The organism is Burkholderia sp. HI2714 (assembly GCF_002223085.1).
GTDB classification, from domain to species: Bacteria; Pseudomonadota; Gammaproteobacteria; order Burkholderiales; family Burkholderiaceae; genus Burkholderia; species Burkholderia lata_D.
Window position 1 is genome coordinate 1 of sequence record NZ_NKFM01000017.1, and the last position, 57,671, is coordinate 57,671.

Annotated in this window: 48 protein-coding genes and 1 pseudogene (1 of these 49 running past the window's edge); 26 read left to right on the plus strand and 23 right to left on the minus strand. The window is 66.0% G+C overall.

The annotated features are described in order from the left end of the window. The 12 genes from CFB82_RS07180 to CFB82_RS42000 all read right to left on the minus strand — a co-directional run. Positions 1-234: hypothetical protein (locus tag CFB82_RS07180; RefSeq protein ID WP_218829056.1), on the minus strand; the 234-nt coding region annotated here is incomplete at its 3' end. Then, positions 231-467 carry a hypothetical protein gene (locus CFB82_RS41990; protein WP_143750881.1) on the minus strand — a complete coding sequence of 79 codons (237 nt, stop codon included), beginning with the start codon at positions 465-467 and terminating at the stop codon, positions 231-233. The genes CFB82_RS41990 and CFB82_RS07180, both read right to left, overlap by 4 nt. A gap of 681 nt (positions 468-1,148) precedes the next feature. Next, a complete protein-coding gene (locus CFB82_RS07185) occupies positions 1,149-1,850 on the minus strand; it encodes a hypothetical protein (protein WP_089483738.1) in 702 nt (233 codons plus the stop codon). A gap of 22 nt (positions 1,851-1,872) precedes the next feature. Then, on the minus strand, positions 1,873-2,058 hold the full coding sequence (locus CFB82_RS41995) for a hypothetical protein (RefSeq protein WP_143750882.1): 186 nt from the start codon (positions 2,056-2,058) through the stop codon (positions 1,873-1,875). A 57-nt stretch (positions 2,059-2,115) separates the two neighbouring features. Then, entirely contained in the window at positions 2,116-2,547 is a 432-nt protein-coding gene (locus tag CFB82_RS07190; RefSeq protein WP_089483739.1) for a single-stranded DNA-binding protein, read from the minus strand. A 142-nt stretch (positions 2,548-2,689) separates the two neighbouring features. Beyond that, complete coding sequence (locus CFB82_RS07195; RefSeq protein ID WP_256990285.1) at positions 2,690-3,805, minus strand: helicase RepA family protein; 1,116 nt, start codon at positions 3,803-3,805, stop codon at positions 2,690-2,692. Beyond that, a complete protein-coding gene (locus CFB82_RS07200; RefSeq protein ID WP_089483741.1) occupies positions 3,792-4,604 on the minus strand; it encodes a DUF7146 domain-containing protein in 813 nt (270 codons plus the stop codon). The genes CFB82_RS07195 and CFB82_RS07200 overlap by 14 nt, the downstream gene beginning before the upstream one ends. After that, on the minus strand, positions 4,601-4,924 hold the full coding sequence (locus tag CFB82_RS07205) for a hypothetical protein (protein WP_089483742.1): 324 nt from the start codon (positions 4,922-4,924) through the stop codon (positions 4,601-4,603). Before CFB82_RS07205 ends, CFB82_RS07200 begins: the two co-directional genes overlap by 4 nt. Then, positions 4,921-5,130 carry a DNA-binding protein gene (locus CFB82_RS07210; protein WP_089483743.1) on the minus strand — a complete coding sequence of 70 codons (210 nt, stop codon included), beginning with the start codon at positions 5,128-5,130 and terminating at the stop codon, positions 4,921-4,923. Before CFB82_RS07210 ends, CFB82_RS07205 begins: the two co-directional genes overlap by 4 nt. 206 nt (positions 5,131-5,336) lie before the next feature. Further along, complete coding sequence (locus CFB82_RS07215) at positions 5,337-6,218, minus strand: hypothetical protein (protein WP_089483744.1); 882 nt, start codon at positions 6,216-6,218, stop codon at positions 5,337-5,339. 123 nt (positions 6,219-6,341) lie between these two features. Next, positions 6,342-7,730, minus strand: a complete 1,389-nt coding sequence (locus CFB82_RS07220; RefSeq protein ID WP_089483745.1) for a tyrosine-type recombinase/integrase — start codon at positions 7,728-7,730, stop codon at positions 6,342-6,344. Positions 7,731-8,319: 589 nt separating this feature from the next. Then, positions 8,320-8,502, minus strand: coding sequence for a hypothetical protein (locus CFB82_RS42000; RefSeq protein ID WP_143750883.1), 183 nt, complete (start codon positions 8,500-8,502; stop codon positions 8,320-8,322). A gap of 321 nt (positions 8,503-8,823) precedes the next feature. On the opposite strand from CFB82_RS42000, the gene CFB82_RS07225 reads away from it, so the two are divergent. After that, on the plus strand, positions 8,824-9,246 hold the full coding sequence (locus CFB82_RS07225) for a hypothetical protein (protein ID WP_089483746.1): 423 nt from the start codon (positions 8,824-8,826) through the stop codon (positions 9,244-9,246). Between the two features lie 602 nt (positions 9,247-9,848). Here the strand turns inward: CFB82_RS07225 and glmS are convergent. Both glmS and CFB82_RS07240 read right to left on the minus strand, forming a co-directional pair. Further along, entirely contained in the window at positions 9,849-11,666 is a 1,818-nt protein-coding gene (gene glmS / locus CFB82_RS07235; protein ID WP_089483747.1) for a glutamine--fructose-6-phosphate transaminase (isomerizing), read from the minus strand. Positions 11,667-11,714: 48 nt separating this feature from the next. Continuing rightward, on the minus strand, positions 11,715-12,803 hold the full coding sequence (locus CFB82_RS07240) for a hypothetical protein (protein ID WP_089483748.1): 1,089 nt from the start codon (positions 12,801-12,803) through the stop codon (positions 11,715-11,717). 1,330 nt (positions 12,804-14,133) lie between these two features. Here CFB82_RS07240 and wecB point away from each other — a divergent pair. The 6 genes from wecB (at position 14,134) to CFB82_RS07275 (ending at position 22,761) form a co-directional block, all read left to right on the plus strand. Then, positions 14,134-15,351 (plus strand): non-hydrolyzing UDP-N-acetylglucosamine 2-epimerase, encoded by a 1,218-nt coding sequence (wecB, locus tag CFB82_RS07250; protein WP_089483750.1) that lies wholly within the window; start codon positions 14,134-14,136, stop codon positions 15,349-15,351. Positions 15,352-16,076: 725 nt separating this feature from the next. Continuing rightward, on the plus strand, positions 16,077-16,538 hold the full coding sequence (locus CFB82_RS07255; protein WP_089483751.1) for a (2Fe-2S)-binding protein: 462 nt from the start codon (positions 16,077-16,079) through the stop codon (positions 16,536-16,538). Continuing rightward, positions 16,535-18,859: a xanthine dehydrogenase family protein molybdopterin-binding subunit gene (locus tag CFB82_RS07260; RefSeq protein WP_089483752.1), complete on the plus strand. Its 2,325-nt coding sequence runs from the start codon at positions 16,535-16,537 to the stop codon at positions 18,857-18,859. Before CFB82_RS07255 ends, CFB82_RS07260 begins: the two co-directional genes overlap by 4 nt. A 68-nt stretch (positions 18,860-18,927) precedes the next feature. Beyond that, complete coding sequence (locus CFB82_RS07265; RefSeq protein ID WP_089483753.1) at positions 18,928-19,695, plus strand: class II aldolase/adducin family protein; 768 nt, start codon at positions 18,928-18,930, stop codon at positions 19,693-19,695. A gap of 107 nt (positions 19,696-19,802) precedes the next feature. Then, positions 19,803-21,632, plus strand: coding sequence for an acyl-CoA dehydrogenase (locus tag CFB82_RS07270; RefSeq protein ID WP_089483754.1), 1,830 nt, complete (start codon positions 19,803-19,805; stop codon positions 21,630-21,632). Positions 21,633-21,780: 148 nt separating this feature from the next. Then, complete coding sequence (locus CFB82_RS07275) at positions 21,781-22,761, plus strand: NADPH:quinone oxidoreductase family protein (RefSeq protein WP_089483755.1); 981 nt, start codon at positions 21,781-21,783, stop codon at positions 22,759-22,761. A gap of 70 nt (positions 22,762-22,831) precedes the next feature. Here CFB82_RS07275 and CFB82_RS07280 read toward each other — a convergent pair whose 3' ends face one another. Further along, on the minus strand, positions 22,832-23,476 hold the full coding sequence (locus CFB82_RS07280) for an SGNH/GDSL hydrolase family protein (RefSeq protein ID WP_089483786.1): 645 nt from the start codon (positions 23,474-23,476) through the stop codon (positions 22,832-22,834). A gap of 22 nt (positions 23,477-23,498) precedes the next feature. Continuing rightward, positions 23,499-24,035, minus strand: a complete 537-nt coding sequence (locus tag CFB82_RS07285; RefSeq protein ID WP_179254155.1) for a PadR family transcriptional regulator — start codon at positions 24,033-24,035, stop codon at positions 23,499-23,501. Positions 24,036-24,185: 150 nt separating this feature from the next. Here CFB82_RS07285 and CFB82_RS07290 point away from each other — a divergent pair, with 150 nt between their 5' ends. Together CFB82_RS07290 and CFB82_RS07295 are read left to right on the plus strand one after the other, a co-directional pair. Continuing rightward, positions 24,186-26,210, plus strand: a complete 2,025-nt coding sequence (locus tag CFB82_RS07290) for an oxidoreductase (protein WP_089483757.1) — start codon at positions 24,186-24,188, stop codon at positions 26,208-26,210. A gap of 43 nt (positions 26,211-26,253) precedes the next feature. Next, positions 26,254-26,694, plus strand: a complete 441-nt coding sequence (locus tag CFB82_RS07295) for a nuclear transport factor 2 family protein (RefSeq protein ID WP_089445373.1) — start codon at positions 26,254-26,256, stop codon at positions 26,692-26,694. Between the two features lie 322 nt (positions 26,695-27,016). Here CFB82_RS07295 and CFB82_RS07305 read toward each other — a convergent pair whose 3' ends face one another. The 3 genes from CFB82_RS07305 to CFB82_RS07315 are packed head-to-tail and all read right to left on the minus strand — an operon-like array spanning position 27,017 to position 29,272. Next, entirely contained in the window at positions 27,017-28,084 is a 1,068-nt protein-coding gene (locus CFB82_RS07305; protein ID WP_089483758.1) for a maleylacetate reductase, read from the minus strand. Between the two features lie 7 nt (positions 28,085-28,091). Continuing rightward, positions 28,092-28,394 (minus strand): Dabb family protein, encoded by a 303-nt coding sequence (locus tag CFB82_RS07310; RefSeq protein ID WP_089483759.1) that lies wholly within the window; start codon positions 28,392-28,394, stop codon positions 28,092-28,094. Then, the gene (locus tag CFB82_RS07315) at positions 28,391-29,272 is read right to left on the minus strand and encodes an intradiol ring-cleavage dioxygenase (RefSeq protein WP_089483760.1); all 882 of its coding nucleotides are present in this window, start codon (positions 29,270-29,272) and stop codon (positions 28,391-28,393) included. The genes CFB82_RS07310 and CFB82_RS07315 overlap by 4 nt, the downstream gene beginning before the upstream one ends. A gap of 118 nt (positions 29,273-29,390) precedes the next feature. On the opposite strand from CFB82_RS07315, the gene CFB82_RS07320 reads away from it, so the two are divergent. From CFB82_RS07320 to CFB82_RS07340, 5 genes are all read left to right on the plus strand, one after another. Further along, a complete protein-coding gene (locus CFB82_RS07320) occupies positions 29,391-30,314 on the plus strand; it encodes a LysR family transcriptional regulator (RefSeq protein WP_089483761.1) in 924 nt (307 codons plus the stop codon). 348 nt (positions 30,315-30,662) lie between these two features. Next, the gene (locus CFB82_RS07325) at positions 30,663-32,753 is read left to right on the plus strand and encodes a TonB-dependent receptor (protein WP_089483762.1); all 2,091 of its coding nucleotides are present in this window, start codon (positions 30,663-30,665) and stop codon (positions 32,751-32,753) included. Then, entirely contained in the window at positions 32,753-33,550 is a 798-nt protein-coding gene (locus tag CFB82_RS07330; RefSeq protein WP_089483763.1) for an ABC transporter ATP-binding protein, read from the plus strand. The genes CFB82_RS07325 and CFB82_RS07330 overlap by 1 nt, the downstream gene beginning before the upstream one ends. Before the next feature lie 5 nt (positions 33,551-33,555). Then, positions 33,556-34,551 carry an ABC transporter substrate-binding protein gene (locus CFB82_RS07335; RefSeq protein ID WP_373558758.1) on the plus strand — a complete coding sequence of 332 codons (996 nt, stop codon included), beginning with the start codon at positions 33,556-33,558 and terminating at the stop codon, positions 34,549-34,551. Then, on the plus strand, positions 34,548-35,588 hold the full coding sequence (locus CFB82_RS07340; protein WP_179255381.1) for a FecCD family ABC transporter permease: 1,041 nt from the start codon (positions 34,548-34,550) through the stop codon (positions 35,586-35,588). Before CFB82_RS07335 ends, CFB82_RS07340 begins: the two co-directional genes overlap by 4 nt. Before the next feature lie 50 nt (positions 35,589-35,638). Here the strand turns inward: CFB82_RS07340 and CFB82_RS07345 are convergent, their stop codons facing one another. Together CFB82_RS07345 and CFB82_RS07350 are read right to left on the minus strand one after the other, a co-directional pair. Continuing rightward, complete coding sequence (locus tag CFB82_RS07345) at positions 35,639-37,015, minus strand: ATP-binding protein (RefSeq protein ID WP_089483766.1); 1,377 nt, start codon at positions 37,013-37,015, stop codon at positions 35,639-35,641. Further along, positions 37,016-37,741: a response regulator gene (locus tag CFB82_RS07350; protein ID WP_046545396.1), complete on the minus strand. Its 726-nt coding sequence runs from the start codon at positions 37,739-37,741 to the stop codon at positions 37,016-37,018. 246 nt (positions 37,742-37,987) lie between these two features. Here CFB82_RS07350 and CFB82_RS07355 point away from each other — a divergent pair, with 246 nt between their 5' ends. The 3 genes from CFB82_RS07355 to tssF all read left to right on the plus strand — a co-directional run bounded on the left by CFB82_RS07355 (position 37,988) and on the right by tssF (position 41,523). Next, complete coding sequence (locus CFB82_RS07355) at positions 37,988-38,734, plus strand: MipA/OmpV family protein (RefSeq protein WP_069247699.1); 747 nt, start codon at positions 37,988-37,990, stop codon at positions 38,732-38,734. Positions 38,735-39,061: 327 nt separating this feature from the next. After that, the gene (locus tag CFB82_RS07365; protein ID WP_089483768.1) at positions 39,062-39,391 is read left to right on the plus strand and encodes a hypothetical protein; all 330 of its coding nucleotides are present in this window, start codon (positions 39,062-39,064) and stop codon (positions 39,389-39,391) included. A 278-nt stretch (positions 39,392-39,669) separates the two neighbouring features. Continuing rightward, positions 39,670-41,523, plus strand: a complete 1,854-nt coding sequence (gene tssF, locus CFB82_RS07370) for a type VI secretion system baseplate subunit TssF (protein WP_089483769.1) — start codon at positions 39,670-39,672, stop codon at positions 41,521-41,523. Positions 41,524-41,557: 34 nt separating this feature from the next. On the opposite strand, the pseudogene CFB82_RS07375 reads toward tssF, so the two are convergent. Both CFB82_RS07375 and CFB82_RS07380 read right to left on the minus strand, forming a co-directional pair. Next, positions 41,558-42,954 (minus strand): annotated as a pseudogene (locus tag CFB82_RS07375) (hypothetical protein). 41 nt (positions 42,955-42,995) lie between these two features. Then, positions 42,996-43,259: a PAAR domain-containing protein gene (locus CFB82_RS07380; RefSeq protein ID WP_089483770.1), complete on the minus strand. Its 264-nt coding sequence runs from the start codon at positions 43,257-43,259 to the stop codon at positions 42,996-42,998. 496 nt (positions 43,260-43,755) lie between these two features. Between CFB82_RS07380 and CFB82_RS07385 the strand changes: the two genes are divergently transcribed. The 9 genes from CFB82_RS07385 to CFB82_RS07425 all read left to right on the plus strand — a co-directional run. Beyond that, positions 43,756-46,551: a type VI secretion system Vgr family protein gene (locus CFB82_RS07385; RefSeq protein ID WP_089483771.1), complete on the plus strand. Its 2,796-nt coding sequence runs from the start codon at positions 43,756-43,758 to the stop codon at positions 46,549-46,551. Positions 46,552-46,553: 2 nt separating this feature from the next. Continuing rightward, a complete protein-coding gene (locus tag CFB82_RS07390) occupies positions 46,554-47,414 on the plus strand; it encodes a DUF4123 domain-containing protein (protein WP_089483772.1) in 861 nt (286 codons plus the stop codon). 121 nt (positions 47,415-47,535) lie between these two features. Continuing rightward, positions 47,536-48,129: a DUF3304 domain-containing protein gene (locus CFB82_RS07395; RefSeq protein WP_089483773.1), complete on the plus strand. Its 594-nt coding sequence runs from the start codon at positions 47,536-47,538 to the stop codon at positions 48,127-48,129. Further along, positions 48,126-50,528, plus strand: coding sequence for a phospholipase effector Tle1 domain-containing protein (locus tag CFB82_RS07400; protein WP_089483774.1), 2,403 nt, complete (start codon positions 48,126-48,128; stop codon positions 50,526-50,528). The genes CFB82_RS07395 and CFB82_RS07400 overlap by 4 nt, the downstream gene beginning before the upstream one ends. 112 nt (positions 50,529-50,640) lie before the next feature. Then, positions 50,641-54,414 carry a type VI secretion system Vgr family protein gene (locus CFB82_RS07405; RefSeq protein ID WP_089483775.1) on the plus strand — a complete coding sequence of 1,258 codons (3,774 nt, stop codon included), beginning with the start codon at positions 50,641-50,643 and terminating at the stop codon, positions 54,412-54,414. After that, positions 54,411-55,337, plus strand: coding sequence for a hypothetical protein (locus CFB82_RS07410; RefSeq protein ID WP_089483776.1), 927 nt, complete (start codon positions 54,411-54,413; stop codon positions 55,335-55,337). The genes CFB82_RS07405 and CFB82_RS07410 overlap by 4 nt, the downstream gene beginning before the upstream one ends. Before the next feature lie 65 nt (positions 55,338-55,402). Further along, a complete protein-coding gene (locus tag CFB82_RS43910; protein WP_256990289.1) occupies positions 55,403-55,528 on the plus strand; it encodes a hypothetical protein in 126 nt (41 codons plus the stop codon). Between the two features lies 1 nt (position 55,529). Continuing rightward, on the plus strand, positions 55,530-56,546 hold the full coding sequence (locus tag CFB82_RS42005; RefSeq protein WP_143750884.1) for a hypothetical protein: 1,017 nt from the start codon (positions 55,530-55,532) through the stop codon (positions 56,544-56,546). Between the two features lie 69 nt (positions 56,547-56,615). Beyond that, a protein-coding gene (locus CFB82_RS07425; RefSeq protein WP_089483779.1) for a type VI secretion system Vgr family protein crosses the window boundary here: on the plus strand, positions 56,616-57,671 show its 5' end (the start). 1,758 nt of this gene lie beyond the right edge of the window; 1,056 of the gene's 2,814 nt are visible here — the first part of the coding sequence; its start codon is at positions 56,616-56,618; its stop codon lies off the right edge, out of view.

Here is a 57,671-nt window from a genome sequence, read left to right on the forward strand (position 1 = left end):
CTCATACACCGCCTCCAACGTCAGTTCCTGTCGTCTGGCGATCTCTTTCGCTCGCACGCCGTCGCTGAACATCAGAATCGTCCGCGACCGGTCTCGTATTCGCCAATCACGACGGCTTCTCGCCATCGCTTCAAGCTTTGTACGTTCTTCCTGCGTCAGTTCCAGCGCTTTCAATGCCATCAGCTTCGTTGCTCGTCCCGTCCAGTTCGAACCATGATTGTAGAGACATTTCATGTCGAAGGCTTAGGACGTGTCGTCTGAGGGTGAGCCGGTACGACATTTACGGAGAACTGCGCGGGACTTAGTATCGAGGTGGTTTCGAAAAAACCAAACAGAGGCGGTAAGACGCTCGCATCACCAAACACAGCGATGCGTCCGTGAAAACCATTCTCGAATTCGTCGACATCCACCGTCAGCTTGCCTGCGAGATTCGAACCTTGGAAGTCACCAATCCATTGCCCTTTCATGTGTCCCCCGCGTAATTGATCGCCTTGTTAAAGGAATGCCTTATCCAATAGGCGCTTCCTATGGACGGTTGAGATTGTAAGCGGAAGCTGGTCGCTATGGCCCCCTCTAATTTTGCGGCGGTAAAAATTGCGGTATGCCGACGATCACCGGCAAATAGGGACTAGAGAAGTGGTTCCCCCTAGGGGTGTCAGAGTGCGCCGCGAATGGCCCACGCCGGGCCGCTGCGCCGCTCGCGCGCTCGCGCCTGCAATTGCTGGGCGCGCGCTCGCCGACCGTCCAGAATGCCCCCAAACGGCCCGCTTCGGAGCGCGCTCAATCGCCGCACGCGTATCGCGAATCCGAAGGGCCGACGCTATCGCCGCCACCTGATTATTGGCTTGTCGCAGTGCCTGCGGCGAGCGTATCGAGCGTTCGCGGGTAAGTGTGCCGTCCCTGCGCGGCCGGGGAGCGATACGGTCTAGTTCCTGTTCGGTATTAGCCGTCGGCCCGCGTAATGCATGAGGTACGAGCCGGTTCCATGTTTGGCACGCCCGGCGGTCGCGTACGAACGCCCCAACCCGTTGAGGTTGCGACAATGCGACATACCGGCGGCGGGCGCGTTATGTGCGGACGCCCGCCTCGAAGCGGGAAGCGGTATACAGCAACGGCAAACGCCGCCGATGCACGCCGCCAGCCCGCCGCTAGTTCCCGTAGCCCGCGACTTCGGCCAACAGGTCGCCGTGCGGCCGCGAACGGCGAGTTTCCCACTTCTGACGCGGCACGAATTCGAACATCGGCTGAAGTGCCTCTTCCACGCACGCGCGCGCACGCGATACCAGTTCGTCGCTTGGAATTGACCCGTCATGAACGAGCGCGCGAACGCTACGTTGTGCCTCAGCGATTTTCGCGCGAGCGGCCTTGATTTCGGGCATGTTCGTCGTGACGTTGCCGACGCGAGCGCCGAGCCAGTTCTTCTCCGTGAATACGTCGGTCCGAACTGCGGCGCGCAGAAGGTCATCCGCGTCCGACAAATCGTCCAACGCCTCGCCGACTTCGGGCGGCGCGGTGCGTTCGAGTTCGGTCAGGATGCGTTCGCGCGCGCCGCTATCGGCCATCGTCCAAACTGCGAGACGACCGCGCGCTTCGAGCATCGACTTTTCAGCTTCGTAGCGTGCAGCGTTCGCCGCAGCGAAGGCAACAGCCGTGCGTTCGGCCTCAACGGTCAACGCGGACCGTTCGCGTTTCCGGTCGGGCAACGACTTGAGTTCGTGCGCCAGTTCGGCTCGGCGCGCGTCAGCCTTGGCGCGCTGTTTCGCCTCAAGTTCGCCGGTGAGGCCGGCATCGTTAGCGAGCGCTTCAAGGGCTTCGAGGCGTTCGGGCAAGGGGCGCTTCAACGGATTCATAGCGATTCTCCAAAAAGGCGCGTTAGCGCGAGATCAACACGATGTAACCTTCGGGACGAATTCCGACGCGGTATTTCACAGGGCCGGGCTTTGCGACTTGGAACGGTGTCCGGCCCTCCGGACCGGGCCAAATGAAAATGCTGTATTCGCCGCGTGTCTCGTCAAAATTCAACCGTTCCAAAAGAAGTTTCGGTACAGAAATTTTCATGATTTCGTACTCCTATTTGATTGGGTAAAATACCTTTTCCATGCGGATTGACAGCGCCTACAAATCGTCCTGCATGTCCGACGTGTCGCCGCCGTAGAGCGCCGCCGCCTGTCGGGTACCGTCCATAGCCGGGCGTCCGTTACCGCGTTCGTCGCCGTCGTTCGCACCTTGCACGGCCGCACGCTTACGCTTGACGTGGTACGCCGTCAGCACCGCATGCGCGACCATGTCGAGCGCCGGTTTAGCGTCGCCGTTTCGGTCGGTCCACACCTTCGGCGTCAGCGTACCGGCCAGCGCGACGGAATCGCCGTCATCGAGCGCCAACAGCGCGACCTTCACGTCGTCCGAGAATGCAATCACGTTCACGAACAGCGCTTCGCCGTCGCTAACGGCGGCGCGAACCTTCGCGGTCACGAACGAACGACCACTTGCACCCACGCGTTCGGCCGGCTGGCCGTATAGCTTTCCGCTAACCAAACCATCAATCATTTTGCGCCTCCTATTTTTCCAACCGCGCTCGGTACAGCTAGGTACGCGTGGTACACCCCTAAAGGGTGGTGTACCTAAACGTACCTATTCGGCTAGGTACTCGATAGGTACGTGTACCTAAACGTACCTTCGCGTACCTTCTTCATTTTGCGGCGTCCGCGATGCAAACCATGCCGGCGGCTTCGTGGATGGCAGCGGCGGTGACCAACGCCTTCATGGCGCGATAGACAGGCCCCTTCTCATACCTTCCCGAGAAATGCGCAACAACGACGCCTTTCTTGACGCCGACCTTCTGGGACGCCAGATATTCGATGACCGCCCCCTCAACCTCGCCGACACGCTTCGCACGAACCTTTTCGGGCGGCGGCGCATCGGTCGGTACGACGACGCAACTCGTCGCGAGCTTGCCCCATTTCGTCGTGCCGAGTCCTACAACGTCGAGTCGAAAGCCGATGCGCTCACCCTTGGTCGGCAAGTCGCGCTGTTTTGTAATTTCGGCACAACGGCCGCCTGCACCGTCCGTTACCTCAATTTCGGTATCAACGGCCGCGCGCACGCCGGACCATCCGCGCGCACCGGCGGCGGCGTTCTTGCCGCTGTGGTGAATCAGCATGAAGTGGGCTCCGCACTCCGTGCGGATGCGGTCGAAGCGCTTGATGACGAGACCCATATCTTGCCCTGCATTCTCGTTCGCACCGGCACTCAGGCGAGCGAGGGTGTCGCCCACAATCAGGCGAACCTTCATTCCGCGTTCAACCTCCAAGCGTTTCACGGTCGCGATGATTGCCGATGCATCGAAGTCGCTTTCGAACAGGTTCACCGGGCTTTGGACGATGGCGAGGTTAGGGACGCGCAGGCCGTAATATTTTTGGTACGCCTGAATCCGGGCGCGAACCGATGCGGGAGATTCGGTCGCCAGGTACACGACGAGGCCCTGTTCCGTTTGGCGTCCCATCCACGGCACGCCGCGCGCAACGGCCGCAGCCACGTCGATGCCAAAGAACGTCTTGCCGCAGTTGGTATCGCCGTACAACACACTCCCGCCGTCTGCCGTGAGCACACCTTCGATCAATTCGTCGGGCGGTTCGTAATCGACCGGCAATTCATCCGCAAAGGCAACGTTGAGGGGCAATTCATCGCCCACCGAAATCGCCTCACGCTCGGATTGTTTCGGGACGTGCCTGCCGTTTGCAACAGCAACGCGTACAGCATCCGCGCCGCCTTCGGCCGCCGCATCATTCAAATCACGCCCCGTCATGACCGACCTCCACGAGCGTAACCTCTCGATCAGCGAGCGCCCACCGCTCCGCGCACGCATGCCCGGCCGTTACTCCGGCCGGGTCATTGTCCGCGCCGATAACGAGGCTTTCGACGCCGAACAGGTGCGGGAACGCTGCGAGATTACCGGCGTCGATGAGCGCCCAAACCGGCGCATAGCCCCATGCGAGCGAAAGTGCCGTTTCGACGCCTTCCGCGACGCCGAGTCCAGTCGACACTGCGTCATCGGGCCACAAGCGAATCACGCCGCCTTGTTTGCGATGTCCGGTCAGAAGCAAGCGCGGCGGATCAACGTCGGCCTTGCGACCATCAGCGCGAATCCATGTCCGATGCAGGCTCAACGGCTCGCCCGTCACGGCGTCAGTGATGCACGCGACCAATGCCGGGCCAACGTACCCGGTCGGATGCTTCAGCGAGGGATGCCAGCGCAAATCGCCATCGGCCGGCGGGATGCGGCAGTGCCGAGCGTCGAGATAGGCCAACGCTTCGCCGGAAACGGCGCGACATGCGTTCCAAAGGTCGTGCCCATAGTCGGACAGCCTGTCATGTTTCTCGGACGGCACAGCGGCCTTGATACGCGGCTTGCTCGGCATCGTGAGATGCGCGCCACGGGCAGCACGGTAGCTTTCAGTGAAGGCGCACCGGAAGCAATGCGCGACGCCTGCGCCGCTTTCATCGACGGTCAACCCGAGCGTTTTATCCCGCTCGCCGCGCCCGCAAACGGGGCAGCAAATGCGGTAATTCCCGGTTCCGTAATGGCTCCACGCAATGGCGGTCATACGGCCTCCCGCGATTTCAGCCAGCGTGCGACCTTCCGGCGGTCGGTAGTCGTGAGGTGATAGACGCCGCGCTGCACTTCGATTCCGTCACGGTCGATGCAAGCGACGCGCACGCAGGGCAAGGCGAGTCCCTTTGCGCGCAGGCCCGCGATAAGGGCCGGGCTGTTGCTGCATCCTGCGAACGTGTCCAGTTCTTCCCGGTGCATCGGTCGGCGTTGAAGCATGGTCAACGCGCGAAGCTGACGGGGGTTAGCGGTTCCGGTAAACTCGCTTTGACGTTTGGCGCTCGATTCGGCTTTGCTGGGTCGGGCGTTTTTCATTGTTGGCCCCCGGTCAGCTTTTCGAAGGAATCAGCCGGCCACATCAGCCGACCGTTCGGCAGCTTGACCGGGCGCAGGCCGAAATACGAACCTTTGCGCATGTAGGCCTTCAGAATCGATTCCGGCCGCATGTCCAGCAGTGCCGCGAGGGTTTTCGTCGAAAGCGGTCGCTTGCTTGCGTTCTCCGCGAGCGTGGTCGTGGTCATCAGTTTGGCTCCCCAAGGTCAACGAAACAGGCGTCGCGTCGAACGACTCGGGGGAGTGCCACGAAATTACCGCTTTGCCCCACGAATCACGTCGAATCGCTTGGGGGAACCTTCAATTACGGGTGTCCGCTGTGCTAATGCCGCTGTATTTGAGTTCTAGAATCGGCGCGGGTTTGCGGCCGTCGTCGCCGTATTTGAGCCGTATTTCACTCCCGCATTAGCTCGGTATCGCGCTCCCATTTTTCGCGCCAAGCCTTCAATGCCGGTTTACGGAAGACCGCATCCAGCTTGAGCCATGGCACGCCGTCGTCTTTGAGCGCCAATGCGATGCTCACCGGGTTCCACGTAGCCGCGTTGCGCGAACCCCTGACGCCTTTGCTTCTTCGTGCCTTTAATAACCACTTCGGCGGGTCGCCAAGGTAACGGCGCCATTGCTCCTCATTCCACCCGCCCAACCCTTCGAACGCTGCGGTAATCACGGGTGACGGCAGCGGTGCGGGGACCGCTTCGGCCGGGTTATCGTTAACATGAGTTGCCGTCTCACTCGCCGCCGTTTTCCCCGCAACAAGGCGCGCGGCGAACTCTTGCAGGTCGGCCGCGCTCGGTTCCTTGTCCGCCGCAACATCGATAAGACGTCCGGATGCCAGCCATGGCACCTTGAAGCCCTTGCGCTGCGCCCATTCGATGAAATAAGCCGGTGCGTTTCGGGGCGGATGGTTTCCGCTTTCCCACATGAGCCTCATTTCATGAATAAGGCTCGGCACCGCTTTCAAATCTTCAAGCGTCCCGAAGTCATCAAAGGATTCAATCGGCCATTCGAGCCCGTGTGCATGCATCGACGCCGCGATGCAAACGAGCGCGCCGTCCAAATACCGGATGTGCGAATCGCCGTGAGAAAGCGAACCGGGATCGATGCCAATCAGCAGAGGGAGCGCTTCGTCCGGCGTCCACGTATCGCGTCGGAACCAGTAGCGAAGGGCATGATTCAGCCGCGCGTTCCCTTTTTCGCAGCCGCGTTGCTCGACGAGTTCTTTCTCATGCTGTTGCTGCCACGGCCCCGGTTGCGGCATAGAATCGCCGTTAGCCATGATGCACGCCTCCCTGAAGGCCGTTCGTGGTTAGGCGGGTCGATGCGCGAACATCGTTCCCGCCGCTTCATTCGATTCTAACGGCTAGTCACTGCGCGGTGAGCGTCCGGCGTCATCAGGGCGCTATTTGACGGCGTGCAAGTCAGGCTGCACGGTTTGCGCATCGAACGCGATGCCCGCCTGTTCAAGCATCCATGCCTCGATGTTGTCGTGCCACTTCCGAAGCAAGTCGAGCGGGCGGCGGCGGTAGTGCTTTTCGGCAATGGCCGACGGCTTGTGACCTTGAATTTGGGCGACGACGCCGACCGGAACCTCGCACCATTCGGCGAGCGTGCCGAACGAGCGACGCAGACCGTGCAGGCTCAGATGGGGAAGGCCGGCTACCGTGAGCGCGTGATTATGCGCAATACGCGGCTCGGCGATTTTTCCGTCTGCCGACTTTTTGCTCGCGAATACCCACGGGGAGGGCGACCACGATTCGCCTTTGGCAGTCAGGTCCCGTAATTGGCGGATGTTCGGCGGCGTGTCGTTCAAACGTTTGAGTTCCCGCAGGATGCTCGCGAGGTACGGGGTAAGGGGGATGACACGCGAGCCTTCGACCTTGTCGGCGATGGACAGCGAGCGCCATTGAAAATCGACGTGGGCCCATCGAAGTGCGGCGATTTCCTCGCGGCGCGCACCTGTAATGAGTAGCGCTTGCAGATAAGTCGCAATGACCGGGTTGCCGAGCTTGCGTACGGCGTCGAACCACGCCGATAGCTGTTCCCGTTGCAGGCAATCGTCCTTCGCCTTGATACGCGGTACGGCGCTTCGAACGGTACGCGCGTTGTATGCGTTTGGCGGAACGATGCCCCTGTATTCCGGCCGGTCGTTACACCAGCGGATGAACGCGCGCAGCTTGCGATAGCTCTGCTCGGTGTTGGTCGGGCGCGTTTGCGATTCGGATTCGAGCCATGCGGCAACCGTGTCGGCGGTCAGGTTCGAAAGTTTCAACGGCATGAGCGCGGCGAGCGGCCCCGCAATCGTCGTGCCTTTGCCGCGCTTTCTCGGCTCGCCGCCCGCGTGGGCCAAATTCTCATGGTCGGATAGATGGCGCTCGCTCCATCGGGACCGGTTTGCGTCAAGATAAGCCGCCCACGCTTCGCGCACGGCCGCATCCTGTCGCTTTGCTTCGGCTTTCCGCGCTTCGTAGGCGGCGTGCTGCTCGGCCCTGACCTCGCGCGGGTCCTTTCCGTCGTCGATAAGAGTTCGTAATCGACCGGCTTCGGCTCGGGCCCTACCAAGGTCCCATGCCGTCGCGTCGCCTATCGTGATGCGCACCGTTTTCCCGAACAGGCGCGATTCGAAGACATAGGCGCGCGCCCCGCCCGCCGTCACGCGCAGGCCGAAACCGGCCGTCTTCGCGTCCCAATAGATGGTTTGCTTTTTGTCGGGCTTGCACTTGAACGCCGCGACGCGTTCATGTGTGAAGTTAGACTTTTCCCGTTCCGCCGCGAGCTTCGTCTTGTTCATGCTGCCTCCATAGGGCCACATCCGTGTAGGCACTGTGTAGGCAAACGAGTCTATATCATTTCATGGGATATGACACGATATCTGGGACAGTATGACGCGCAAGTAATTGAATATGAATGATTTCTTATATGTTGTCATATGAAATGATGGGAGGCGAATGGACAAAAAAGGAGCATTTTGCCGGCCTTCTAAGCCGTAGGTCACACGTTCGAATCGTGTAGGGCGGGCCAGCAATTTCCTGAAAGATCAACGAGTTTCGAGTCGAGCGCACCGTTTGATTGTGCCCCGATCAGCGCGCGGAACTGCACTCACGGTGCTCAGAGTGTGCTCGCATTCTAGTTTGCTCGCGATGTTGCGTACCAATCGCAGACCGAAGTCAGCCTATTGACGAGAATATTGCGCGCAGCCAGATTTGTTCTGGCATCCAAGTACTGCTGGTTGGCGAATGCCTTAAGGTTGGCGATCAGTTCATGAAGGCGTTGGTCTCCTCTGTTGACCGTGTCAAGGCATCCTGTAAGCCGCGCCTTAATTTCGTCATTGCTCATTTTCTCATGGTCGGAAAACACTATGGCAAAGGCGCTATCCCTGCTCAATCGCCACAATCATGCCATTCAACATGTCCCGCAGCATGGGGAAATACGGCCATGTGTGAGGCTAATTCCCCAGCTAGTACCGTCACGAAACCGGCAATAGTCCTCTGCCAAGAAATGTTGAGGTAGCCGCCAGCGAGCACGCCAATGAACGCGATCAACGCTGCATTGCCGTCCACCATCATTTTTCCCGGGTTTGAATTGGAAGTTGCGGTATGTTGCGCAATTGAGTCAGACTGTGAGCGGATAATTCGAAACCATATTACGGGGGAATCGTGAAAGCGTTGATGTTGGTATGTTCGGCTGTCGTTGCTCTGACTGCGTGTAGTGAATCGGACCAATCGCCTACGGTATCGCCAGTGTCTAGCCCTAATGCGCCAGCAGTTTCGGCTGTTAGCGCGCAGCCGCAGTCAGCAGACGTTTGGGTCGACCTTAAACCAGAAACATTCCGAAAGCAGTATGACGAGCTGGCAACGGCCGACGGGAATGATACGATCCGGCGGATGAGCAAGACAAAAGATGGAATCGAAGTAACGCTTAATGACGAACGTTTTCAACGAGGGATAGCTGAACTGAAGAAGCTCGATTTGGCGAATGGGCACTTTGAGAGCCAGCTCGGAATTCACCTCTACGTCAACAGCGCTGACAAGATTACAAGGATTGGCGTGGTAGGGGACCGATCCGATCCCGTCAATCTTATGCACTTTGTCGGTGCCGTGGGCATAGTCAATAACATGCTGAACCCGGGCTCGGATAAAAAAGCGAATACGGACTTTCTCGCGTCTCTAAGCCTTCTGAGGGGCGATGCCGACGCGACCATAGGGCAGCCGGTTTCAGCATTCAACCACGGCGGAGCATTCGCATGTATTTCGATGCCTTCCGAACAATCGACCAGTGTCGCCTGCGTTATGACGCCGCGCTCATAGTTGGTCGCCCGCTCCAGGCCAAAACTCGATAGAGATTTCTGCGCGGGACTGCGGAGCCGATGTGTGCTGGACAATTCAGCGATGGCGATGGGCTGGTGGACCGGTGAAGGTGCGCGGCGTCAGGAGATCGGTCGCGCTTGATCTGCCGATTGTCCATCCTCGTTACTTGCGCAATTTCTGCGCTCGCCGCACTGCATACTGCACGGCAGAAAGCTCGCGTAAGGGCGTTCGCAACGACGGCGAAGGGCACGACATACCCGGTGTCCCTGCGGGCCTATAGCACGGCCGTAGCGACCCTGGACAGCGGTACGGTTCACGGCGTGTCCGGTTTTCGTGACTGGCAATTGCGCGGCACGCCGTTCCATGTCTATGTTTTCCCAGCAAAGGGACGCTAGCTCGCCCCGGCGCATTCCCCTAGCGACAGCATGCCTGATGAAGTCGTGCAGGTCCGGCGAGTTGGATACAAGCTGCACCCAGCAAGACGCGGCGCTATACGAGCAACGGCCTTCCAAAACGTAGGTCACACGTTCGAATCGTGTAGGGCGGGCCAGCTTGATCCCTCGAAGACCTTCACCAGTCCACCCCCGGTTTACCCAACCCTCTCACTCAACCGTCACCGATTTCGCCAGGTTCCTCGGCTTGTCGATATCCGCGCCACGCAAACACGCCGCGTGATACGCGAGCAACTGCAACGGCACCACATGCAGGATCGGCGACAACAGCCCGTAGTAATCCGGCATCCGCAGCACCGACACGCCTTCGCTGTTGTCGATCCGCGTATCGGCATCGGCGAACACGTAAAGCTGCCCGCCGCGCGCCCGCACTTCCTGCATGTTCGACTTCAGCTTCTCGAGCAGCGCGTCGTTCGGCGCGATCGTCGCGACGGGCATCGTGTGCGTCACGAGCGCCAGCGGCCCGTGCTTCAACTCACCCGCGGGATACGCCTCCGCGTGGATATACGAAATCTCCTTCAGCTTCAGCGCACCTTCGAGCGCGATCGGATAGTGCAGCCCGCGCCCGAGAAACAGCGCATTCTCGTGTTGCGAGAATTCCGCCGCCCAGCGCTCGATCTGCGGCTCGAGCCCGAGCACATCCTCGAGCGCACCAGGCAGCCGCCGCAACTGCATCGTGTAGCGCGCGAGCTGCGCATCGTCGACGTAGCCGCGCAGCCGGCCGAGCGTGACGGCGAGAATGAACAGCGCGACCAGCTGCGTCGTGAACGCCTTGGTCGACGCGACGCCGATTTCCGGGCCGGCCCGCGTCAGGAAGCGCAGAGCGGTCTGCCGCATCATCGCGCTGGTCGGCACGTTGCAGATCGCCAGCGTGTCGATATGGCCGAGCGCCTGCGCGTACTTGAGCGCGGCGAGCGTGTCGGCGGTCTCGCCGGATTGCGACACGCTCACCACCAGCGTATTCGGTATCGCGAGCGCGTCGCTGTAACGGTATTCGCTCGCGATCTCGACCTGCGCGGGCACGCGCGCGATCGTTTCGAGCCAGCGGCGCGCGGTCAGGCCGGAATAGTGACTCGTGCCGCACGCGAGAATCAGCACGTTGTCGATCTGCTCGAACGCCCGCGCGGCGTCGGGACCGAATACGGCCGGGTCGAACAGCCCCGCATCCGGGATGGTCGCCGCCACGGCCTCCGGTTGCTCGAAAATCTCCTTCTGCATGAAATGCCGGTACGGCCCGAGTTCGACCGCGGCCTGCGCAGAGGAAATGGTTTGTACCGCGCGCTCAACCGGCGCGCCGCCGCGATCGAGTACGCGCACGCCGCCCGGCGTCAACTCGACGATGTCGCCTTCCTCGAGAAAGATGAAGCGGTCGGTGATGCCGGCAAGCGCGAGCGCGTCGGAGGCGAGAAAGCATTCGCCGTCCTTCAAGCCGACGACGAGCGGTGAGCCGACCTTCGCACCGATCAGCCGCTGCGGCTCGTGCTTGCTGAACACTGCGATCGCGTACGCGCCGTGAAGCTGTGATGTCGCTGCACGCACGGCGGCGAGCAGGTCGCCGTGATACTGGCTGTGGATCAGGTGCGCGACGACCTCGGTGTCGGTCTGGCCATCGAATTCGTAGTGTGCGTCAGTAAGTTGCTTGCGCAACGTTTCGTGGTTCTCGATGATGCCGTTGTGCACGAGCGCGATTTCGTTGCGCGAGAAGATCGGATGCGCGTTGCAGGTTGCCGGTGCGCCGTGTGTCGCCCAGCGCGTGTGCGCGATGCCGGTGCTGCCGGTGAGGCCGGTGGTGCGCACGTGCGCGTCGAGATCGGCGACACGCGACACACTGCGTTCGCGACGCGCCTGGCCGTTCACGACCGTCGCCACGCCGCATGAATCGTAGCCGCGATACTCGAGGCGACGCAAACCTTCAATCAGAATCGGGACGATGTCCCGTTGCGCGACCGCGCCGACGATGCCACACATGATACGTCTCCTCCCTGTCAGTCTTCATGGACCGCGCGCGCCGTTGCGTCAGCGCGATGCGGTTGCCGTTGCCGCTGCCGTCGTGAATCCGCATCGAGCGGGGATGACGGGCGCGGCCGTCCGGCGTTCGAATGCCAGATAAAGCGACTCCTCCAGTACGTTCCAGTGCGCGCCGTGCCGGTATGGGCCCGATCGGGCTTGCCAGCAGGCGACGGTGCCCCAATCGTTCATCTTGAGCGCAACCAGCGCGATCAAGCTCCACGGATAATCGGTGTTGGCGAGTTGCGGCCAGCTCTTGCCGTACTTCCGCATCCACTGCGCGTAGATCGTCTCGCCGGATTGTTCGGGTACCTGAATACCGGAAAGGAGCGGGAGGATCTGCGCGATCTTCGCCGGATAAAAACTCGCATCGCTGACTTGCTGCGTACTCGCACGAAAGCCGGATCCGGTGCCGCGCCAGAAGACCTTCAGGATCGCGGATGCCAGCTGGTCGGCACGCTGGCTCCACGGTCCCGCATGCGTGTAGTCGGCGCGTCGGACGTAGTACGCGGCGAGGGCCTGGAACGCGCTGTGTACTTCGACGTTGTCCATCAGCAATGAGACATGCAGCGACGACGAGATCTGATAGACGCCGGAGGGCTTGTCGAGCAGGGTGTCCAGGTGCGAACCGGCGCGGTTCAGGCTGAGTTCCCACGCGGCGGGCAAGCCGTCGGGCGGCGCGAAGCGGGCGAGCAGTTCGATCCAGGTCGCCATCATCGCGTCGTCGGTTTCCGCGTCGGCGCATGCGCGGTAGCGGCCATTCTTCATGCAGTAGCGATCGAAGCCGCCATCCGGGCGCTGGCGCGGCAGCAGCCATGCGATCCACGCGAGTGCAGCCGCACGGGCATCGAGTTGCGCGTCGGACGCGGCGAGCAGCGCCTTCGCCGCGAAATACGGGTCGATGCCGACGCCGTTCAGGCGCACGGTGATCGCACCGTCGGCGCGTTGGTACAGCCCGTTGAGGCGAAGTTCGGCGGCGCTCGCGTGCAGCGCGAAACCGCACGCAGCGATACAGCAGGCGACGTGCCACAGGCGACACAGCGCGACGGTGGCCGCTACGCGCGAGCGTACGGTCGGGCAAAGCGCGGGCCGGTTCATGGTCGTGGGCTCCTGCGCGGCGGTCCTGTGCAATCGTCGCCGGGCGCGGCGTTGGCCGTGTCGCGCCTGGCGAGCGTGTCGACGTTGTGGCTCGGGTCACCGTAGTGCGGGTGAACCCGAGGCTGGTACCGATGTTTGCGTTCACGGGCCGGTTCCTTGCTTCGGAGCGGGAACCAGGCTCATGGATCGCGCGTACTTCGACGGGGCGCGTCGGCACGTTCGGCGCGCTGGAGCACGCGTCATACGCCCCACGCGGACGCGTCGCGTTTCCTTCCTGTTTCGTTGCCCGGGCGCCCTCGTTCATCCGTTGCCGGGCGAGCGTTTCGGGGCACACCTGTCCGTCATTAAGCAAGGCGTGAGCCATCGGCCGCGATGCCGCGCGCAGCAAGGAGTGGGGGTGGAGGGTGCGCGCATGGCGCGAACGATGGCGGAGATTTTTGATTCATCGAAGAATCAGTGTGCCCCCCGGCCGGATGCCCGCACGTGATCGGCGTCGCAGCAGGTAGGTGTCGTGCGTCGAGCGAATTGTCTGCCGAACCTGCGCCGCCTTGGCAGTGCGACGCCGCGCGCCGATGCGCATCGAGTCGTTCGTTGCGTGTGCATCGACCGGAATGCCGGTGCATTCCATGAGGGCGCGTGCGTTGCATGGGCCGGACGCCGATGCGACAACCCCGTTCCGGATCCGCGTTACACATTCGCAACATTTCCCACCCTGTCGATTCGTGCGACGTGAATGACTTTGCGTGTCGAATTGATCCGTCGAGCATGACCACGGCCAGACGATCGCTCGCGCCGTCGGCTGCACAGACAAAAGTGGCGGAGCGAGGAAGCGCAACGCGCTTCGACAGATGCGAGCGATTCGATGCGCAACGGACGCTCGGCATGCATTCGAGATTCCTCGGACGACGTCGTCGAAGGGACCGTGCGACTGCCCGGATATTTGCCTGTATCTCGCCTGGGTGGCGCTGCGACACACGTAGCAGTTGTGAAACATTCCGTCGCGCACGGTGGGTGCGCGGTGCATGCAGTGTGAACCGGATACGGTCGCAGGGCGGCTGGTTTGAATATTGCTGAAGAGGAAAAGGCGTGACGAACAGACGGGGACGCCTGGCGAAGCGGGGAACGACTCATGACATGACTGATCAAGTGGCAACGGGATGCCGGTAGTACGACGATTCCGCGTGGCGTAGACCGCGCGAACCAGGCGGCGCGCTCGCTCCGCGACACGGCAGCGTGTCGACCGCGTGCGAGTACGGGAGGCGCCGCCTGGATACATGCTTCGCGCCACGAGCAGGGTCATTCAGCGCGAAACGGCTCAACGAGGATAACGATGAAAAAGATTTTGCTTGTGTTCGGGACTCGGCCGGAGGCCATCAAGATGGCACCGCTGGTGCGTGCATTGAAGGCACAAGCCGGTGTCGACGCCAGGGTATGCGTGACCGCGCAGCACCGCGAAATGCTCGATCAGGTGCTGACGCTGTTCGACATCAAGCCCGACTACGATCTCAACGTGATGCGCCAAAGTCAGACGCTGACCGACGTGACGACGGGCATTCTGCAGGCAATCGGCATCGTCTTCGACGAATTGCGTCCGGACGTCGTGCTGGTCCACGGCGATACGACGACCACGCTCGCGGTCAGTCTCGCGGCGTTCTACCGCTACCTGCCGGTCGGGCACGTAGAGGCCGGCTTGCGTAGCGGTGACATCTGGTCGCCCTGGCCGGAGGAGCTGAACCGCCGCGTGACCGATGCCGTGTCGTCGTGGCATTTCGCACCGACCGGGCAGGCACGCGACAACCTGCTCAGCGAGGGCGTACCGGGCGGGGCGGTCGTGCTGACCGGCAATACCGTGATCGATGCGCTGCACGACGTCAAGCGCATGCTCGATCACACCACGGCGTTGTCGGAGAAGGTTGCGGGGCAGTTTCCGTTTCTCGATCCGTCGCGGCGCGTCGTGTTGATCACCGGGCATCGTCGCGAAAGTTTCGGCGAGCCGTTCCAGAATTTCTGCGATGCACTGTGCACGCTCGCGAACCGCTATCCCGACGCGCAGTTCGTCTATCCGCTGCACATGAATCCGAACGTGCGGGAGCCGGCGCGCGCCCGGCTCGGCCACCTGCCGAACATCTACCTGATCGAGCCGCAGGAGTATCTGTCGTTCGTATTCCTGATGTCTCGCGCGCATTTCATCATCACCGATTCGGGCGGCATTCAGGAAGAAGGGCCGGCGCTGGGCAAGCCGGTGCTGGTTACGCGCGAGACGACGGAGCGGCCCGAAGCGATTCAGGCCGGCACCGCGCGGCTCGTCGGCACCGATCAGGAACGGATCGTGTGGGAGGCATCACGGCTGTTCGATAGCGACAGCGCGTACGGGGAAATGGCGCGCGCGAGCAATCCATACGGCGACGGTCACGCGAGCGAGCGGATCGTTCACGCGCTGATGCGTAATCCGGGGGCACCCGCGAAGGCAACGAGCTTTTCGATGCGCTCGTCGGAGATGCCGTTCAATGCGCTCACGCTGGGGTTGCAGGCGTTGCGATCGCCGTGAGCGTGGCGAGGCACCCGCATGCCACGAGCGGGGTGCCCGGCAATCACTTGAGCGCCGATCGAGGCCGCGCAGGTCGGGAATCGTACCGGGTAACCGGCGCGGCATCGTTCCCGGCCTGCGTCGGCAATCCATTGAAGCTCGTGCGATCGGCTTGAAGCACTGGCGCTCGACGTCAGCGCCATGTGACGCATCAGCGTCGCCCCCTCATCGCCCGGCGGGACAGGCGAGTCAGTCGGTCCCACTCGCGTGACGAACGTCATGCGTCATCGATTCCCTTTCAACCTCTCCCCGGTTTGTCACTCGCCCGTGCCGACATGCACCGGCGACGCAAAACTGCCGCACATCAGTTAGAGTTGGAGCCCGGGCGATTCCGCATACGATTCCAGCTCCCGTGAGCAATGTCGAAGCTGCCGGGGCCGGACATGGCACGCAGGTGCCGCGATCCGGGTCGCCCTTTCTGGCAGTTCCGACATGATCGCGTTGCCGGCGTGACGGTTTGCATGGGGCAGAATCCGGGCGGGTGCGTGCCCGCTATCCATCCGGATCGCATGCCCGATGGCCATCCCAGCCCGCCGCACCGATCACGACGCATTGACCGCCGGTCCTGCCGGCGGAGCAGTCCACAAGACGGCGCGGGACCGGCGCAGCAGGGCGCACCCGCCGCCGTTCGAATCCCCACCCGGCACCCGTGGTGCGATGCGGGCGCCTCGACCAGGAGGTGAACGATGATCACGCTGACCGTCAACGGTAGCGAGCAACACTTCGACGGCAATCCCGACATGCCGTTGCTCTGGTATCTGCGCGATGTCCTCGGCCATACCGGCACCAAGTTCGGCTGCGGCATGGCGCTGTGCGGCGCCTGCACCGTGCACCTCGACGGCGTGGCGATCCGCGCGTGCATCACCCCGGTCGCGGCCGCTTCCGGCAAGCGCGTGACGACGATCGAGGGACTGTCGACGGACGTCGATCATCCGCTGCAGCAGGCCTGGCAGGAACTGAACGTCGCGCAGTGCGGTTACTGCCAGTCCGGGCAGATCATGCAGGCCGCATCGCTGCTGAAGACAAATCCCCATCCGACCGACGCCGACATCGACGATGCGATGTCCGGCAACATCTGCCGCTGCGGCACCTACACGCGCATTCGTGCGGCGATCCGCCTGGCCGTACGCCGCGGAGGTGCCGCATGAGCGCGCCGGAACTCTCCGTCCATAACGAAAGCCGTCGCGCGCTGCTGCTCGGCTTCGCATCCGGCGGGCTGCTGCTCGCGTTCGGCGTGCCGTCGCTCGTCCACGCGGCGACACCGGTGCAGCCACCCGTCAGCGCGAATCCGCAGTATGGCGGTGCGGGGATGCCGCACGGGTTGCGCGACGATCCGCACCTGTTCGTCGCGATCGCACCGGACGGTACGGTCACCGTGACCTGCATCCGTTCCGAGATGGGGCAGGGCGTGCGCACAAGCGTCGCGCTCGTGGTGGCGGACGAGCTGGGCGCCGACTGGGCGCGCGTGAAGGTCGCGCAGGCCGTCGGCGACGAGCCGCGCTACGGCAACCAGAACACCGACGGATCGCGCAGCCTGCGCCAGAGCTTCGCCGCGTTGCGCCGCGCGGGCGCGGCCGCGCGCACGATGCTCGAACAGGCGGCTGCCGCGGCGTGGGGCGTCGATGTGCGTCAGGTCAAGGCGACGGTGCATGAGGTCGTCGACACGAAGAGCGGGCGCAAGCTCGGCTTCGGTGAACTGGCGGCGAAGGCAGCGGCACTGCCGGCGCCGGATCCGGCTACGGTGGCGCTGAAGGCGCCGGCCGAATTCCGCTATATCGGCAAGGGCGAAACGGCGTTGATCGACGGGCGCGACATCGTCGGCGGCCGTGCGCGCTATGGGATCGACACGCGGCTCGACGGGATGCTGTATGCGGTCGTCGCGCGACCGCTGGCCTACGGCGACACGGTGGGGTCGTTCGATGCATCGGCGGCGGAGAAGCTGCCGGGTGTCGTCAAGGTCGTGCAGCTGGCGCAAACACCGCTGCCGTCCGGTTTCCAGCCGCTCGGCGGCGTGGCCGTCGTCGCGCGCGATACGTGGACGGCGATCCAGGCGCGCACACAACTGAAGATCGACTGGAAGCGCGGGCCCAACGCGAACTACGATTCCGCCGCGTATCGCAAGACGCTCGAAGCGGCCGCCGCGCAGCCGGGTGACGTGATCCGCAACGACGGCGACGCGGCGGCGGCGCTGGCCGGCGCCGCGAAGCGCGTGCGTGCGACGTACTACATCCCGCATCTCGCGCACGCGACGATGGAGCCGCCCGCGGCCGTCGCGCGCGTGGCCGACGGCCGCTGCGAAGTGTGGACCTGCACACAGGCGCCGCAGACCACGCGCGACGAGGTCGCGAAGGCGCTCGGGTTGCCGACGGAGCGCGTGACGGTCAACGTGACGCTGCTCGGCGGCGGTTTCGGCCGCAAGTCGAAGCCCGACTACGTGGTGGAGGCGGCGCTGCTGTCGAAGGCGGTCGGCGCGCCCGTCAAGCTGACGTTCACGCGTGAGGACGACATCGCGCACGACTATTTCCACGCGGTGTCGCTCGAGGCGTTCGACGGCGGGATCGATGCGTCAGGGAAGGTGGTCGCGTGGCAGCATCGCACGGTCGCGCCGTCGATCCAGTCGACGTTCAGGGCCGGTGTCGTGCATGAGCAGCCGGGGGAGCTCGCACAAGGGATCGCGGACCTGCCGTTCGCGATTCCGAACGTGCGGATCGAGAATCCGGCCGCGGAAGCGCACACGCGGATCGGTTGGTTCCGCTCGGTCTACAACATCCCGCATGCGTTCGGCATCCAGAGCTTCGTGTCGGAGCTGGCGCACGCGGCCGGCCGCGACCCGAAGGATTTCCTGCTCGACCTGATCGGGCCCGCGCGGCGTTTCGAGCCGCACATCACGGTGAAGAACACGAACTACGGTGAGGATCCGGCGCTGTATCCGATCGATACAGGCCGGCTGCGGCGCGTGGTCGAGACGGTCGCGCAGGGCGCCGGCTGGGGGCGCAAGCTGCCGAAGGGGCACGGCCTCGGGATCGCCGCGCATCGCAGCTTCGTGTCGTACACGGCGGTGGTGTGCGAGGTGCAGGTCGATGCCGACGGCAAGATCACGGTGCCGCGCGTCGACATCGCGATCGACTGCGGGCCGCAGGTCAATCCGGAGCGGGTACGCTCGCAGCTCGAGGGCGCGGTGGTGATGGGGCTCGGCATCGCGCTGCACGGCGAGATCACGTTCAAGGACGGCCATCCGGAGCAGAGCAACTTCAACGGCTTCCAGGTGCTGCGCATGAACGAGGCGCCGCGCGAAATCCGCGTGCATCTCGTCGCGCCGGACGACTTTGCGACACCGCTCGGCGGCGTGGGTGAGCCGGGCCTGCCGCCCGTTGCGCCGGCGCTGACCAATGCGATCTTCGCGGCGACCGGCACGCGCATCCGCAGCCTGCCGGTTGCCGATCAGCTCGCGAAGCCCCGGGCAGGGTGACACAATCCCCAGGCCGGGCCGCATCGTGCGGCCCGGTACGCATCCATCCTTGAACGAGGAGTGTCGACGTGGCCTCATCCGATGTCAGCGTGAAGCAGGCAGTTTCCCCCACCGAATGGGACGCGCGAGTCAACCTGGCGGCGGCTTACCGCCTCACCGCGCTGTTCGGCTGGGACGATCTCGTGTTCACCCATATTTCCGCGCGCGTGCCCGGCCCCGAGCATCACTTCCTGATCAACCCGTACGGGATGATGTTCGACGAGATCACGGCATCGTCGCTGGTGAAGGTCGATCTCGACGGACGCAAGGTGTCCAAATCACCTTACGAGATCAATCCGGCCGGCTTCACCATCCACAGCGCGGTGCATGCAGCCCGCGACGACGCGCTGTGCGTGATGCATACGCATTCGATCAACGGCGTCGCCGTGTCGGCGCAGGAAGGCGGCTTGCTGCCGCTGTCGCAGCAGTCGCTCGGCGTGCTGGCGTCGCTCGGCTATCACGACTACGAGGGCATTGCGCTCAACGAGGGCGAGAAGGCGCGCCTCGTGCACGACCTCGGCGCCAACACGAACCTGATGCTGCGCAATCACGGCCTGCTGACCGTCGGCGCGACGCCGGCGGACGCGTTCGTCGCGATGTATTTCTTCGAAGCGGCCTGCATGATCCAGGTCCGTGCGCAGGCGGGCGGCTCGGCGCTGTTGCCGATCGCGCAACCGATTCTCGACGGCATCAAGCAGCAGATCGCCGCGGTGACGCGCGGGATGGGCGCCGGGGCGCTCGTCTGGCCCGGCTTGCTGCGCCGGCTCGATCGGCGCAATCCTGGTTACGCGGACTAGCGGATCCGTCGTTGTCGTTTTAGAACGACCGTGCTAAATTCCTGCCAGCACTTTCAGTCAGGCAACCCTTCATTCGGCTGACGAAGCCGGCCCCGGGAGGCAGCACGATGAGCTTGTTGATGTCGCGACGCGATCTCGCGTTCCTGCTGTATGACTGGCTCGACGCGGAAGCGCTCGTCGCGCTGCCGCGTTACGCCGAGCACAGTCGCGAGACGTTCGACGCGGTGCTCGACACCAGCGAGCGGATTGCCGAACACCTCTTCGCGCCGCATGCGGCGCGTGGCGATCGCGAGGAACCGCAGTTCGACGGCGAGCGCGTGACGCTGATCCCGGACGTCGAACCGGCGGTGCGCGCCTTTGCGGACGCCGGGCTGATCGCCGCGGGCCATGACGAAGCGCTCGGCGGCATGCGCTTGCCGAAGCTGGTCGAAGCCGCATCGTTCCTGTTCTTCCAGGCCGCGAACATCGCGACGTCCGCCTATCCGTTCCTGACCGCCGCCAACGCGAACCTGCTCGTCGCGCACGGCAGCGCCGCGCAGATCGATGCGTTCGCGCGCCCGGAGCTGGAAGGGCGCTATCTCGGCACCATGTGCCTGTCCGAGCCGCAAGCCGGTTCATCGCTGTCCGACATCGCGACGCGCGCGGATTTCGAAGGCGACTCGCCGTTCGGCCCGCGCTACCGGCTGACCGGCAACAAGATGTGGATCTCGGGCGGCGAACACGAGCTGACGGAGAACATCGTCCACCTCGTGCTCGCGAAGATTCCCGACGAACACGGCCGGCTGCCGCCCGGCACGCGCGGCATCTCGCTGTTCATCGTGCCCAAGTACCTGCCGGGCGCCGACGGCGCGGCGCTGGGCGAGCACAACGACGTGGTGCTCGCGGGCCTGAACCACAAGATGGGTTACCGCGGCACCACCAACTGCCTGCTGAACTTCGGCGAAGGCACGCGCTACCGTCCCGAAGGGCGTGCGGGCGCGATCGGCTATCTGGTCGGCCAGCCGAACCACGGCCTCGCCTACATGTTCCACATGATGAACGAGGCGCGCATCGGAGTCGGCGCGGGCGCGGTGGCGCTCGGCTACACGGGTTATCTGCACGCGCTCGACTATGCGCGCAACCGGCCGCAAGGGCGCCCGCTCGGGCCCGCGGGCAAGGATGCCGCCGCGCCGCAGGCGCCGATCGTCGAACATCCGGACGTGCGGCGCATGCTGCTCGCGCAGAAGGCCTATGTCGAAGGCGGTCTCGCGCTGATCCTGTATTGCGCGAAGCAGGTCGATGAAGCACGCGCGCACGACGATGCGGACGTGCGCGCTCAATCCACGCGCCTGCTCGACATCCTGACGCCAATCGCGAAAAGCTGGCCGTCGCAATGGTGTCTCGCCGCGAACGACCTCGCGATCCAGGTGCACGGCGGCTATGGCTACACGCGCGATTACGCGGTCGAGCGGCTCTATCGCGACAATCGTCTCAATCCGATTCACGAAGGCACGCACGGGATCCAGGCGCTCGACCTGCTGGGCCGCAAGGTCGCACAGGACGACGGCGCGTTGCTGAACGCACTCGATGCGCGGATCGGCGCGACCGTCGAACGCGCGCGGACACTCGATGCCGGCCTGCGCGAACAGGCCGATGCGCTGGCGAAGCGGTGGGCGCGGCTGGTCGAGGTTACACGGCAACTCGGCGCGATCGGCGATCCGCAGGCGCGGCTCGCGAACGCGAGCGTCTACCTGGAAGCGTTCGGTCATCTCGTCGTTGCGTGGCTGTGGCTCGACGTGACGATTGCCGCGCACGGGCACGCCGACGATTTCCACGACGGCAAGCGTGCGGCGGCCCGCTATTTCTTCAACTGGGAATTGCCGAAAGTGGATGCGCAGCTCGATCTGCTCGCGAGCGTCGACACGACGACGCTCGACATGCGCGACGCGTGGTTCTGATCATGGCTTCACCAACATTCCGGAATGCAGACGATGTCGCAAATGCCGATTCCGTCGGCTGTTGCGTATTCGCCGTGAACCGGCCGTGCGGGCGTGCCCCGCGGGATGACTCGACGCGCGGCGACGCCGCACAAGGAGAGAGACGAACATGAAAGCCCTGTTGTGTACCGCATTCGGCCCGATCGACAGCTTGCGCATCGAGGACGTGGCGATTCCCGAACCGGCCGCGGGCCAGGTCCGGGTTCAGGTGAAGGCCGCGTCGCTCAATTTCCCCGACGCGCTGATCGTCCAGGGGTTGTACCAGGTGAAGCCGGCGCTGCCGTTTTCGCCCGGCGCGGAATTTGCCGGCGTGATCGACGCGGTGGGCGAGGGCGTGACCGCGTGGCAGCCGGGTGATTCGGTGGTCGCGTTCACCGGGCACGGCGGGTTCGCGCAGCAGTGCGTGGCCGACGTGCACCAGATTGCCGCGCTGCCGCCGGGCATGACATTCGAGCAGGGCGCGGCGCTCGTGCTCGCGTACGGCACGTCGCTGCACGCGTTGCAGCAGCGCGCGCGGCTGCAGGAAGGCGAGACGTTGCTCGTACTGGGCGCGGCGGGCGGCGTTGGCCTCGCCGCGATCGAGATCGCGAAGGCGCTCGGCGCGCGCGTGATCGCGGCGGCTTCGAGTGCGGACAAGCTGGCGCTGTGCCGTGAAGCGGGCGCCGACGAGACGATCGACTATGCGACCGAAGACCTGCGCCGGCGCGTGGACGAGTTGACCGGCGGGCGCGGTGCCGACGTCGTCTACGATCCGGTGGGTGGCGCCTATAGCGAGGCGGCGCTGCGCGCGACCGCGTGGCGCGGCCGGTTCCTCGTGGTCGGCTTCGCCGCCGGCGAGATCCCGAAGATCGCGCTGAACCTGGCGCTGCTCAAGGAGCGCGACATTCTGGGTGTGTTCTGGGGTGATGCGGTGCGCCGCGATCCGAAGCAGCATGTCGCGAACATGCGCCTGCTTGCCGAATGGTTCGCGGCCGGCAAGGTACGACCCGCGATCACCGAGCGCGTGTCGCTGGCCGATGCGGCCGATGCGATCGCGCGGATGGCCAACCGGCAGGTGAAGGGCAAGGTAGTGATCCTGCCGGACGCGTGACCGGCTTTCCGCGCGCGGCGTGCCGCGTTCCGGCACACGCCGCGCGGTTGTGGTTCAGTGCTCGTGCGCGTTACGCAATCTGCTGCAGAAGGGCCGCGACCCGCTGCCCGAGCGCACGATGCTGATCGGCCGCGAAGTGAACGCCATCCACCGGGCTCACCTCGATGATCGCGCCGGCATCGAGAAAGTGCGCACCGGCGTCGCTCGCCACCTGTTCGTACCGCTTCGCGAGCTGCCGCGACTTCGCTGCGCCGCCCGCGAAGATTTCGCCGAGGAAGCCGACTTCGACGATCGGCGCTGGCGCCATCAGCACGAGCTTCGGTGACGCGCCGGACGGACCGGCACCGCACGCAGCGATCTCGGCAAGCAGCACGCCGACCGACGTCGCTATGTCGGCGGGGGTGACCGAGAAGCGTGTCTTCAGATCGTTGGTCCCGAGCATCAGCACGACGACATCGACGGGCAAGTGGCTTTCGAGGCACGCGCGCAAATACGACAAGCCGTTCTTGTGCCGGCCTTCGATCGGATCGTCATGCACGGTCGTGCGCGCAGGCAACCCTTCTTCGATGACCCGCCAGCTCGCGCCGAGCGTGTGCGCCAGCACGCCGGTCCAGCGTTCTTCGCGCGCGAACCGCTCCAGTACGCCGGCACGCGTCATCGGGCGTGTGCCGTGCGTGTTCGAATCGCCGTAGCAGAGCACGGTTTTCTGCGTCATCGTCATGTCCTCCGTCAGTCGTTCAGTCTTTCGGCAAGCGCAGCACGTCGAGCGCATGCTGCGAGAATTCGACCCAGAACCGCTCGTTCGCGATGCCGGCCTGCAGGACCAGGTGCTGAAGGCGCTTCGTGCGCGAATCGACCGCTTCCGAGAAATCGCGTGCCTCGATCTGCAGATACAGGTCGAGCTTCTCCTGGTGCAACGCGATGCGCCGTCTGATTTCGTCCTCGAGGCCGGCCGGGCCGAGCACCGCTTCCGCACGCAGGCGCACCATCAACGCTTCGCGCAGCGGCGTCGGGTCTTCCTGTTCGGCGATCCAGCGCCGCAACTCCTTCTTGCCGGCCGGCAGGATCCGGTACGCGCGCTTGCGGCCACGCCCCGATTCGGCCGGCAGCGATTCGATCCAGCCCGTTTCCTCGAGACGCCCCAGCTCGCGATAGATCTGCTGATGCGTCGCCTGCCAGAAATAGCCGATCGAGCGATCGAAGCGGTCGGCGAGTTCGGAGCCTGAACCCGGGCGTTCGGCGAGAGCGGTGAGGAGTGCGTGGGGCAGGGACATGTCGGATCGGAGGCGGCCTCGGAATGAACCGCATCTTGCCATATCGGGGCCACAGTACAAGATGACGGATGCGTTTATGCAACGGGTTGCATAAACGAAAGCGGTCGACTACTATCTGTGCAACTTGTTGCATAAAAATGGAGACACCCCATGACGTCGCGTTATCCGCATCTGACGACCCCGCTCGAGCTCGGCTTCACGTCGCTCAGGAACCGAGTGCTGATGGGGTCGATGCACGTGGGCCTCGAGGAAGCGCCGAACGGCTTCGAGCGGATGGCGGCGTTCTATGCGGAGCGTGCGCGCGGCGAGGCCGGCCTGATCGTCACGGGCGGATTCGCGCCGAACGAGCGGGGCCGTCCGGCGCCCGGCGGGGCGATCCTGACGACCGAAGCGGAAGCCGAGCGTCATCGTGTCGTGACGCGCGCTGTGCATGCGGAGGGCGGCAGGATCGCGCTGCAGATCCTGCATTTCGGGCGCTACGCGTATCACCCGGCACTCGCCGCGCCGAGCGCGTTGAAGGCGCCGATCAACCCGTTCACGCCCCATGCGCTGACCAGCGATGAAGTCGACGAGACGATCGCCGATTTCGTCCGATGCGCGGCGCTCGCGCAGCATGCGGGCTACGACGGCGTCGAGATCATGGGGTCCGAGGGCTATCTGATCAACGAATTCATCGCCGCGCGCACGAACCATCGCGACGACGCATGGGGCGGCGCCTACGAGAACCGCATCCGCTTCCCGGTCGAGATCGTGCGGCGCGTGCGCGAGCGGGTCGGCACGAACTTCATCATCATCTACCGGTTGTCGATGCTCGATCTCGTCGAAGGCGGCTCGACGCTCGACGAAGTGATCCGGCTCGCGCAGGCGATCGAAGCGGCCGGTGCAACGATCATCAATACGGGCATCGGCTGGCACGAGGCGCGCATTCCGACCATCGCGACGAAGGTGCCGCGCGCCGCTTACGCCTGGGTCACGCGGCAGTTGATGGGCAAGGTCGGCATCCCGCTCGTCGCGACCAACCGGATCAACACGCCGGAAGTCGCGGAGCAACTGCTGGCCGACGGCTATTGCGACATGGTGTCGATGGCGCGGCCGTTTCTCGCCGATGCCGAGTTCGTCCGCAAGGCGCGGGAAGGGCGCGCGGACGAAATCAACACGTGCATCGGCTGCAACCAGGCCTGCCTCGACCATACGTTCAGCGGCAGGATCACGTCGTGCCTCGTGAATCCGCGCGCGTGCCATGAAACCGAGCTCGTGATTCGCCCCGCACAGCGGCGCAAACGGATCGCCGTGGTCGGCGCCGGGCCGGCAGGCCTCGGCTTCGCGGTCACCGCGGCCGAGCGCGGTCATGCGGTGACGCTGTACGAAGTCGGCCCCGAGATCGGCGGCCAGTTCAATATCGCGAAGAAGGTGCCCGGCAAGGAAGAGTTCAACGAGACGCTGCGCTATTTCCGCCGGCAGATCGAACTGCGGGGCGTGACGCTCCACCTCAATACGCGTGCGACCGCCGAGATGCTGCTGCAACACGAATTCGACGAAGTGGTGATCGCGACGGGCATCGTGCCGCGCACGCCGCCGATCGACGGTGTCGGGCATGCCAAGGCGCTCGGCTATCTCGACGTGCTGCGCGACGACAAGGCCGTGGGCCGCAGCGTCGCGATCGTCGGCGCCGGCGGGATCGGCTTCGACGTCGCGGAATATCTCGTGCATCGTGCGGGCGCCGCGCACGTCGATGCGGACCGCTTCTTCGCCGAGTGGGGTGTCGACCCGTCGTATGCGAACGCAGGCGGCTTGCGTCATGCGCACCCCGAGCCGGCGGCGCGGCAAATCCATCTGCTGCAGCGCAAGGCATCGAAGGTCGGCGACGGGCTCGGCAAGACCACCGGATGGATCCACCGCACGGCGCTGAAGGCGCGCGGCGTCGGGATGTCGTCGGCGGTGACCTACCGGCGCATCGACGACGAAGGATTCCACGTGACGATCGACGGCGTCGAGCAGACGCTGCCGGTGGACAACGTCGTGATCTGCGCGGGGCAGGAGCCGTTGCGCGAACTGGCGGAGCAACTGGAGGCCGCCGGGCGCAAGGTCCATGTGATCGGTGGCGCATACGAAGCGGCCGAGCTCGACGCGAAGCGCGCGATTCACCAGGGCACGACGCTTGCCGCCACCCTTTGAGACCGATTCGTTTCTTTTCCGCCCGACGATACTGGAGTCTTCGATGACGAACGCACCGCTGCATCTTCAACCCGCTGTCGCGCAATCGCTCGACACGTGGCACGCGATGATCGAACGCAAGGATTTTGGCGCACTGGAATCGATCGTCCATCCGGACGCCGTGTTCCGTTCGCCGATGGCGTTCAAGCCGTACGGGCCGGCGCCCGCGCTAGTGCTGGCGCTGCGCACGGTGATCACGATCCTCGAGGATTTCACCTATCACCGCCAGTTCGTCACCGACGACGGCAAGAGCGTGGTGCTGGAGTTCAGCGCGGCCATCGGCGACAAGGCGCTGAAGGGGATCGACATGATCCGCTTCGACGACGAAGGGCGGATCGTCGAATTCGAGGTCATGATCCGGCCGTTCAATGGGCTGCAGGCGCTGGGCGCCGAAATGGGCGCGCGGCTCGGGCAGCAGTTGCCGTCGTTCAAGCTCGGCGGTTGAGTCGGGCCTCCGGGTAGCCCGGTTCCCGACACACTGCGTGGCGTCGTCACGCCTGCGCGAACCGTTCGACGAACCAGTCGCAGACGAACGCGGTTCGCTCGGATGCGTGGTTGTAGATCGTGTGCTCGCCGTCCGGCCAGACCCTGAGCGTCGCATTGCCGGACGTCGCCGCATCGAGAAACGGCTGCTGATCGTCGAGCCGGATCAGCGGATCTTCGCCACCGTGCAGCCCCAGCAGCGGGCACGCGATGCGGTCGCGTTCGGACGAGAAGCGCCGATCCCGCGCGCCTGCATGAATGCGTGCTGCTGTCGTGGGTTCGATTCAGCGCGCGCTCGTGCCGGGCAGGTTGCCGTCGAAGGCGTCCTGCAGCAGCGCGCGCAGGCCGTCGCGTTCGATCGGGCGCGGGTTCCAGTACGGATTGGCTGCCGCGAGATCGGCGGCGCGATCGAGGTCGGCTTCCTGCATGCCGATCGCCTTCAGCGAGACCGGCGCGCCGTTGTCGAGCGCCAGGACGTAGAGGCCGCGTGCGGCGTCGTTCGTGCCGATCGCGCGGGCGATCCGCTGCATCGCGTCCGGCGCGTGCGCGGCGTTGTACGCGAGCGCATGCGGCAGCACGACCGTGTGGGTCGGCGCGTGCGGCAGGTTGAAGCTGCCGCCGAGCGTATGACAGAGCTTGTGGTGCAGCGCCATGCCGACGTTGCCGAGCACCATGCCGCACAGCCACGCGCCGTAGAGCGCGTCGCTGCGCGCGTCGAGATCGGCGGGGTCGCGCCGCACGCCGGGCAGGCCGCGCGCGAGCGCGCGAATGCCTTCTTCGGCCACGAGGCTCATCACCGGATTCGCGTTGTTCGCGTAGAGGCCTTCCGCCGCGTGCGCGATCGCATTGAGGCCGCTCGTCACGGACAGCTCGACGGGCAGCGTGACGGTGAGCGCGGGATCGTAGATCACCGTCTTCGGCAACACGCGAGCGTCGGAGCCCGTGCGCTTGAGGCCGCCTTCGGTCAGGCCGTAGATCGGCGTCATCTCGCTGCCGGCATACGTCGTCGGAATCGCGAGGATCGGCAGGCTGCTTTCGAGCGCGATCGCTTTGCCGAGGCCGATCGTCGAACCGCCGCCGATCGCGATTGCGCAGTCGGCATGGCACGACGTGGCGAACGCCTGCGCATCGCGGGCAATCTCGATCGGCACGTGCATCGTCGCGCGGTCGTACAGCCCGGCCGCGCGCGCACCGAGCCGCTCGACGATGCGTTGCGCGAGGTCGTGCTGCTCCGGCGTGCAGAGCACGATCGCGCGTTGCGCGCCCAGTTCCAGCACTTCGCGTTCGAGATGCTCGAGGCTGCCTGCGCCGAAGATCACGCGGGCCGGGCGGGCCTGGTAGATGAAGTTCATGGCGTCGTTACTCCGTTGCGTAGTCGACCTGATGGCGCGCAATGCGCAGGCCCGTCAGTGCGTCGCGTACACGTGCGTGTTCAGGATGCGTCGCGTAAGCGTCGAGTGCTTCGCGCGACGCGAAGTCGGCGACGAGAATCAGGTCGCACGCGCAGTCGGCCGCGCTGAAATCCGCGCCGACTTCGAGGTGCGTCATGCCCGGAATCCGGCCGCGCAGGCTTTCGAAGGTGGTCTTGACGGTGGTGCGTGCCGCCGCGCGCTCGGGCTCGGTCGCGCCGGCGACGTTCCACATCACGACGTGGCGGATCATGCGGCGCGCTCCGCGGGATTGAGCACGAAGTCGTAGTCGAGCGTATAGAACGGCGTGTCCATGCGCGAGCCGTCCGGCGCAATGCCGGGCGCGTGCCGGACCCAGTCGGCGACGAGCGTCGACCGTACGCCGAACACCGCATCGGAGTCGAGATAGCGGTCGCCGTCGCGGAACACGTGCGTGATCAGCGTTTCGTAGCCGCGCGCCTCGATCATGAAGTGCAGGTGCGCGGGTCGCCACGGATGACGGCCGAGCGCGTCGAGCATCGCGCCGACGGGGCCGTCGTGTGGAATCGGATACGGCTCGGCGAGGATCGAGCGGAATGCGTAGCGGCCGTCGGCATCCGTGCGCAGCCGGCCGCGCGCGCGGTGCGTGACCGAGCCGTCGTCGGCCGGAAGCTGCACGTCGTAGTGCCCGTCCTCGTCGGCTTGCCAGACCTCCAGCGAGGCGTGCGCGATCGGCAGGCCGTCGATGCCGCGCACATGGCCCGACACGAAGCAGGGCTCGCCGCAGGCGCCGTTCGCGATGTCGTCGAACATCCCGAAGTCGCGGCTGCCTTCGACGTAGAACGGGCCGAATACGGTCGCCTCCGTGCAGCCGGCCGGCTTCGCATGATTCTGTGCGGTGACGAGGGTCGACAGCCCGAGCACGTCGGACAGCAGGATGAACTCCTGGCGTTTATCGTCGGTGATGTGGCCCACGGCCGTCAGGAAGCCGATCGCGCGTTGCCATTCGGCCTCGGTGAGCCTCGTCTCCCGTGCAAACGAGTGCAGGTGCTGGACGAGGCTGGTCATCACCGTGCGCAACCGCTCGTCGCGACAGCCGCCCAGCGACGCGATCACGGCCTGTGTGATGGTGTCTTCGTTGAGATTGCGCATAGGGGGTGTCTCCTGATGTCGTTGGATAGCGCGTTGACGTAACATTAATTCCGCCTTGGATCGTAAAAAAGAGGGTTTGGAGGAGTTTTGTTCTCCACCAGGTGGAAGAATCGAACGCATGGACAAGTGGACGCAGATCGAATTTTTCGTACAGGTCGCCGAGCTGGGCAGCCTGTCGAAGGCCGCCGAGCGGCTCGGGATGTCGAGCGCGGCGGCGAGCCGCTGCCTGAACGCGCTGGAGGAGCGGCTGGGCGCGCGGCTCGTCGAGCGCACCACGCGGCGCCTGTGGCTGACCGACGCCGGGCATGAATACCACCGGCGTTGTGTCGCGATCCTGATGGAACTGTCGGAGGCCGATGCGGCGGTCAACGAAGCGAGCGTCAATCCGGCCGGCACGCTGCGCGTGACCGCGTCGGTATCGTTCGCGTCGATCTATATCGCGCCCGCATTGCCCGAATTTCATCGGCGCTACCCGAACCTGAACGTGCAGATCGTCGCGGCGAACCGCTATCCGGATTTCATCGAGGCCGGCATCGACGTGGCGATCCGCACGCGCGAGCATGAAGCGGATTCGGGCATCACCGTGCGCAAGCTCGCCGAGACGCGGCGCGTGCTGGCCGCGTCGCCCGGGTATCTGGCGAAGTACGGCGGGCCGGCGACGCCCGATGCGCTGTGCGATCACCGGATGCTGGTGTACAACCTCGCGAACGATCCGTACGTCCTGCATTTCCGCCACGGCGCGAAGAAGCAGTCGATCACGATCAAGAGCGTGCTCGACGCGAACGAAGGGCAGGTGATCCGCGCCGCGGCGCTTGCCGGGCTCGGCATCCTGATCCAGCCGCTCTACATCATTCACGACGATATCGTCGCGGGGAAGCTGGTGCCGGTGCTCACCGACTGGCAACTACCGGCGCTCACCGTCAACATCGCGTACCAGAGCCGCCGTCACCAGCCGGCGAAGATCCGCGTGTTCACCGAGTTCCTGATCGAGCGCTTCGAACGCCTCGGGCTCGCGCGCAAATGGAAGGAAGTCGGCCGCTGATCGCAGGCCGGCGCTGCGCCGTCGCGCATTTCTCCGTGTGACGGAGCACTGTTTTCCCGCTGAAGGCGCAGCGGACGGCCCCGGCCGCACACACCCCCGGCCGGGACAACCTGACAAAATCCTGACGAATCAAGATGATATATTGTATCATCTGAGGTTTGCGCCACCGTCGGGCCGGGCTGCCTGGTACGGCCGCCTGCGACGCCACCATCCGAAGATCGATACGACGTGACGAAAACCAGACACACCCCGGCGCGCGGGGAGCGGCACCACGCCGCGTCGCGCCGGAACGCCGACGCCTGGCGCGTTCGCGCGGCACGCGGCTGCACGACCCTGCTGGGTTGCGCGATGGCGACCACCGGCGCGTGGGCTGCCGAAGCGGCCGCACCCGCACCGGACGAGCGGCATGCGCTGCCGGCGGTCCACGTCAGCGCGCAATCCGCACCGGCCGACCCGCTGACGCAACCGCTCGAAACGGGCTCGCGGCTCGGGCTTGCGAGCCTCGACACGCCCGCGAGCGTCGAGACGGTCACGGCCGACACGATCGACGCGCGCGGCGATCGCACGGTGCTCGACGCGGTGACGCGCACCGCGGGGTTCTCGAGTGCGATGGCGCCGGGCACCGGTGGCACCGCATTGAGCGTGCGCGGCTTCAGCGGGCAGGAATCGGTGATGACGCTGCTCGACGGCGTGCGGCTGATGCCGGCTGCCGGCACGATCACGTTCCCGTTCGATACGTGGTCGGTCGAGCGCATCGAGGTGCTGCGCGGCCCGGCGTCGGTGCTGTACGGCGAAGGAGCGATCGGCGGCGTCGTGAACGTGGTGCCGAAGCGGCCGCAGCGCACGAGAGAGACGACGCTGCAGGTCGGTGTCGGCCTGGATGGTGCGAAGCGCGCCGCGTTCGATACGACGGGCGCGCTCGGCCCGCGGCTGTCGTATCGCTTCCATGCGAGCGATGCACGCGCGAACGGTCTCGCCGAGCGGGCCGACACGCATACGACGGCCGTCGGCGGCGCGCTGAAGTTCGACGTGAGCCCGACGCTCACGCTGACGCTCGACTTCGACTATGGCCGCCAGATGCCGGCGACCTACTATGGCGTGCCGGCGCCGAACGGCGTGCTCGATCCGTCGCTGCGCAAGGTCAACTACAACGTCGCCGACGCGTCGATGTCCTATTACGACCAGTGGACGCGCCTGTCGGCCAGCTACCGGCCGACGGCCGGCGTGACGATCGACAACCAGCTCTATTACCTGACGTCGAACCGCCAGTGGCGCAATGCCGAATCGTATGCGCTCGATGCCGCGACGGGTCTCGTCACGCGCAGCGACTATCTCGACATCGGTCACCACCAACGGCAGATCGGCGATCGGCTGAGCGCACGCTTCGACGGCACGCTGTTCGGTCGCGCGAACCGCTTCGTCGTCGGCACGGAATTCAGCCAGATCACGTTCAGTGGCACCAACAATTCGCCGTACGGCGGTGAATCGACGGTGCCCGTGCACGGCTTCGATCCCGGCGTGTTCACGAGCCCCGACCCGACGGTGCCGCAGTTCAGCACGCGCGCGCGGCAGGTCGCGGTGTTCGCCGAGAACCGGCTCGAAGTGCTGCCGCGGCTCGCGTGGGTGAGCGGCCTGCGCTACGACCACGTCGCGTTCAGCCGCGAGCAGGCGGCAGCCGGCGCGGGCTTCGACAAGCGTTTCGCGAACGTCGGCTGGCGCACGGGCTTCGTGTTCGAGGTCGCGCCGACGCTCAGCGCGTATGCGCAGTACACGACGGGCGCGGAGGGCCTCGGCTCGCTCGTGACGCTGTCGGCTTCGCAGGCGAACTACCGGCTCGCGACCGGCGAACAGTGGGAAGCCGGCGTCAAGCAGACGCTGCTCGACGGCCGCGCATACTGGACGTTCGCCGTGTACGACATCACGAAGCGCAATCTGCTGAGCACCGACCCGTTCAATCCCGCGCTGCGCCAGCAGGTCGGCCGGCAATCGTCGCGCGGCATCGAGCTGACGGGCGGCGCGCGGCTGCCGCACGGCTGGACGATCGATGCAAACGTCGCGCTGCTGCGCGCGCGCTATGACGCGTTCAACCAGAAGGTCGGCAGCGCGACGGTGTCGCGCGCCGGCAATGCGCCGGCCAACGTGCCGCAGCAGACGGCGAACCTGTGGCTCGGCTGGGCGTTTGCCGAGCGCTGGCAGGCGAACGCGGGCGTGCGCTACGTCGGCGCGACGTACGGCGACGACGCGAACCGCGTGCAGTTGCCGTCGTACACGGTGTTCGACGCGTCGCTGCGCTGGCAGCCGACGTCGCGCACGGAGCTGGCGCTTTACTTGCGCAACCTCGCGAACCGCACGTATGCGGTGACGACGTCGAACGGCGGCGAGCAATGGCTGCTCGGCCCGTCGCGCTCGGCGGAGCTCGTCGCGACGATGCGCTTCTGATGCGGCACGGCGCGCCTCCCGTGACGCACATGCTCGACATCGAACGTGTGAGCTGGTCTCCCGGCGGAGCGATCACCGTGCTCGACTCGGTGACGTTGAGCGTGGCCGAAGGCGAGTTCGTCGGGCTGGTCGGCCCGAACGGCAGCGGCAAGACGAGCCTGTTGCGCTGCGTGTTCCGTTACGCGCGACCCGATGCCGGCCGTGTCGCGCTCGATGCGCAGGACGTGTGGCGCATGCGGCCGCGCGCGGTCGCGCAGCGCATCGCGGTGCTGCAGCAGGAGACGCCGGACGATTTCGGGCTGACGGTCGACGAACTGGTCGGCATGGGGCGCACGCCGCACCAGCGGCCGTTCGATGCGGAGACGGCGGACGATCGCCGGATCGTCGAATCCGCGCTGCACGACGTCGGCCTCGTCGAGCGCCGTGCGCAACGCTTCGCGTCGCTGTCGGGCGGCGAGAAGCAGCGCGCGCTGCTGGCCCGCGCACTCGCTCAGCAGCCCGAACTGCTGCTGCTCGACGAACCGACCAACCATCTCGATCTGCGCCATCAGCTCGAACTGCTCGCGCGCGTGCGGCGCCTCGGCATCGCGACGCTCGCCACGATTCACGACCTCAATCTCGCGGCCGCGTATTGCGACCGGCTCCACGTGCTCGCGCACGGCAGGGTCGTCGCATCGGGCGTGCCGGCCGACGTGCTGACCGAAGCGCTGCTGCGCGACGTGTTCGGCGTCGCCGCGCTCGTCGATCGCCATCCTGTCACGGGCCGGCCGCGCATCACGCCGCTTCATCCGGAATGACCGCCATGCCGTTTCCTGTCTTGCCCTCCGCCTTGTCGCCTGTATTCCGCCGGCTGCTTGCCGCGACCGTGCTCGGCTGCGCGGCCGCGCATGCCGGGGCATATCCCGTCACCGTGCGCAGTTGCGATCGCGACGTGACGTTCGAGCGCGCGCCGTCGCGTGCGGTGAGCAACGACGTGAACCTGACCGAGATGATGCTCGTGCTCGGCCTGAAGGACCGGCTCGTCGGCTACACCGGGATCGGCGGCTGGAAGACGGGCACCGCGCGCGTGCGCGATGCGCTGCGCGGCGTGCCGGAATTGGCGAGCCAGTATCCGTCGCTCGAGGTGCTGGCGGCCGCGCGCGCCGACTTCTATCTCGCGGGCTGGAACTACGGGATGCATGTCGGCGGCCCGGTGACGCCCGCGACGCTCGCGCCGTTCGGCATCCGTGCGTACGAGCTGACCGAATCGTGTTCGCACGTGATGAAGCAGGCGGCCGCGTCGTTCGACGACGTGTTCCGCGACCTGAACAATCTCGGCCGGATCTTCGGCGTCGATGCGCGCGCGGCGCAGGTCGTCGCGTCGATGCGCACGCGTCTCGCGGCGGTGTCGCGCACGATCGGGCATCCGGAGCCGCTGCGCGTGTTCGTCTACGACAGCGGCACCGACAAGCCGATGACGGCCGGCGGGCTCGCGATGCCGACCGCGCTGCTGGCGGCGGCCGGCGCGCGCAACGTGATGGCCGACCTGCCGCGCAGCTGGACGCAGGTGAGCTGGGAAAGCGTGGTCGCGCGCGATCCGCAGGTGATCGTGATCGTCGACTATTCGGCCGTGACGGCCGCGCAGAAGCAGCAATTCCTGCTGAGCCAGCCGTCGCTCGCACGGGTGGCCGCGATCCGCGACCGGCGCTTCATCGTGATTCCGTACGATGCGGCGACGCCGGGCCCCGAGAACGTCGCGGCCGTCGAGACGCTGGCGCGCGCGCTGTATCCGGCCGCGTTCGCCGGGCCGGCGCGATGAGCGTGCACGTGCGTGCAGCGCGGCCCGGCATGCGCGTGGTGCTGTCGGCGCTGGCGCTGCTGTTGATCGTGTCGATCGTCGCGTCGGCCGCGTTCGGGCCGGCGCCGATCGCGATGCCGGCGGCGGTGCGCATCGTCGCCATGCACCTCGTGTCGGTATTCGGCGACGCCGGTGCGTTCGCGGCGGGGGCGGGCGACGACAGCATCGTCTGGCTGATCCGGATGCCGCGCGCGCTGCTGGCCGCGATCGTCGGCGCGACGCTGGCGGTGGTCGGCGTGGCGTTGCAGGCTGCGACCGCGAACCGCCTGGCCGATCCGCACCTGCTCGGCGTGAGCGCGGGGGCGATGCTCGGCGCCGTCGCGGTCACCGTGATGGCCGGTGCGGCATTCGGCCCGTTCACGCTGTCGGCTGCCGCGTTCGCGGGCGCGCTCGCGGCGACCGCCTGCGTCGTCGCGCTCGCTTACCGGCGCGGCCGGCTCGAATCGGACCGGCTGCTGCTCGCGGGCGTATCGGTGTCGTTCATGATGGCTGCGTTCGGCAACCTGCTGCTGTATCTCAGCGACCAGCGCGCCGCGTCGTCGGTGCTGTTCTGGATGCTCGGCGGGGTCGGGCTTGCGCGCTGGGATCTGCTGCCGGTGCCGGCCGTATGCGCGGCGCTCGCCGGCGGCGCGTTGTACGCGCGCCGGCGCGAACTGAATGCGCTGATGTCGGGCGATGTGGCCGCGGCAACGCTCGGCGTGCCGAGCGCGCGGATGCGGCGCGAGGTGTTCGTCGTCGCGTCGTTCGCGACGGGCGCGATGGTGGCGGTGAGCGGGGCGATCGGCTTCGTCGGGCTCGTGACGCCGCATCTGTGCCGTCGCGTCGTCGGCGCCGAGCATGGCAGGCTGCTGCCGGTGGCCGCGCTGACGGGCGCGATCCTGCTCGTCTGGGCCGATGTGGCCGCACGCTCGCTCGCGGCGCCGGAGGATCTGCCGATCGGGATCGTGACCGCGATGTTCGGCAGCCTGTTCTTCGTCGCGCTGCTGCGCCGCCGCTGAGCGGCGCGCAGATCAGGCGAGGGCGGCCGGGGCGCCTCCTGCCGCGCGCTTCATTGCCGCGGGATGGCCATGCCGCGGCTGCCGCCGAATGCGTCGGCATGCGTTAGGGTATCCGGCAAGTCGAACAGGTTGTCCGGCAGCGACAGCGCGGGCAGCGTGATCACGAAGCGTGCGCCGCCGAGCGGTGAATCCTCGAGCCGCACGTCGCCGCCATGCACCTGCGCGACGCGCCGCACGATTGCGAGCCCGAGCCCGAAGCCGCCGGTCTGCCGGTCGCGGCTGGAGTCGAGCCGCTGGAACGGTTCGAACACGCGGGCGCGTTCGGCGGCCGGAATGCCGGGGCCATCGTCGTCGACGCTCAACACGAGCGCGCCGGACGCGTTGCGCTCGGCGGCGAGCAGCACCGTGCGCGATGCGTAGCGCGCGCCGTTGCGGATCAGGTTCAGCAATGCGCGGGCGACCAGCTTCGGGTCGCACACGTGGGTCGCGGGCGCGCCGAGCGCCGACACCTCGAGCGTGATGCCGCGATCGACGATGTCGTTCGCGACGTTGCCGGCGACGCTGTCGATCAGCGCGTCGACGACGACTTCCATCGGCGCGAGCTGGCTCGCGCCCTGTTCGAGCCGGCCGATCGTCAGCAGCTCGGTGACGAGCTCGTCGAGTTCGCGCACGTCGCGCCGCAGCGCGTCGCGGCGTTCGCGCATCCGTCCCGTCTCGTCAGGCTCGGCGAGCAGCGCGAGCCCGAATTCGAGCCGCGCGAGCGGCGTCTTCAGTTCGTGCGAGATGCCGTGCATCATTTCGCGCTGCTGCTTGATCGACGCCTCGATGCGCTCGGCCATGTCGTTGAACTGCTGCGACAACTCGTAGATGTTCGACTTGCCGGACAGCTTCACGCGCGTCGACAGCGTACCGGCGCCGAATGCGCGTGCGGCTTCCTGCAGCCTGCGCAGGTCGCGCCAGTGATAGTGAATCCACAGCACCACCGCGAACAGCGTGCTGAGCGCGAGCAGCATGTACGCATAGATCCTGATGTCGAGGCTGAATGCTTCGATCGGCCGCGCATGCAGCACCGAACCATCCGCGAGCGGCATGTAGTAATCCTTGGCGTCGTAGCTGATCGCGATCAGGCCGGCGTCGAGATCGCGCAGCGGCTCGCCGCTCAACTGCGCGCGGGCGGTGGCCATCGGCATGAAGTCGAACCGTTCGTTGCCGTGCTTCGCGAGCTCGCGCAGCGCCACCTTGCGCTGCTCGCCCGGATGGCGTTCGAGGTAGTCGTTGAGCACGAACGCGTAGGTCGTCAACGCGTCGCGCTCCGCCTGCGCGCTGCGGTCGTAGAAGATCCGGTCGAACGACAGCTGGATGAAGATGATCGACGCCGCGACGAACAGGATCACGACGAGGTACAGCCGAATCAATGGGCGGAGCATTTATTCGTCCCACGCGGAAGGGCTGAACAGGTAGCCGCGGCCCCAGATCGTCTTGATCTTGTGCGGCTCCGACGACGCATCCTCGAAGCGGCGGCGCAGCTTCGAGATGCCGGAATCGACCGAGCGGTCGAGTCCGTCGAACTCGATCCCGCGCAGCTGCTTCAGGATGTCGTCGCGGCTCAGCACGGTGCCGGCCGCGCGCGCGAGGATCAGCAGCAGGTTGAATTCGGCGGTCTTCAGGTCGACCGGCTCGCCGCGCCACGTGACGGTGCGGTTCGGCGGCGAGATCGCCAGTTCGCCGAACACGAGCGCTTCGGGCGCGGCCACCGGCGCTTCCGCGGCGGCCGGCTGCGCACGGCGCAGCAGCGCGCGGGCGCGGGCGACCAGCACGCGCGGTTCGATCGGCTTCGTCACGTAGTCGTCGGCGCCCGTCTCGAGGCCCGCGACCTGGTCGTAGACGTCCAGGCGCGCGGTCAGGATCAGCACGGGGACGTTGGTGAACGCGCGGATGCGCCGGCAGACTTCCATGCCGTCGAGATTCGGCAGCATCAGGTCGAGTATCACGAGGGCCGGCTGGTGCTCGCGCACCGCGGCGACGGCGAGGTCGCCGCGTCGCACGACCGTCACCGCGAATTCATAACCGTCGAGGTATTCGCGGACGAGCTGCGCCAGGCGGTCGTCGTCCTCGATCAGCAGTACGCGGTATTTGAGCGGATCTTCGTTCATGGTCTCCTCAATATGCACGCGCCATTTCACACCCGGGCAGGCCGGTGTGCGGCGCGGCACGCGAATTCTATCCGGCGCATCGAAGGCCGGGGGCGCGGGGCGACAATCTCGAACAATCGAACACAATTGAGCACAGATTCTCCGAATATTCAGGACAGTCGCGGCGCTGGGCGGCACCTAGACTGCGGGCTCCGTCACTCTTATCCCAATATTGTGCGCCCAATACTTCGCCGCTACCGCTATTGCATGCCGCTCGCCGGCCTGACCCTTGCCGCCGCCGCCCACGCGGAAAACCAGTATTCGCTGTCGCTTGGTGGCGGTTTCGCGCCGCGCTACCCGGGCAGCAACCAGTCTCGCGGCGTCGTCGCGCCGGGTTTCTCCGCGAAGTTCGGCAATGGCTTCTTCATCGACAGCACCCAGGGCGCCGGTTACCGGCTGGACCTGCCGCATGGCGCGTTCGTGTCGGCGGCGGTGAGCTACGACGCAGGTCGAGCCGACGAGAACCGCTTCGACATGCCGGGCTCCGACTACCTGAAGGGCATGGGCCGGGTTCCGGGCTCGGTGCTGGTGGGCGTGCGCGCGGGCGTGACGCTGTTCAACGCGGCGGAACTGAGCGTCACGATCGACTCACCCGTGACGCACACGTCGCGCGGCGTGTCGGGACACATGGATCTTGCGGTGCCGGTGTTCAAGACCGCGCAGCACGAGATCATCGTGACGGGCACGGTGCATGCGGGCTCGGGGCGCTATACGCAGACGTTCTACGGCGTGACCGATGCGCAGTCGATGACGAGCCGGTTCCGGCCGTATTCGACGAGCGGCGGGATCGACAGCGCGTCGATGGCGGTCGCGTGGAACTGGACGCTGTCGCAGCACTGGTCGGTGCTCGCGACCGGTGGCGTGACGCGGCTGCTCGGCCGCTACGGCGACAGCCCGATCGTCCAGTCGCGCAGCAACTACTACGCCATCGCGGGCGCGACCTACAAGTTCTGAGTAGTCGTATGGCGAGCCGACTGGAATGAAGCGAACCGTCCCGGCGCGTGCTGGTTTCGATCATGGCGTCGAGCAAGGTCAGGCGCTTGCGCGTGCCGTCTCGCCGCGCAGCGTGCGGTAACATGCAGGCGGCTTCGGCGCCAGGCCGAGGTGGCGACGCCGGTGCGCCGAAGCAGCGCGGCCGGCGGGCGCGAGGCCGCGGTTCGTCGGCCGGCAGCCGTCCGGAAACGGCCGGCGTCGTGCGGAACCGATCATGCATGCAACGCCCGGTTGGCGCTGGCATGCGTACATGAACCTGATCCACCGGGCGCGAAAGGGAGAAAACCGATGAAGAAGACGATCGCGATGATGATGGCGCTGGTTGCGGGCGCAACGTTTGTAGGATGCACGGACATGAAGACGAAGAATGCGACCGCGGGCGGCATGGTGATGAACGGCGAGCCGGCACGCACGTCGCCCGCCTGCAAGGCGGACGCGGGGCCGGACGACGCGCTGGTCGGCAAGACCGAGGCCGATGCGGCGGCACAACTGGACGGCTGCCTGTGGCGCGTGCTCGAGCGCGACGGCAAGTCATTGCCGGGCACGATGGATTACCGGCAGGAACGCCGCAATCTCGGCATTCGCGACGGCAAGGTGATCTGGGTACGGCGCGGCTGACGCGTTGCACCTGGCAGGACAAGGCGCGTGGCTGCGCGCGCAGGTGCGGCGGACATCAGACGGCACGCCGGCAACCGGTTCGCGGATCGACGTCGATTCATCGTCTGTCGTGCGCACGCCGGTTGAATCGTGGACTGCGCGGAATCAATCCGGTAGAGTGGGGCGCCTTGACCGCATGCCAACCTGCCGTATGAAGACGACATGCGCGCGCCCGGCGTGGCGGGCAGCCTGCAAGGGCCAGCCCCGAGTCGGTGCGCGATGCGTTTCGACCCTCGCCGATGGATGACCTGCTTTCATTCTATGAGCGTGAGCTGAACCTTCTGCGCCACCAGGCGAAGGAGTTTGCGCGACGCTACCCGAAGATCGCGGCCCGCATGCAGCTCGCGAGCGGGGCCGATGCCAGCAGCGCCGACCCGCATGTCGAGCGCCTGTTCGAGTCGTTTGCGCTGCTCGGCGCGCGCGTGTCGCGCCGCATCGACGACGACTACCCGGAATTCACGGCCGCGCTGGCCGACTCGCTGTATCCGCACTTCCTGCGGCCGTTCCCGTCCTGTTCGATCGCGTGCTTCGAGATCGACGCGAGCCGGGCCGCGCAGATGTCGGCATCGGTCGTGATACCACGCGGCACCGAGTTGTACAGCCGGCCCGTGAAGGGCGCAAAGATCTTTTTCCGGACCGCGTACGACGTGACGTTGTCGCCGCTGCGGCTGACGGCCGCGCGCTTTCACGCGGTTGCCCAGGCACCGCGCGCGCTCAGGCTGCGACCGGACGCGAGCGCGCAGATCTCGCTCACGTTCGAGATTCAGTCTCCGCATGCATCGATCGCCGATCTGAAGCTCGACGTCGCGCGTCTCCATGTGCGGGGCGAACCGCTGTTCCGCGCTGCGTTGCACGACGCGCTGTCGATTCACGCGCTGCAGGCGTTCGTCGAGCCGGACGATGGCGGGCGCTGGGTTGCGCTCGATCGCGTGCCGCTTTCCCCGGTCGGCTTCGAGCCCGACGAGAGCCTGATTCCGCCACCGGTCGTCGGGCACCCGGTTCATGCGTTGCTGACCGAGTACTTCGCGTATCCGGAGAAATTCGATTTCTTCGATTGCGACCTGCGTCGTGCGGGACGCATCGGCGGCAGGCGCTTCACCCTGCATCTGCTGCTGAAGGACGTTGGCGCGGATTCCCGGATCGCGCACGCGCTGGAGCCGCTCGGCGTCGGGCACGTGTTGTTCGGTTGTACGCCTGTCGTCAATCTGTTCGGTGCTGATGGCAAGCTCGGGCACCGGCCGAATACCGCATCGCCGGATGCGGACATGTATCCGCTCGTGGTCGACGACCAGAGCGCGTTCGCGTACGAGATCCATTCGGTGGATGCCGTGACGCAGGTCGAAGCGACGCCGCAGGGCGAGCGCACGGTCGGCTATCGGCCGCTGCATGCGCTGTATCACGGTGGTCAGGCGCCGAATGCGGCGCTGTACTGGCGGACGCAGCGCGATGCCCTGGCGGCGAAGCGCGAACCGGGGCGCGAGATGACGCTGGGCTTCGTCGACCGTTCGCTGCGGCCGGTTGCGGCGCCGGCCGCGCTGGTGCTGAAACTCACCTGCAGCAATCGTGACCTGCCGACGGAGCTGGCGCCCGGCACATCGGAGGGCGAATTGATGCTCGAGGGCGGCATGCTCGCGCGGCGGATCGGCCTGTTGCACCGGCCGACGCCGTCGCGGCAGTTTCGCGGCGACCGCGGCGCGATGTGGCGGCTTGTGTCGATGCTGTCGGCCAATCCGGTACGACTGTCGGGCGGTGCCGCGCCCGTGCGCGACGCGCTGGCGCTGCACGACTTGGCCCGCTTGCCGGCTACCGTCCGGCAGATCGACAGTGTCGTCGATGTGACGCACCAGGCCGTGACCGCATGGGTGTCCAGCCAGCCGTTTGCGAGCGTGGTGCGCGGGCTGGAGATTCGCGTGGTCGTGGACGAGGACGGGTTGGCGGGAACCGGCGTCCACGCTTTTGCGCAGGTACTGGATCGCTTGCTCGGCGAATACGCGACACCGAATGCGTTCACGCAGCTGGTGATGGTGTCGGGCCGCAGCGGAGCCGAGTTGTTTCGTTGTGCGAGGCGACCCGGTACGGCGATGCTGCTGTAGCGGCCGCGCTGGGTCTGCCCGTCGCCGCGACCGCTCAGGCGGCTGCCGTCAGCGGTTGCAGGGCGGCTGCCGCCGCCTCGGTCGGCCGTGCGGGCGTGACGAGCATCACGCCACGTTCGAGCGGGTCGCTGATCGATACCGCGAACACGGCTTGCCGATCCTCGGTCGCGCGATCCGCGGCGACGGCCAGCGCAGTCAGTGCGAGCGCGGCGCCGCTGGTGCCGTTGGCGAGCCCGAGGTGCCGGCAGCGTTCGGTTGCATCGTCTCCCCATGCCTGTTCGGCGACACTCACGATCTCGGTGCGACGGCTGCTGCGCAGGTCGGCGTCGCTGACGAGTCCCGGTGCCGACAGGTCAGGGTAGCGTGCGGAGAGCCGCGCGCGCGCCGCATCGAGCAACAGCCCGAGCGTGGCCGAGTCCGTCTTGCCGTGGTCCGCGGACGTCGGGCGGCGCGCGGACGCGAGCCGGTGAACCGACGCGACCGGCGTCGCGTGCGGTGCGTCGGGATGGGCGAGCAGCAGCGCGCATGCACCTTCACCGGGGGTGAGGCCGTTCGGACGATCGCGGCCGTAAAGCCGGCCCGCGCGATCCAGCGCGTCGACGGCATCCTGGCTGGCGGTCGAATCGAAGGCGAGCACGATATGAAGATCGCCGGAGGGCTGCAGGTGCACTGCCTGGATCAGTTCGTCGATGAGGGCCCACGCCTGCACCGGATCGTCGATCGTGCGCAGTTGCACGCGCGCGATGCCGGGGGGGATGGGCGCGCGTGCCATATGGGCATCGAGCCATGCGGCGAGTGTCGACGCAACCGGCTGCCAGCGCCCGGCATCAGCAGATGCAGCTTGAGCGGTGCCGCATCGGCGCCCGCGCCGGACAGGGCGGCGTGACGCTCGCGCAATTCGTCGAGCGCGTCGGCCGCGAGTAGCAGCCCGCGCCAGTGCTCGTCCTTCAGCGTGTCGCCGGCGTCGGGCGGCAGCAGGCGCTTGTCGAGGCGGTCAAGCGACACCGATTCGACGGTGCTCGCAAAGACGCCCGTGCCATCGGGGCGTTGCAGATCGGGATGCAACTGGATCGGGCGCTGTTCCCGAGCCACCGCGTCGATCTCGGCGGTCGTTTCGCCCGCCGGCAGTCTGACGCTGCTGTCGAGCACCAGGGCCGTCCACGTGTGCGACGCGGCTTCCTGCGCACCCGGTGCGGCCTGCGGCGCGAGCGCAGCCGCGGGGGCCGCGGCGCCGGCCGGTGTGCGCTGCGCGAATGTCCGGCGCGCCCATGCCGCGCAAATGGCGAGTGCGGCCGGCAGCACGAGGCCGCACAGCAGCAGTTCCCGCACAGTCGGCGCATGGTGGGTCGTTTCCCACCAGACAAGGACGGCGGCCCACACCGTAGCGAACAGCGCTGCGATCCAGGCCGTTCCGCGCAACCCCGTGATCATTCCGTCGTTTCCTCTCGTGACGTGCCGGTGCGTGTCGTGTATCAGGTGCCGTCGCTGCCCGTCGACCGGCTCGCGATCAACACGGCGCCGCAGGCGGTCTTGTAGCCATCGCGCGCGACGCCTTCGCCTTGCGCGATCATCGTGTCGTCGCCGTCGACGATGTAGTTCGGCCCGTGCACCGGGCAGGTCACCGTGTCGTTGCGGCGCGCGATGCCGCGGCCGGCGACCGACGACAGGGAGGACGCGCTGGTGACGGTGCCACCGTGGCTGTGCTTGTCGCCAAGAACAATGAAGGGCGTTGTCATCGGGCTGGTCTCCTGGCTGGCTGGATGGCTGTGGTGCGGGTGAAGCGCACCGTGGCGCCGTACAGCGGCGCATTTTACATCGTGTAATGTTCGTAATGGAAATCGTCCGTCAGGTAGCTTATACCTTACGGAAATTAATACCGGCTTTCATGGATTATTCATCTGCCCGGTAATCCGGCTGGCGTCATTATCGGGCGAGAAGGCCGTTCGTCAAGGTTTGGTGTTTTAAATCGCTAGGCTCGTTTGCCTATGGCGAAGCGGCGAAACGTAATCTAAAATAGTAAGCTAAAAATAGGGGCGCATTACATTGCCGGGCTTGCATGAATCCCGTTTACAGCGGGGCAGCCGGCATTCCATGCAGGGCCAAACAGAACGCATGCGCATGCCGATACCGGTTTGGCGGTGGCAGTCGTGCTGCCGGCGATCATGCTTCGTCCCGTGTTCGTCGCAGCAATATGCATTTAAAAACGTCAAATCCTGAGAGAGCGGGAATCGCATGAGCGTCATCGCGGAATTTGCGTCACTTTTCGGCGCATTCAATCGCCTGTATTCGCTGGACGGAGCCGGTGCGCTTGCTGCGTTTCAAGTCGAACGCTGGACCGGCCGTGAATCGCTCTCCGATCTCTTTCAGTGGGACGTCCATGCGCTGTCGACCGATCCGGCACTCGACCTCGACGCGATGCTCGGGCAGCGCGCGGCGATTCGCACCACGCTGGCGGACGGGACGACGACGCTGCGCAGCGGGCTCGTCGCGGAAGCCGAGTGCATCGGCTACGATGCGGGCCTCGCGCGCTACCACCTTGCGATCGTGCCGTGGCTTGCGGCATTGACGCATGCGCGCGACGAGCGAACCTTCGTGAACCAGACGCTCGCCGACGTGCTCGACACGGTGTTCGCGCCGTACGCCGGGATCGCGCGATGGCGCCTGACGCCGGATGCGAGCCGGCGTATCGATGCGCTGGGCCCGTGTGCGTACCGCGTGCAGTACCGGACGCACACGCACTTTGAATTCGTGCAGCATCTGCTGGCCGAGGCCGGCCTCGGCTTCTGCTTCGTCGAAGACGAGGATGCGCCCGCCGGTCATGCGATGCTGATCTTCGACGACAGCGCGCAACTGGCCGAGGACGACACGTCCGCGCGGCGCGGCGGGGTGCCGCGCCGGTCGAGCGGCACGGCGACCGACGCCGACGAGGTGATCCTCGGGATCGGGCAGTCGGTGTCGCTGACGGCCGATCGCATCACGCTGATTAGCAGCGACTACCGCGCGAACCAGGCGACCACCGCTGGGGCCGGCCTCGGTCGGCCGAACGGTGCGCGTGAGCTTTACGACGACGTGGGCCCCGAAGCGTTCGACAGCTGGCGCGAAGCGGAAGACACCGCACGGCGGCACGCCGATGCGATCGTGTCGCGCGCGTGTCGCTGGACCGGCTACGGCACGCTGCGTACCGCGCGTGCCGGCCGCGCGCTGAGAATCGTCGACGCGGGATGGCAAGGTGCGCGCGACATCGCGCGGCCGGACGCCTTTCTCGTGACCGGTGTCGAGCACATTGGCATCAACAACCTTCCCGATACCGTGATGCAGGCCGTCGAGCGGCGGCTCGGGCCGTTGCCGCCGACGGCGCTCGATCCGCGCGTGCTCAGGCAGGCACAAGCGGGCGGCTATGCGAACCGGTTCGATGCGGTGCCGCGCACCCAGGTGTGGCGACCGACGCTGGCGGACGGTACCGGCGAGCGCCTCAATCCGCGCCCGACGGCGCTTGGCGCACAGACCGCGATCGTCGTCGGTCCGGCGGGTGAATCCCGACCCGGCGCGACGGGGCCGGTGCATGCCGATGCGCAGGGCCGGTTGCGCATCCGATTCCATTGGCAGGCGGAAGACGACACGGGTACGTATCCGACGCGTGCGATCCAGCGGCTCGCGAGCGAAGGGCACGGTCTCCAGCAGGTACCGCGCATCGGCCATGAGGTGCTCGTGCAGTTCCACCACGGGCTCGTGCATCGTCCGATCGTGCTCGGCGGGCTGTTCAACGGCCGCGGCGAGGGCGGCGAGTCGCCTTCGCCGGGCGGGATCACCGGCCAGCCGCTCGACGCGTCGATCTATACGCAGGCGGACGATCACGCGCCGAGCGCGCAGGGCAATCTCGCGAACGGGCACAGCCCGGCGTGGCACGGTGCCGGCGGCGGCGCGGATCGCCACAACCATGCGGGCGCGCTGTCGGGCTTCAAGAGCCAGGGGTTTGACGGGCAGGGCCACAACCAGCTCGTCGCCGACGATACCGACGGCATGGGGCGCATGCAGATGGCGACGACGCACGCGGCGACGCAGCTCAACCTCGGCCATCTGCGGCATCAGTCCGACAACTATCTCGGCAGTTTCCGCGGGCAGGGCGTCGAACTGCGTTCGGACGCATACGGTGCGGTGCGCGCGACGCGCGGCATGCTGGTGTCGAGTTATGCACCCGCCGGTGCCGCGCAGCCGGCAGGCGATGCGTCCGCGCTGCAGGCGCTGCTGGCACGGCAGATCGCGCTGGTCGGCCGGTTCGACCGGACTGCCGAGACGCACGGCACATTGCCGTTCGCCGCGCGGCGCGGCGTCGAGCAGGCCGGCCAGTCGTCGTTGAACGGCAGTGCCGCACCGCTCGATGCGCTCGAGCAGAGCTTTGCGACGACGGTCGGTGCGAACGGCTTTGCACAGGCATCGGCCGACGCGGCGCAGCGCTCGACCGGCAACGCGCTGCCGCATACCGGCGACGCCGTGCTCGGCATCGAGGCAAAGGGTGAGCACGGGCTGGTCGCCGGGCAGGCGCTGCAGTGGGCGGCCGGTGAAACGCTGTCGCTCGGCAGCGGCGCCGACTTCAATCTCGCCACCGCGCAGCAGTTGCGCATCCACGGCGGGCAGGGCATCGGCTGGCTGGCCGGCGCAGGCCACGCGAACGGCGTCGGCATGAGCGTGATCGCGGGCAAGGACGGCCTGATGTTGCAGGCCCAGCGCGATGTGCTCGGCCTGCGGGCGCGCGACGACCTGAAGGTCGCGTCCGCGAGCGCGGACGTCGAGATCGCCGCGAAGAAGACCGTGCATCTGGCGGTGAGTGGCGGTGCACACGTGACGATCGAAGGCGGCGACGTCACGTTCGGCTGCCCGGGCAAGTTCGTCGTGTATGCCGCGCAGCACGCATTCGTGGGCCCGGAGCAGGTGAGCACGCCGTTGCCGCAGTTTCCCGAGAAGGTGTGCGTCGAGTGCCTGCTGCATGCGATGCAGTCGGGCAGCGTGCTGGCCGGCAAGGCGATCTGAGCATGACGATCGATACGTCCGACTGGATCGACCGTTATCCCGACGATACGCTCGACCGGCTGCGCGCACTGTTCGAGCCGCCGGTTCCGGAGAACGGCCGCTGGCACCTGCTGCTCGACATGGGCTTCGCGCCGGCGTTGCGCGAGCGGCTGCCCGTGGCCGGCCGCAACGATCGCGTCGTCGCGCTGTACGAAGGCGTGTACGACGGTGCTGACCTGATGTCGATTTCGCCGTGCGTCGTGCCGCTGCCTGTCGACGAGAAGGCGCGCACGGCGATGTTCGAGATCGTGCTGCGCGAGACGGCCGGGCGGCCGACGGTGAGCCTGTTGTCCGGTACGCGCGATACGGACGCCCTCGTTGCGCATTTGCGCGGACAGCTCGAAGCGAGCGCGGCGGCCGACGGCGAAGCGTTTCTCGTGCGTCTGGCCGACACGCGCTGTCTGCCGGCGTGGCTCGCGGCGCTCACGCCGGCGCAGCGCCGCCGCTTCACGGACGGCATCGCCGCGTGGCACGTGTTCGACCGTACGGGAAAGTGTATGGCCCTCGATCTCGATGTCGCGGACGGGGCGCCCGCGCGCGACGCGGATGCGGGGCGAAGCGGGGAGCCGTACGTGCTCGACGAACACCAGGTCGAACGGCTGCGGCAGGCGGCGAAGATCGACACGCTGATTTTTCACGTGCGCCAGCGGCCGGAAAGTTTCGGTCGGCTGGTTGGCACGCCGTCGCAGGCGCATGCGTGCGTGAGCGCGGCGTGGGCGCGTCACGACGGGCCGCCCGCGGCAGCCTCGCGGGCCGCGCTCGATGCGCTCGAGGCATCCGGCTTGCTCGTGACGGCGTCGCTGCCTGCCGCGTCGTCCGCGTAATGCGACGCGGCTTCATGCGCATGCGGACGAGAGCCGGGCACCTGCAGGCGAACGTGCGTGCGAAGTATCGCGGAGTGGATAACGACCTGCGCCGGACGGCGTCGGACAAGAGGATCTAGAGATGGGTTTGAACGGCGGTTCCACGACGATTGTTGCCCGGCTGCTGATGTGCATGGCCGTGATGCTGGGGGCGGTCGGGGGCGCGCGGGCAACCGACGTGCAGCGGCCCGCGTCGGCGACGCAGGATGCACCGGTTGCGGCGCCCGATACGATGGCGCTGAAGCTGAATGCCCTCAACTACACCGACGTGCCGGTCGGCGCGTTCTATGTCGACGGCACGTGGGGCGGGACGGTGCCCGCGCGCATCGGCAGCGGCGGCGGCGCGATCGTCTGCTGTGTCGCGTTGCCGAAGCAGTGGCATCCGGGCCTGACCGTCAACGTGCAATGGCGCGACGACAACCTGTACAGGAAGGATCCGAGGGCGCTCGCGAGCCGGGTCGTGCCGGTCGAGCGCTACGACGCATTTTCCGACGGATTCCTGTGGCTCCTGTTTTTCCCGCATGACCGCATCAAGGTCTACGCGTCGCAGTGGATGCCCGGATACCGAGGCTTTCCGGAAAACCTCCAGGCGCCCGATGAGGCCTGCCCGGGGAACTTCACGTTACGGAACGGCGATGCGCGCTGTCCGCATCCCGACAAGAGGATCGCGCGATGAGCTTCCGGTTCGCGAGCGCCGATCGGCAGGACGTGGGGGTCGTGACGAAGGAGGAGCAGGACGCGATCATGCGCCGGCTCCACGACGACGACGGGATGAGCTGCTGCAAGACGCTGCATGTCGGCATCTTCTTCGACGGCACGCGCAACAATGCCGATCGCGATCGTGCGGGCGGCAAACACAGCAACGTCGCACGCCTGTTCGATGTGTTTCCCCGCGACAAGTACCACCGCGCCATCTATGTGGCGGGTGTCGGCACGCCGTTCGTCGACGAGGTCGGCGACCAGGGCGTCGGCCTGCAGGCCGCGGCGGGCGCCGCGACGGGCTGGGCCGGCGAGGGGCGCATCAACTGGGCGCTGCTGCAGATCCACAACGTCGTGCATGCGCACGCGTTCGGCAATTCGCTTTCCGCGGCGCTCGGCAAGAGCGACCGGGAACTCGTGAAGGCCGTCAGCCTCGACCTGAACTTCAAGGGCATCAATCTCGGCGGCACGCCGCCGAAGCCGGGCAGCCTCGGCGACATCAACGCGCGCGAGAATGCGGGCGTCGGCGCGCTCAAGTTGATGGCGGCCGAGCAGAACGGTATCGAGCTGACCTGGGATCGCGACACGATCTGGGCGCAGCTGAAGGGTGAGGCCGATACGGCGAACTGGACCAGGACGATGCGCGCGTGGGACGACAAGCGTCGCACGGCGTTACGTGCCCGTTGCGCGCAGCTGAACGAGCGCGTCGGCGATCAACTGGCGAAAGGCAAGCCGAAGCTGCAGCGGATCCGGCTGTACGTGTTCGGTTTTTCGCGCGGTGCGGCCGAGGCGCGCACGTTCTCGAACTGGCTGGCCGACGCGCTCGATCCGGATTTCAGTCTGTGCGGCGTGCCCGTGTCGTACGACTATCTCGGCCTCTTCGATACGGTCGCGTCGGTCGGCATCGCGCAGAGCACGGCCGCGACGGTGTTCGACGGGCACGGCGGTTGGGGGCGCAAGGAATTGATGGCGGTGCCGGGCTACGTGCGCCGCTGCGTGCACATGGTCGCCGCGCACGAGCCGCGCGGGTCGTTTCCGCTCGACCTGATCAATTCGTCGCTCGACGGGCGCGAGGAGATCGTCTATCCGGGCGTGCATTCGGACGTCGGCGGCGGTTACGGGCCAGGCGAGCAGGGGCGCGGCACGAGCGATGCCGACAAGCTGTCGCAGGTCCCGCTGCTCGATATGTATCGTGAAGCGCGCAAGGCCGGCGTGCCGCTCGACATCAAGGGGCCGGGCGTCGCCGCGGAAGCGGCGTCGGCATTCGCGATTTCCCCGGCGCTCAAGCGCGCGTTCTCCTCCTACGTCAGCACGAGCGCGGACTACTACTACGCGAAGGAGCACGGCACGCCCGGCCTGATGCGCGCGCACTACGGCCTTTACCTGCGCTGGCGCAAGATGCGGCTCGACAACCTGCGCGCGCAACCGTCATATGCGGCCGCGAGAGCGGCCTATCCGCAGGATGCGGTCGATCTCGACAGCGCGAACGAGGAGTTGCGGCTCGAGTGGCTTGACCTGCTGGAGTGCGAGAAGGCGGGCGGTCCGACCGTGAAACGGTACGCGGGCGACGCGGTCAGCCGGAAGATCACGCTCAACCCGAAGGCGGCGGCCGTCATTTCGCCGGCCGTGCTGCCGGTTGCCGCGGGCCTGGAATCGGCGATTCCGGTCGTCGGCCCGCTGGTGCGCACGAGCGCGAAGCGCGCCGAAGCGTTTTTCCAGCAGCAGCTCGACGAGAAATGGAAGCAGTGGCTCGAGGTGCGGAGCGACTGGAACATGGGGCCGCCGGAAGCGCCGATCAGTGCGCTGTACGACAACTTCATGCACGACTCGCGCGCGTGGTTCAAGCCGCTCGGCGACGATGACGACGTGTGGAACCACAAGCAGATCAAGGCGCTGAAAACCCGGCAGGCCGATTTCGAGCGGCAGCATGCCGCCTGGAAGAAGCGCCAGGAGAGCGGCGTGCCGGGGCCGTCGCAGATCATGCAGCGGATGGGTGCAGGTGCGCTGGGGCTCGGGCCCGTGATGAACGTCGCTCCTGAACCCGAGCCGCGTTCGCCGCTGACCGCGCCCCAGGCCGACATCCTGAAACGCTACGACGTCGCGCAGCAGGCGGCGCAGAAGGCGCGCGCGGCGAAGGATCCGGCGGCGCCGACGGACAGCGCAATCCTGACCGACCCGAAAGTGACGGGCGGGCTCGCGCTGCAGAATTCGGGGCGCGAGTTTTCGTTCGTGTGGGGCTACCTGCGCTGGCGAACCGTCTACGTCGACGGCGTGCGCTGGGATGCGCCGTACGTGCCGACCGTGCAGGAAGACATGGAGGCGCAGCGCAGGATGTTGCAGTACAAGGTCGACATCAACGGAATCTTCCCGAATTGATGCGGCGTACTGACGCCAGCCGGTGGCGGCCGCTCGCCGTTGCACCGCAGAACCGATTCGATACGAACCAGCCGGCGCGAAGAGGATTCGCGCACGATTGCCGAGAGAGCACATGGATCTTGTTGCCGCATTAACGGGTTACGGGCAAGCGACCCGCCATATCCAGATCGATACCGCGATGCCGGGCGCATTCGTGGTCGAGCGCTTTCACGGTCGTGAAGGCATCAACGAATCCTTTCGGTTCGAGATCGACGTGCTGTCGAGCGAACCGTTTCTCGACCTGTCGCCGCTGATCGGCAGCGCCGCACGCCTGCGGCTCGCGACGGCCGCCGGCGAGCGTTGCTGGAACGGCTACGTCACGCATGCCGCGTATGCGGAGAGCGACGGCGAATTCACGCGGTACCGGCTGACGATGGAGTCGTGGCTCGCGTTGCTGCAGCTGCGCCGCAACTGCCTGTACTTCGTCGATCTCGATGTCGAGGGGATCTGCGAACGCGTGTTCGGCGACTACCCGGAAGCGCACCGGCGCTATGAGCGGATGGAACCGCTGCGGACGTTCCGCCTGCGCGGCCAGTATCGCGAAACCGATCTGGATTTCGTGCTGCGCCAGTTGTCGGAGGCCGCGCTGTCGTTTCGCATCGAGCATGAGCAGGACGCGGGGCAGGCACCGTCGGGCGACCACACGGTCGTCGTGTTCGACCGCCATGCACGGTTGCCCGACGGCAGTCGCATCGCGTTCAATGCGCAGGACGTCGGCGATCCGGACGGCGTGATGACGCAGTTCACCGATCGGCGCCAGCTCGTGCCGGATCGTGTGGTGGCGACGAGCTGGAAAGCCAGCGAACTGCATGCGCTGGCCGGCCAGGCGCAGCAGCCCGCCGACGCGCATGCACCGGTGTTGCCGGTGCGCGAGATCTACGACGGCCAGCGTGCCGGCCGCTTCGATACGAGCGGCGATGCGCAGCGCTACGCGGAACAGCGTCTCGATGCGCTGCAGCTCGCGAAGCGGATTCACCACGGCGCGGGTACGTCGCGCACGCTCGAGACGGGCAAGGTGCATACGCTGACGGACTACCTGGGCGGCACCGTGCGGTTCGTGCCGCTGTCGATCGAGCATGAGGCCGTCAACAATCTCGGCGCACAGATCGGGGAACTGTTCGGGCGGGGCGAGCTGGAGAACGGGCTGTATCGCAACCGGTTCGTCGCGGTGCCGGAGGGTACGCCCATCGTGCCGCCGTTCCGCGACCGGCCGACGGTGCACGGCGTGCAGACCGCGATCGTCGTCGGCGAGCCGGGCGGACGCGTCAGCAGCACGCGCGATCACCAGGTCCGCATCCAGTTTCCGTGGATGCGCGGCACGGCGCCGTTGCGTGGAGGGCTGACGGATACGGCGAGCCGCTCCAATCCCGCCGGCCATGCGCCGGGCAACCACCGCTCGGGCATTCTGGCCCGGGTCGCCGAGCAGGCCGCCGGACCGAATTTCGGTCACGCGTTCACGCCGCGCGTGGGCACGGAAGTGGTGGTCGGCTTCGAGTCGGGCAACATCGATGCGCCGGTCGTGCTTGGCCAGGTGTATGGCGGTCGGGTCCGGCCGCCGTTCGCGGCGGGCGAAGGCAGCGACGCGAACCATTCGGGGACGCTGACGGGCCTGCAGACGCAAACGCTCGACGGGCAACCGGGCAGCCGCTGGGTCATGGACGATGCCGCGGGCCAGTTGCGCCATGAAGTGAGCAATTCGACCGCCGGCACGCGTCTGGCGCAGGGCTACTTGATCGACCAGCAGGGCACGATGCGTGGCGCGTATCGCGGCGAAGGCTTCGAGCTCGCGACGCAAGGCTGGGGCGTGGTACGGGCCGGGGCCGGCGTGCTGGTATCGAGTACCGCGCGCGCGCTTGGTGCGTCGACGCAGATGGATGTGGCGGAGCGCGTGGAGCAGTTGAAGGAAGCGGCGAAAACCGCGCAGGAACTCGACAAGGCGGCAACGGACGCGCAGGCGGTCGGCCTGGAGGCGAACGCGGCGCAAGCGGATTTCCTGAAGGCGATCGATCCCGCGCAGGACGGCAAGTTCACCGGCAGCGTGAGCGGCCAGAGTGCGACCAAGCCGAACGGGACGCAACGTGACGGCGGCGACCCGGTCGAGCGCTTCGCGGTGCCGGCGATCCTGATGGAATCGCCGGAGAACATCGTCGTGACGACGCCGGATAGTGCGGTGTCCTATGCGGCGCAGCACGTTCACGTGACGTCGCAGGGCGATGCGCACGTGGGCGCCGGGGCGACGGTGGCGGCGGCGACCGGCGATGCGATGAGTCTGTACAGCGTGGCCGGCGGGTTGAAGGCGATCGCGGGCGAAGGGCCGGTGAGCGTCGCGGCGCATGCGTCGACGATGGAGATTCTCGGCGACCAGACGGTGCGCGTGACGTCGACCGACGAGCGTGTCGACGTGCTCGCGCAGGACGCGATCGTGCTGCAGCAGGGGCCGAACCGGATCACGCTGAAGGGCGGCGACATCATCGTCGAGACGCCGGGGCAGTTCGCGGTGAAGTCGGGCGGGCATCCGTTCCCAGGGCCGCTGGCGGCGAATGTGAAGCTGCCGGCGCTGCCGGTGTTGCCGCAGGGAGACCCGTGTGATTTCCTCGTGCAGGCGCTGGCGGCGAGTCCGGCGGGGCGCGGGGCGGTGGGGGCGGGGGTGAGTGCGGCAGGTGCGGCGGCGGCGCCTTATGTGGCGACGTCGGTGGCGTCGGTTGCATCGGTTGCATCGGCATGGGGCGGGGCCGCATCGGGCGCGACGGCCTTGATGGCTGACATGCCGTTCGCGGGAGCGGGGAGCTTGCCGCTTGTCCCGCAGGCATTTGCAGCGGAGTCGAGTCGAGCCATGCCTGCGCCTGCTTCATCGGGACTGGATACAGGGCCCGGCCCGTCGCTCGGTTATTCGAGCCCGCCGCCGGTTTCGAGCGAACTGGAAGGCATGCCGAAGAAGGGCCCGGCTGCGCAAAGCGGGCCGTGCAATCTTCACGTGCCCGCGATCCCGTCAGAGGTTCACACGGTTGATGGTGGATGCGTCAGCTATTTCAAGACGGACTCGGACGGCAATCCGGTGCTCAAGGGCAAGAAACGAATCTGGCTGAATTTCTCCGGTACGAAGCATTCGTACGATATCGAATACGCACCTGCGACGGCGACCGTGACGGCGAAGGTCTATGTCAAGGTCAACTTGAAGGATCAATACTGGATCAATAACGGGGCCGTCTACATGGATCAATCGACAGGCAAGCCGTATTCGGTGCCGTTCAATAGCGATGGAATCCGTGAAGGCCTGGAGATGAGGATCGTGGACCGGCCGGGTGGGCTGGGTCCCATATCGGGCTTCAAGAAGCGCATCGAGGACGGGTTGAATAAAGGGAACTATTCGATGCAGCCGAAGAAATGCCCGCTCGGGAGTGCATGTACGTGCAAGGTCAAGCTGAAACTGGAAGTCGACCTGGTTCAAATTGGACGATGCCATGCGGAGGTCAACCTGTTTCCGATGACGACGCGGGCGGACTCGGAGAATTGGGGGGAAGTGCAAGTCATCTGGGACGACGAGCAGAAGCGGTATGTCCCGGTGGCGAACCAGCATGCGATCGTGCATGAGAGCGGGCATCTGTTCGGCTGGCCAGATGAGTACTTTATTGACGGCGGCGCCGTGTTCGGAAAGTACATCAATTCGCGACATCTGGTTGACGTGAAAATGGCACAGCTTGACGACAACTGGCAGCGCACGACCGAGACGAACCTGATGGGCCGCGGAATGTTGAAGGAAAACCCGGAAATTCCGAAGCACTATATGTATGGCTTCCGTGACTGGTTCAACAAGAAAACCGGGATTGACTGGGAAGTGCTGAAATGAAGCGTTCTTTCCTTTTTTTTGTGGTGTCGATGATTCCTTTCGGAGTGGTTGAAATGGCGCTTGCACAAGATCGCCCTGATTATTTCGAAATTCGTAGCGGGCTGGGGCAGACGAATCCGTCGCCATCGATGGTCTTCACGGCCGATGGCCAAAAGGTGTCGTATTTTTCGCGAGGTCGGGATATCGACCCGATGCCGCCATCGAGTTACTTCGGAATCGGAAAATATACGGCGAGTCTCACGGGAACCTATCGCCAGCATGTCGACCTGTTGAAGGCGACGTTGAGCAGCAGAACGATCCCCCAGATCCGTGCGATCAATAGGGGGTCCGTGCTCGTCTATTCGTTTGACAAGGACGGCCACCATTACGAGGGCGAGTACAACTATCAGTTTGACGGACAATTCAACCGCAACCTTTTGGTGCTTTATGACCTTGCCCACGATCTGCTGGCGCACGGCACGCCGGAGATCAATCTGCATCCGACATTTTCGGTGCGATCAACGACAGAGCATCTCGTTATCGACGTGACGTTCTCGAACGATGGCAAGCATGACGTAACAGTCGACGGCCCGGATCATTGGTCGCCGGATCTGGAGAGTCCCGACCTGCAGTATGTGCAGATCGGTGGCCGCAGCGGTGACGTTCGCTTCCGCGTCAGGCTTGTCAGCAAATATCTAAGCGACACATCGAGACATTACCGGCGCGAAATTGTCGTCAAGCCGGGCCAATCCGAAAAACTGGAATTTCTCGTGCCTTCCGCAGATCTGACCTATGCCGAGGATTCGCCGATGCGCCGTCTCGAGGCCGGTAACTACGCTTTCGTCGGCAAGGTGAACCTCGACATCCTTCGTCCGGAGGAAATGGACGGGCGGTTCTTTACGCCGATGGACCGGCTGGACAACGTGACACTGTCGGGGAAGTGATCCGTGTCGGATTCGCAGTTCCCTTCGACGCGTTGTCGTTCGACAGCGATTCGTCCATCCAGCGAATGGAAACCGGCACCTACGATTTTGTCGGTCGGATGCAGGGCAATTTCGTCAAGCCGGACGAGATGTCCGGCAGGTTCTTCACGTGGACGGATCCGGTTCCGTCGGTCGGCTTGACTCGGGAGTGACATGAACCAGACTGAACATCCGTCGCGCGCGACACCGGCAATCAGAATGCGAAATGACGCTCGTCGAGCGGGCACCCGGACGGGCGGAGTCGCGCGCCGTGCGTCGCGCTGCCTTGCGGCGGCATTGCTGTTCGGTGTGACGGCAGCGTCATCGGCAGGAGAGATCGGGGACTACTTCGCAATACGGAGTAGCCCGGGGCAGGTCAAGCCTGCGCCGGAATCGCGTTTCGAGTTCAACGGAAATCGTGTTTCCTATTATTCGCATGGACTGGATCTGGACCTGTTTCCCGAGGCGAAGTACGCGGGGATCGGAAAATACACGGGAGAACTTGACGATCGTTACCGGCCGGAGCTCGAACAGGTGAAGCGGATGCTGGCCAGTCACGAGATCGCTTCGGTCCGGGGCCGGAATATCGGATCGGTCCTCACGTATTCGGTCGAACAGAACGGAACACGTCATCAGGGTGCGCTGCAGTATCGATCCAGCGACGAGATCACCGTCAAGCTGCAGTTTCTTTACGAAATCGCACAGGACCTGCTGGACCACGGCACGCCGGAAATCAATCTGCACCCGGCGTTCACCGCGCATGCCGCGTCGGGAAATCTGGTGGTCGATATGGTGTTCGGGAATGACGGGACACAGGAAGTGGTCATCGACGGTCCCGAGAAATGGTTGCCGCAGCGTGTAGACCCGAAAAAGCAATACGTCTACATCGGTGCGCTCAATGACGCCCGTGTCGGCTTCGACGTCCAACTTGTCGAGAAGTACCTGAGTCCCGCTTCCCGTCCCTACGCGTCCTCGATTTCCATCAAGCCGGGGCAGCCGGTGAAAGTCGAATTCGTCGTGCCGTACGACGAGCTGACGTTCGACCCGGGATCGTCGGCGCAACAGATTCAAGGGGGCATCTTCCGGATGTATGGCGTCGCCAACGTCAACATCCAGTCGCCCTCGGCAATGAAAGGCAAGGCATTCATCCGGATGGACAAACAACCCGCCGTCGATTTGACCGAACGGTAACGCGTGCATCGATGCTTCGACGCCAGGCACTGAACATATCGCCCCCCGCGAACCCCGAACCCACCCATCATGTCGACCCAATCTGATCTCATCCAGGCATTCTTCGGCGGCTGGTCGCAGCACGACCGGTTCCTGTGGCTGACCACGCCGCTCGGCGCGGACAAGCTCGTCGCCGAGAGCCTGCACGGATGGGAGTCGCTCGATCGCGGCGGCTTCCGTTTCCAGGTCACCGCGCTGACCGAGCGCCCCGACGTGCCGCTCGACCGGTTGATCGGCGCACCGATCCTCGTCGAATGGCAGGCCGCGGATGCGCAGGACGCGCGTCGTCCGTTCCACGGCCACGTAATTGCCGCAGAGCTCGTCGGCTACAACGGCGGGCTCGCGCGCGTGAAGCTCGTCGTCGAACCGTGGCTGGCGCTGCTGCACCAGCGTGTCGACAGCTACAACTTCCTGAACGCGAGCGTCGTCGACATCAGCGAACAGATCTTCGCGCACTATGCGCATGGCGCGATCGCGCCGGCATGGCGCTGGGCGCTTGCCGACCCCGCGAAATACGCGAAACGCAGCCTGACCGCACAGGCAGGCGAATCGGACTTCGCGTTCCTCGAACGACTGTGGGCCGAAGAGGGCATCTTCTACTGGTTCGAACATGAAGGCGATGCGCACTCGGCGAGCCTCGGCAAGCACACGCTCGTCCTCGCCGACACGAACCAGCGCTTTGCGCCCGAGCAACCCGAAGTCATCGGATTCCACCAGACGAGCGACGGCGATCCGCGCGGCAGTATCCGGCAGTTCGTGAGTGCGCGTCGCTGGCGCATCGGCAGCGTCGCGCGGGCGAGTTGGGATCATCGGAGCCTGTCGACGCGTCCGGCCGGCGTGCGTGCGTCCGGCGCAGTCGTGCCGGGCGAGGATCGCGATGTCGCCGGCCCGTACGCGTTCCAGACCGCGGCCATCGGCGACCAGCGTGCGCAGCAGCAACTCGACGCGCAACGCGTGGCTGCGCTGCAGGCCGAAGGCAGCGGAACGCATCGCGATCTGCGTCCGGGGCTGCACTTCGCGATGTCGCAGCATCCGTCGTTCGGCACGTCGAACGCGTTCGTGTGCCTGCGCGTCGAACACGACGCG

Bases quoted from the DNA above. Each gene is read 5' to 3' on its own strand.
- CFB82_RS41990 (WP_143750881.1), bottom strand. From the start codon at position 467: ATGAAAGGGCAATGGATTGGTGACTTCCAAGGTTCGAATCTCGCAGGC.
- CFB82_RS07185 (WP_089483738.1), bottom strand. From the start codon at position 1,850: ATGAATCCGTTGAAGCGCCCCTTGCCCGAACGCCTCGAAGCCCTTGAA.
- CFB82_RS41995 (WP_143750882.1), bottom strand. From the start codon at position 2,058: ATGAAAATTTCTGTACCGAAACTTCTTTTGGAACGGTTGAATTTTGAC.
- CFB82_RS07190 (WP_089483739.1), bottom strand. From the start codon at position 2,547: ATGATTGATGGTTTGGTTAGCGGAAAGCTATACGGCCAGCCGGCCGAA.
- CFB82_RS07195 (WP_256990285.1), bottom strand. From the start codon at position 3,805: ATGACGGGGCGTGATTTGAATGATGCGGCGGCCGAAGGCGGCGCGGAT.
- CFB82_RS07200 (WP_089483741.1), bottom strand. From the start codon at position 4,604: ATGACCGCCATTGCGTGGAGCCATTACGGAACCGGGAATTACCGCATT.
- CFB82_RS07205 (WP_089483742.1), bottom strand. From the start codon at position 4,924: ATGAAAAACGCCCGACCCAGCAAAGCCGAATCGAGCGCCAAACGTCAA.
- CFB82_RS07210 (WP_089483743.1), bottom strand. From the start codon at position 5,130: ATGACCACGACCACGCTCGCGGAGAACGCAAGCAAGCGACCGCTTTCG.
- CFB82_RS07215 (WP_089483744.1), bottom strand. From the start codon at position 6,218: ATGGCTAACGGCGATTCTATGCCGCAACCGGGGCCGTGGCAGCAACAG.
- CFB82_RS07220 (WP_089483745.1), bottom strand. From the start codon at position 7,730: ATGAACAAGACGAAGCTCGCGGCGGAACGGGAAAAGTCTAACTTCACA.
- CFB82_RS42000 (WP_143750883.1), bottom strand. From the start codon at position 8,502: ATGGTGGACGGCAATGCAGCGTTGATCGCGTTCATTGGCGTGCTCGCT.
- CFB82_RS07225 (WP_089483746.1), top strand. From the start codon at position 8,824: ATGAGCAAGACAAAAGATGGAATCGAAGTAACGCTTAATGACGAACGT.
- glmS (WP_089483747.1), bottom strand. From the start codon at position 11,666: ATGTGTGGCATCGTCGGCGCGGTCGCGCAACGGGACATCGTCCCGATT.
- CFB82_RS07240 (WP_089483748.1), bottom strand. From the start codon at position 12,803: ATGAACCGGCCCGCGCTTTGCCCGACCGTACGCTCGCGCGTAGCGGCC.
- wecB (WP_089483750.1), top strand. From the start codon at position 14,134: ATGAAAAAGATTTTGCTTGTGTTCGGGACTCGGCCGGAGGCCATCAAG.
- CFB82_RS07255 (WP_089483751.1), top strand. From the start codon at position 16,077: ATGATCACGCTGACCGTCAACGGTAGCGAGCAACACTTCGACGGCAAT.
- CFB82_RS07260 (WP_089483752.1), top strand. From the start codon at position 16,535: ATGAGCGCGCCGGAACTCTCCGTCCATAACGAAAGCCGTCGCGCGCTG.
- CFB82_RS07270 (WP_089483754.1), top strand. From the start codon at position 19,803: ATGAGCTTGTTGATGTCGCGACGCGATCTCGCGTTCCTGCTGTATGAC.
- CFB82_RS07275 (WP_089483755.1), top strand. From the start codon at position 21,781: ATGAAAGCCCTGTTGTGTACCGCATTCGGCCCGATCGACAGCTTGCGC.
- CFB82_RS07280 (WP_089483786.1), bottom strand. From the start codon at position 23,476: ATGACGCAGAAAACCGTGCTCTGCTACGGCGATTCGAACACGCACGGC.
- CFB82_RS07285 (WP_179254155.1), bottom strand. From the start codon at position 24,035: ATGTCCCTGCCCCACGCACTCCTCACCGCTCTCGCCGAACGCCCGGGT.
- CFB82_RS07290 (WP_089483757.1), top strand. From the start codon at position 24,186: ATGACGTCGCGTTATCCGCATCTGACGACCCCGCTCGAGCTCGGCTTC.
- CFB82_RS07295 (WP_089445373.1), top strand. From the start codon at position 26,254: ATGACGAACGCACCGCTGCATCTTCAACCCGCTGTCGCGCAATCGCTC.
- CFB82_RS07305 (WP_089483758.1), bottom strand. From the start codon at position 28,084: ATGAACTTCATCTACCAGGCCCGCCCGGCCCGCGTGATCTTCGGCGCA.
- CFB82_RS07310 (WP_089483759.1), bottom strand. From the start codon at position 28,394: ATGATCCGCCACGTCGTGATGTGGAACGTCGCCGGCGCGACCGAGCCC.
- CFB82_RS07315 (WP_089483760.1), bottom strand. From the start codon at position 29,272: ATGCGCAATCTCAACGAAGACACCATCACACAGGCCGTGATCGCGTCG.
- CFB82_RS07320 (WP_089483761.1), top strand. From the start codon at position 29,391: ATGGACAAGTGGACGCAGATCGAATTTTTCGTACAGGTCGCCGAGCTG.
- CFB82_RS07325 (WP_089483762.1), top strand. From the start codon at position 30,663: ATGGCGACCACCGGCGCGTGGGCTGCCGAAGCGGCCGCACCCGCACCG.
- CFB82_RS07330 (WP_089483763.1), top strand. From the start codon at position 32,753: ATGCGGCACGGCGCGCCTCCCGTGACGCACATGCTCGACATCGAACGT.
- CFB82_RS07335 (WP_373558758.1), top strand. From the start codon at position 33,556: ATGCCGTTTCCTGTCTTGCCCTCCGCCTTGTCGCCTGTATTCCGCCGG.
- CFB82_RS07340 (WP_179255381.1), top strand. From the start codon at position 34,548: ATGAGCGTGCACGTGCGTGCAGCGCGGCCCGGCATGCGCGTGGTGCTG.
- CFB82_RS07345 (WP_089483766.1), bottom strand. From the start codon at position 37,015: ATGCTCCGCCCATTGATTCGGCTGTACCTCGTCGTGATCCTGTTCGTC.
- CFB82_RS07350 (WP_046545396.1), bottom strand. From the start codon at position 37,741: ATGAACGAAGATCCGCTCAAATACCGCGTACTGCTGATCGAGGACGAC.
- CFB82_RS07355 (WP_069247699.1), top strand. From the start codon at position 37,988: ATGCCGCTCGCCGGCCTGACCCTTGCCGCCGCCGCCCACGCGGAAAAC.
- CFB82_RS07365 (WP_089483768.1), top strand. From the start codon at position 39,062: ATGAAGAAGACGATCGCGATGATGATGGCGCTGGTTGCGGGCGCAACG.
- tssF (WP_089483769.1), top strand. From the start codon at position 39,670: ATGGATGACCTGCTTTCATTCTATGAGCGTGAGCTGAACCTTCTGCGC.
- CFB82_RS07380 (WP_089483770.1), bottom strand. From the start codon at position 43,259: ATGACAACGCCCTTCATTGTTCTTGGCGACAAGCACAGCCACGGTGGC.
- CFB82_RS07385 (WP_089483771.1), top strand. From the start codon at position 43,756: ATGAGCGTCATCGCGGAATTTGCGTCACTTTTCGGCGCATTCAATCGC.
- CFB82_RS07390 (WP_089483772.1), top strand. From the start codon at position 46,554: ATGACGATCGATACGTCCGACTGGATCGACCGTTATCCCGACGATACG.
- CFB82_RS07395 (WP_089483773.1), top strand. From the start codon at position 47,536: ATGGGTTTGAACGGCGGTTCCACGACGATTGTTGCCCGGCTGCTGATG.
- CFB82_RS07400 (WP_089483774.1), top strand. From the start codon at position 48,126: ATGAGCTTCCGGTTCGCGAGCGCCGATCGGCAGGACGTGGGGGTCGTG.
- CFB82_RS07405 (WP_089483775.1), top strand. From the start codon at position 50,641: ATGGATCTTGTTGCCGCATTAACGGGTTACGGGCAAGCGACCCGCCAT.
- CFB82_RS07410 (WP_089483776.1), top strand. From the start codon at position 54,411: ATGAAGCGTTCTTTCCTTTTTTTTGTGGTGTCGATGATTCCTTTCGGA.
- CFB82_RS43910 (WP_256990289.1), top strand. From the start codon at position 55,403: ATGGAAACCGGCACCTACGATTTTGTCGGTCGGATGCAGGGCAATTTC.
- CFB82_RS42005 (WP_143750884.1), top strand. From the start codon at position 55,530: ATGAACCAGACTGAACATCCGTCGCGCGCGACACCGGCAATCAGAATG.